This window comes from Paenibacillus sp. J31P316, from assembly GCF_056269105.1.
The window spans coordinates 173,015-230,391 of sequence record NZ_JBWDNI010000007.1 but is presented as its reverse complement, the minus strand read 5'-3'; the positions used below and the strand labels follow the sequence as shown (position 1 = coordinate 230,391).

The 57,377-nt window shown below is 55.7% G+C and carries 53 protein-coding genes (2 of these 53 running past the window's edge); 25 read left to right on the top strand and 28 right to left on the bottom strand.

Features of this window, described 5'->3' with window-relative positions; translation table 11 throughout:
- On the bottom strand, positions 1–180 hold the 5' portion of the coding sequence (motB, locus tag AC0YNU_RS21340; RefSeq protein WP_475760369.1) for a flagellar motor protein MotB. It extends 639 nt beyond the left edge of the window; the window shows 180 of its 819 coding nt (coding positions 1–180); it begins with the start codon at positions 178–180; the stop codon falls past the left edge of the window.
- Positions 164–964 carry a flagellar motor stator protein MotA gene (gene motA, locus AC0YNU_RS21335; protein ID WP_475760367.1) on the bottom strand — a complete coding sequence of 267 codons (801 nt, stop codon included), beginning with the start codon at positions 962–964 and terminating at the stop codon, positions 164–166. Before motA ends, motB begins: the two co-directional genes overlap by 17 nt.
- A gap of 230 nt (positions 965–1,194) precedes the next feature.
- On the opposite strand from motA, the gene AC0YNU_RS21330 reads away from it, so the two are divergent.
- From AC0YNU_RS21330 to AC0YNU_RS21320, 3 genes are all read left to right on the top strand, one after another.
- The gene (locus tag AC0YNU_RS21330; protein WP_475760365.1) at positions 1,195–1,515 is read left to right on the top strand and encodes a hypothetical protein; all 321 of its coding nucleotides are present in this window, start codon (positions 1,195–1,197) and stop codon (positions 1,513–1,515) included.
- A gap of 17 nt (positions 1,516–1,532) precedes the next feature.
- Positions 1,533–1,847 carry a 4a-hydroxytetrahydrobiopterin dehydratase gene (locus AC0YNU_RS21325; protein WP_475760363.1) on the top strand — a complete coding sequence of 105 codons (315 nt, stop codon included), beginning with the start codon at positions 1,533–1,535 and terminating at the stop codon, positions 1,845–1,847.
- 128 nt (positions 1,848–1,975) lie between these two features.
- Positions 1,976–3,199 (top strand): EAL domain-containing protein, encoded by a 1,224-nt coding sequence (locus AC0YNU_RS21320; RefSeq protein WP_475760361.1) that lies wholly within the window; start codon positions 1,976–1,978, stop codon positions 3,197–3,199.
- 485 nt (positions 3,200–3,684) lie between these two features.
- On the opposite strand, the gene AC0YNU_RS21315 is transcribed toward AC0YNU_RS21320, so the two are convergent.
- Positions 3,685–4,194, bottom strand: a complete 510-nt coding sequence (locus tag AC0YNU_RS21315; protein ID WP_475760359.1) for a GNAT family N-acetyltransferase — start codon at positions 4,192–4,194, stop codon at positions 3,685–3,687.
- Between the two features lie 191 nt (positions 4,195–4,385).
- Here AC0YNU_RS21315 and AC0YNU_RS21310 point away from each other — a divergent pair, with 191 nt between their 5' ends.
- Positions 4,386–5,648, top strand: coding sequence for an MFS transporter (locus AC0YNU_RS21310; RefSeq protein ID WP_475760357.1), 1,263 nt, complete (start codon positions 4,386–4,388; stop codon positions 5,646–5,648).
- 165 nt (positions 5,649–5,813) lie between these two features.
- Here the strand turns inward: AC0YNU_RS21310 and AC0YNU_RS21305 are convergent, their stop codons facing one another.
- On the bottom strand, positions 5,814–6,677 hold the full coding sequence (locus tag AC0YNU_RS21305) for a hypothetical protein (RefSeq protein WP_475760355.1): 864 nt from the start codon (positions 6,675–6,677) through the stop codon (positions 5,814–5,816).
- Positions 6,678–6,859: 182 nt separating this feature from the next.
- Between AC0YNU_RS21305 and AC0YNU_RS21300 the strand changes: the two genes are divergently transcribed.
- The 3 genes from AC0YNU_RS21300 (at position 6,860) to AC0YNU_RS21290 (ending at position 9,422) form a co-directional block, all read left to right on the top strand.
- The gene (locus AC0YNU_RS21300; protein ID WP_475760353.1) at positions 6,860–7,714 is read left to right on the top strand and encodes a sulfurtransferase; all 855 of its coding nucleotides are present in this window, start codon (positions 6,860–6,862) and stop codon (positions 7,712–7,714) included.
- A gap of 393 nt (positions 7,715–8,107) precedes the next feature.
- Entirely contained in the window at positions 8,108–8,920 is an 813-nt protein-coding gene (speD, locus tag AC0YNU_RS21295; RefSeq protein ID WP_475760351.1) for an adenosylmethionine decarboxylase, read from the top strand.
- Between the two features lie 208 nt (positions 8,921–9,128).
- Entirely contained in the window at positions 9,129–9,422 is a 294-nt protein-coding gene (locus AC0YNU_RS21290; RefSeq protein ID WP_475760349.1) for a hypothetical protein, read from the top strand.
- A 159-nt stretch (positions 9,423–9,581) separates the two neighbouring features.
- Here the strand turns inward: AC0YNU_RS21290 and AC0YNU_RS21285 are convergent, their stop codons facing one another.
- A complete protein-coding gene (locus AC0YNU_RS21285) occupies positions 9,582–10,118 on the bottom strand; it encodes a hypothetical protein (protein ID WP_475760348.1) in 537 nt (178 codons plus the stop codon).
- Positions 10,119–10,386: 268 nt separating this feature from the next.
- On the opposite strand from AC0YNU_RS21285, the gene AC0YNU_RS21280 reads away from it, so the two are divergent.
- Positions 10,387–11,871, top strand: coding sequence for a DHA2 family efflux MFS transporter permease subunit (locus AC0YNU_RS21280; RefSeq protein ID WP_475760346.1), 1,485 nt, complete (start codon positions 10,387–10,389; stop codon positions 11,869–11,871).
- Positions 11,872–11,938: 67 nt separating this feature from the next.
- Here the strand turns inward: AC0YNU_RS21280 and AC0YNU_RS21275 are convergent, their stop codons facing one another.
- From AC0YNU_RS21275 to AC0YNU_RS21265, 3 genes are all read right to left on the bottom strand, one after another.
- Positions 11,939–12,631, bottom strand: coding sequence for a Dph6-related ATP pyrophosphatase (locus tag AC0YNU_RS21275; RefSeq protein WP_475760343.1), 693 nt, complete (start codon positions 12,629–12,631; stop codon positions 11,939–11,941).
- A 61-nt stretch (positions 12,632–12,692) separates the two neighbouring features.
- On the bottom strand, positions 12,693–14,492 hold the full coding sequence (locus tag AC0YNU_RS21270; protein ID WP_475760341.1) for an ATP-binding protein: 1,800 nt from the start codon (positions 14,490–14,492) through the stop codon (positions 12,693–12,695).
- Positions 14,493–14,681: 189 nt separating this feature from the next.
- A complete protein-coding gene (locus tag AC0YNU_RS21265; RefSeq protein WP_475760338.1) occupies positions 14,682–15,674 on the bottom strand; it encodes an ABC transporter substrate-binding protein in 993 nt (330 codons plus the stop codon).
- Positions 15,675–15,971: 297 nt separating this feature from the next.
- Here AC0YNU_RS21265 and AC0YNU_RS21260 point away from each other — a divergent pair, with 297 nt between their 5' ends.
- Entirely contained in the window at positions 15,972–18,035 is a 2,064-nt protein-coding gene (locus tag AC0YNU_RS21260; protein WP_475760336.1) for a CotH kinase family protein, read from the top strand.
- Between the two features lie 120 nt (positions 18,036–18,155).
- Here the strand turns inward: AC0YNU_RS21260 and AC0YNU_RS21255 are convergent, their stop codons facing one another.
- Positions 18,156–18,815, bottom strand: a complete 660-nt coding sequence (locus tag AC0YNU_RS21255; RefSeq protein WP_475760335.1) for a hypothetical protein — start codon at positions 18,813–18,815, stop codon at positions 18,156–18,158.
- A 281-nt stretch (positions 18,816–19,096) separates the two neighbouring features.
- Between AC0YNU_RS21255 and AC0YNU_RS21250 the strand changes: the two genes are divergently transcribed.
- Complete coding sequence (locus AC0YNU_RS21250) at positions 19,097–20,008, top strand: SDR family oxidoreductase (RefSeq protein ID WP_475760333.1); 912 nt, start codon at positions 19,097–19,099, stop codon at positions 20,006–20,008.
- Positions 20,009–20,169: 161 nt separating this feature from the next.
- Here the strand turns inward: AC0YNU_RS21250 and tynA are convergent, their stop codons facing one another.
- Positions 20,170–22,467: a primary-amine oxidase gene (gene tynA / locus AC0YNU_RS21245; RefSeq protein WP_475760331.1), complete on the bottom strand. Its 2,298-nt coding sequence runs from the start codon at positions 22,465–22,467 to the stop codon at positions 20,170–20,172.
- A gap of 204 nt (positions 22,468–22,671) precedes the next feature.
- Here tynA and AC0YNU_RS21240 point away from each other — a divergent pair, with 204 nt between their 5' ends.
- From AC0YNU_RS21240 to AC0YNU_RS21225, 4 genes are all read left to right on the top strand, one after another.
- On the top strand, positions 22,672–23,472 hold the full coding sequence (locus tag AC0YNU_RS21240) for a helix-turn-helix domain-containing protein (protein WP_475760329.1): 801 nt from the start codon (positions 22,672–22,674) through the stop codon (positions 23,470–23,472).
- A 256-nt stretch (positions 23,473–23,728) separates the two neighbouring features.
- Positions 23,729–24,754, top strand: coding sequence for an ABC transporter substrate-binding protein (locus AC0YNU_RS21235; protein WP_475760327.1), 1,026 nt, complete (start codon positions 23,729–23,731; stop codon positions 24,752–24,754).
- Positions 24,747–26,366 (top strand): AraC family transcriptional regulator, encoded by a 1,620-nt coding sequence (locus AC0YNU_RS21230; RefSeq protein ID WP_475760325.1) that lies wholly within the window; start codon positions 24,747–24,749, stop codon positions 26,364–26,366. Before AC0YNU_RS21235 ends, AC0YNU_RS21230 begins: the two co-directional genes overlap by 8 nt.
- 165 nt (positions 26,367–26,531) lie before the next feature.
- Positions 26,532–27,161, top strand: coding sequence for a prolyl hydroxylase family protein (locus tag AC0YNU_RS21225; RefSeq protein WP_475760324.1), 630 nt, complete (start codon positions 26,532–26,534; stop codon positions 27,159–27,161).
- Positions 27,162–27,237: 76 nt separating this feature from the next.
- Here the strand turns inward: AC0YNU_RS21225 and AC0YNU_RS21220 are convergent, their stop codons facing one another.
- From AC0YNU_RS21220 to AC0YNU_RS21210, 3 genes are all read right to left on the bottom strand, one after another.
- Positions 27,238–27,672, bottom strand: coding sequence for a flavodoxin domain-containing protein (locus tag AC0YNU_RS21220; RefSeq protein ID WP_475760322.1), 435 nt, complete (start codon positions 27,670–27,672; stop codon positions 27,238–27,240).
- Positions 27,673–27,719: 47 nt separating this feature from the next.
- Positions 27,720–28,151 carry a MarR family winged helix-turn-helix transcriptional regulator gene (locus tag AC0YNU_RS21215; RefSeq protein WP_475760420.1) on the bottom strand — a complete coding sequence of 144 codons (432 nt, stop codon included), beginning with the start codon at positions 28,149–28,151 and terminating at the stop codon, positions 27,720–27,722.
- A 315-nt stretch (positions 28,152–28,466) separates the two neighbouring features.
- Positions 28,467–29,054 carry an Hcp family type VI secretion system effector gene (locus AC0YNU_RS21210; protein WP_475760320.1) on the bottom strand — a complete coding sequence of 196 codons (588 nt, stop codon included), beginning with the start codon at positions 29,052–29,054 and terminating at the stop codon, positions 28,467–28,469.
- Between the two features lie 308 nt (positions 29,055–29,362).
- On the opposite strand from AC0YNU_RS21210, the gene AC0YNU_RS21205 reads away from it, so the two are divergent.
- The 3 genes from AC0YNU_RS21205 to AC0YNU_RS21195 all read left to right on the top strand — a co-directional run bounded on the left by AC0YNU_RS21205 (position 29,363) and on the right by AC0YNU_RS21195 (position 32,914).
- Positions 29,363–30,451 carry an ABC transporter substrate-binding protein gene (locus AC0YNU_RS21205; protein ID WP_475760318.1) on the top strand — a complete coding sequence of 363 codons (1,089 nt, stop codon included), beginning with the start codon at positions 29,363–29,365 and terminating at the stop codon, positions 30,449–30,451.
- A gap of 360 nt (positions 30,452–30,811) precedes the next feature.
- On the top strand, positions 30,812–31,930 hold the full coding sequence (locus AC0YNU_RS21200; RefSeq protein WP_475760316.1) for a GNAT family N-acetyltransferase: 1,119 nt from the start codon (positions 30,812–30,814) through the stop codon (positions 31,928–31,930).
- 21 nt (positions 31,931–31,951) lie between these two features.
- Positions 31,952–32,914 (top strand): DUF4838 domain-containing protein, encoded by a 963-nt coding sequence (locus tag AC0YNU_RS21195; protein ID WP_475760314.1) that lies wholly within the window; start codon positions 31,952–31,954, stop codon positions 32,912–32,914.
- 158 nt (positions 32,915–33,072) lie between these two features.
- Here the strand turns inward: AC0YNU_RS21195 and AC0YNU_RS21190 are convergent, their stop codons facing one another.
- On the bottom strand, positions 33,073–34,215 hold the full coding sequence (locus tag AC0YNU_RS21190; RefSeq protein ID WP_475760312.1) for a DUF418 domain-containing protein: 1,143 nt from the start codon (positions 34,213–34,215) through the stop codon (positions 33,073–33,075).
- A gap of 262 nt (positions 34,216–34,477) precedes the next feature.
- On the opposite strand from AC0YNU_RS21190, the gene AC0YNU_RS21185 reads away from it, so the two are divergent.
- Positions 34,478–36,232 carry a methyl-accepting chemotaxis protein gene (locus tag AC0YNU_RS21185; RefSeq protein ID WP_475760310.1) on the top strand — a complete coding sequence of 585 codons (1,755 nt, stop codon included), beginning with the start codon at positions 34,478–34,480 and terminating at the stop codon, positions 36,230–36,232.
- A gap of 146 nt (positions 36,233–36,378) precedes the next feature.
- Here AC0YNU_RS21185 and AC0YNU_RS21180 read toward each other — a convergent pair whose 3' ends face one another.
- Together AC0YNU_RS21180 and AC0YNU_RS21175 are read right to left on the bottom strand one after the other, a co-directional pair.
- On the bottom strand, positions 36,379–37,047 hold the full coding sequence (locus tag AC0YNU_RS21180) for a response regulator (RefSeq protein ID WP_475760308.1): 669 nt from the start codon (positions 37,045–37,047) through the stop codon (positions 36,379–36,381).
- Complete coding sequence (locus AC0YNU_RS21175; protein ID WP_475760306.1) at positions 37,034–38,230, bottom strand: sensor histidine kinase; 1,197 nt, start codon at positions 38,228–38,230, stop codon at positions 37,034–37,036. The genes AC0YNU_RS21180 and AC0YNU_RS21175 overlap by 14 nt, the downstream gene beginning before the upstream one ends.
- A 237-nt stretch (positions 38,231–38,467) precedes the next feature.
- Here AC0YNU_RS21175 and AC0YNU_RS21170 point away from each other — a divergent pair, with 237 nt between their 5' ends.
- Positions 38,468–38,974 carry a CcdC protein domain-containing protein gene (locus tag AC0YNU_RS21170; RefSeq protein WP_475760303.1) on the top strand — a complete coding sequence of 169 codons (507 nt, stop codon included), beginning with the start codon at positions 38,468–38,470 and terminating at the stop codon, positions 38,972–38,974.
- Between the two features lie 157 nt (positions 38,975–39,131).
- On the opposite strand, the gene AC0YNU_RS21165 is transcribed toward AC0YNU_RS21170, so the two are convergent.
- The 6 genes from AC0YNU_RS21165 to AC0YNU_RS21140 all read right to left on the bottom strand — a co-directional run bounded on the left by AC0YNU_RS21165 (position 39,132) and on the right by AC0YNU_RS21140 (position 46,003).
- Entirely contained in the window at positions 39,132–40,106 is a 975-nt protein-coding gene (locus AC0YNU_RS21165) for an ABC transporter ATP-binding protein (protein WP_475760301.1), read from the bottom strand.
- Entirely contained in the window at positions 40,099–41,082 is a 984-nt protein-coding gene (locus AC0YNU_RS21160; protein ID WP_475760300.1) for an ABC transporter ATP-binding protein, read from the bottom strand. The genes AC0YNU_RS21165 and AC0YNU_RS21160 overlap by 8 nt, the downstream gene beginning before the upstream one ends.
- Before the next feature lie 12 nt (positions 41,083–41,094).
- Complete coding sequence (opp4C, locus tag AC0YNU_RS21155; protein WP_475760298.1) at positions 41,095–42,024, bottom strand: oligopeptide ABC transporter permease; 930 nt, start codon at positions 42,022–42,024, stop codon at positions 41,095–41,097.
- 13 nt (positions 42,025–42,037) lie between these two features.
- The gene (locus tag AC0YNU_RS21150) at positions 42,038–42,991 is read right to left on the bottom strand and encodes an ABC transporter permease (protein ID WP_475760296.1); all 954 of its coding nucleotides are present in this window, start codon (positions 42,989–42,991) and stop codon (positions 42,038–42,040) included.
- A 69-nt stretch (positions 42,992–43,060) separates the two neighbouring features.
- The gene (locus tag AC0YNU_RS21145; RefSeq protein ID WP_475760294.1) at positions 43,061–44,833 is read right to left on the bottom strand and encodes an ABC transporter substrate-binding protein; all 1,773 of its coding nucleotides are present in this window, start codon (positions 44,831–44,833) and stop codon (positions 43,061–43,063) included.
- A 258-nt stretch (positions 44,834–45,091) separates the two neighbouring features.
- On the bottom strand, positions 45,092–46,003 hold the full coding sequence (locus AC0YNU_RS21140) for a helix-turn-helix domain-containing protein (protein WP_475760292.1): 912 nt from the start codon (positions 46,001–46,003) through the stop codon (positions 45,092–45,094).
- Between the two features lie 255 nt (positions 46,004–46,258).
- On the opposite strand from AC0YNU_RS21140, the gene AC0YNU_RS21135 reads away from it, so the two are divergent.
- Complete coding sequence (locus AC0YNU_RS21135) at positions 46,259–47,815, top strand: ABC-F family ATP-binding cassette domain-containing protein (RefSeq protein WP_475760290.1); 1,557 nt, start codon at positions 46,259–46,261, stop codon at positions 47,813–47,815.
- A 146-nt stretch (positions 47,816–47,961) separates the two neighbouring features.
- Here the strand turns inward: AC0YNU_RS21135 and AC0YNU_RS21130 are convergent, their stop codons facing one another.
- Positions 47,962–49,332 carry an FAD-binding oxidoreductase gene (locus AC0YNU_RS21130; protein ID WP_475760288.1) on the bottom strand — a complete coding sequence of 457 codons (1,371 nt, stop codon included), beginning with the start codon at positions 49,330–49,332 and terminating at the stop codon, positions 47,962–47,964.
- Positions 49,333–49,582: 250 nt separating this feature from the next.
- Between AC0YNU_RS21130 and AC0YNU_RS21125 the strand changes: the two genes are divergently transcribed.
- Positions 49,583–50,179 carry a TetR/AcrR family transcriptional regulator gene (locus tag AC0YNU_RS21125; protein WP_475760286.1) on the top strand — a complete coding sequence of 199 codons (597 nt, stop codon included), beginning with the start codon at positions 49,583–49,585 and terminating at the stop codon, positions 50,177–50,179.
- Positions 50,160–50,396, top strand: a complete 237-nt coding sequence (locus AC0YNU_RS21120) for a hypothetical protein (RefSeq protein WP_475760284.1) — start codon at positions 50,160–50,162, stop codon at positions 50,394–50,396. Before AC0YNU_RS21125 ends, AC0YNU_RS21120 begins: the two co-directional genes overlap by 20 nt.
- Positions 50,397–50,523: 127 nt before the next feature.
- Here the strand turns inward: AC0YNU_RS21120 and AC0YNU_RS21115 are convergent, their stop codons facing one another.
- On the bottom strand, positions 50,524–51,228 hold the full coding sequence (locus AC0YNU_RS21115; RefSeq protein WP_475760282.1) for a TetR/AcrR family transcriptional regulator C-terminal domain-containing protein: 705 nt from the start codon (positions 51,226–51,228) through the stop codon (positions 50,524–50,526).
- A gap of 112 nt (positions 51,229–51,340) precedes the next feature.
- Between AC0YNU_RS21115 and AC0YNU_RS21110 the strand changes: the two genes are divergently transcribed.
- Entirely contained in the window at positions 51,341–51,712 is a 372-nt protein-coding gene (locus tag AC0YNU_RS21110; protein WP_475760279.1) for a VOC family protein, read from the top strand.
- Positions 51,713–51,758: 46 nt separating this feature from the next.
- Here the strand turns inward: AC0YNU_RS21110 and AC0YNU_RS21105 are convergent, their stop codons facing one another.
- The 3 genes from AC0YNU_RS21105 to AC0YNU_RS21095 all read right to left on the bottom strand — a co-directional run bounded on the left by AC0YNU_RS21105 (position 51,759) and on the right by AC0YNU_RS21095 (position 53,103).
- Positions 51,759–52,199, bottom strand: coding sequence for a cupin domain-containing protein (locus tag AC0YNU_RS21105; protein WP_475760277.1), 441 nt, complete (start codon positions 52,197–52,199; stop codon positions 51,759–51,761).
- A 147-nt stretch (positions 52,200–52,346) separates the two neighbouring features.
- The gene (locus AC0YNU_RS21100) at positions 52,347–52,790 is read right to left on the bottom strand and encodes an SRPBCC family protein (protein ID WP_475760276.1); all 444 of its coding nucleotides are present in this window, start codon (positions 52,788–52,790) and stop codon (positions 52,347–52,349) included.
- Entirely contained in the window at positions 52,783–53,103 is a 321-nt protein-coding gene (locus AC0YNU_RS21095) for an ArsR/SmtB family transcription factor (RefSeq protein WP_475760274.1), read from the bottom strand. The genes AC0YNU_RS21100 and AC0YNU_RS21095 overlap by 8 nt, the downstream gene beginning before the upstream one ends.
- A gap of 229 nt (positions 53,104–53,332) precedes the next feature.
- Between AC0YNU_RS21095 and AC0YNU_RS21090 the strand changes: the two genes are divergently transcribed.
- The gene (locus tag AC0YNU_RS21090) at positions 53,333–54,340 is read left to right on the top strand and encodes an ABC transporter substrate-binding protein (protein WP_475760272.1); all 1,008 of its coding nucleotides are present in this window, start codon (positions 53,333–53,335) and stop codon (positions 54,338–54,340) included.
- A gap of 202 nt (positions 54,341–54,542) precedes the next feature.
- A complete protein-coding gene (locus tag AC0YNU_RS21085; RefSeq protein ID WP_475760270.1) occupies positions 54,543–56,159 on the top strand; it encodes a helix-turn-helix domain-containing protein in 1,617 nt (538 codons plus the stop codon).
- Positions 56,160–56,186: 27 nt separating this feature from the next.
- On the opposite strand, the gene AC0YNU_RS21080 is transcribed toward AC0YNU_RS21085, so the two are convergent.
- On the bottom strand, positions 56,187–57,377 hold the 3' portion of the coding sequence (locus tag AC0YNU_RS21080; RefSeq protein ID WP_475760268.1) for an ABC transporter ATP-binding protein. 525 nt of this gene lie beyond the right edge of the window; only the last 1,191 of its 1,716 coding nucleotides appear in the window; the start codon falls outside the window, past its right edge — the gene reads right to left on this strand; it ends in the stop codon at positions 56,187–56,189.

The window sequence follows — 57,377 nt, the reverse complement described above, 5'->3', positions numbered from 1 at the left end:
GCTGTTGAAGGCAAGGTTGAACGCCTTGCTCATGTCCTGGAACTTCTTCGAATCGGTGGAGCTCATGGCGTACAACACGATAAACAAGGCAAGCAGCAGCGTCAGAAGATCGGCATACGGAATCAGCCAGGTTTCGTCGGCATGCTCCTCGTGCTCTTCTTTCCTATGCCTTTTGCTCAATGGCTTCCGCTCCCTTCTGACTCATCGCATAACGTTCGGTCGGCGTTAAGAAGACGGAGAGCTTCTGGTTGATCGCGATCGTGGAGACGCCGGATTGAATGGACAGCAGGCCTTCGACCATCATCAGGCGAAGCTCGACTTCATTCTTCGACAGGCGCTTCAGCTTATTGGAAATCGGGTGCCACAATACGTATCCGGTGAATATACCTAGGAGTGTAGCGACGAATGCCGCGGCGATGGCGTGCGCGAGCTTGCCCATGTCGCTCATGTCGGCAAGCGCCGCGATCAGGCCGATAACGGCCCCGAGTACCCCGAGCGTCGGCGCGTACATGCCGGCTTGCGAGAAGATCAGCGCGCCCGCGCGGTGGCGTTCTTCCGTCGCCGCGATATCTTCGAGCAGCACGTCGCGAACGAGATCCTGATCGTTGCCGTCGATGATCATCCGCATGCCGTTACGCAGGAACGGATCTTCGATCTCGTCGACCTTCGATTCCAGCGCGAGCAGTCCTTCGCGGCGCGTAATCGTCGCCCACTCCATGAATAGCGCGATGACTTGCTCGCGCGGGAGCAATTTTTGCACGACGAAAATCATTTTGATGAGTTTCGGGAATTTTTTGAGCTCTTTCAACGGGAAACCGATGAATAACGAGGCAGCGGTTCCGACGATAATGATGGTAAAAGCTGCCGGGTTGAGCAAGTTCTCGATCGGCGCTCCCTTGAGGGTCATACCGAGCAGGACGGCAACGAGTCCGAGAACAATACCGATAATTGTAGATTTTTCCATGACGCACCTCGTTCGTATAATGATAAAGACTATTGATGAACCGGCAGTCGCCGTTCAAGCCCGAGAACCGTAATCGAATGCGCGTCATTTCGGCTTACGACACAAAACGCAACGATTCGACTGTCTATCTTCTTATTTATTATCGTCAAATGCGGCGCGTAGATTAGAGCAAAATGGATGTTTTAGGAGTTTTCGCCCCAATTCGTGTAGAATAGGGAGCAGAGGCTTACATGAAAACCGGAAAGGAAGGCATGGCAATGGGCGTAAAGCATGCGAGAGAATACGAGGATATCCTGGTGGAGTTGAAAGACGCCATGTTCGACATCGGAGATGGCTATCTATTCTTCGAAATGGATACGACGGAATGGGATGAGCTGGAGCGCGGGCAGCAGCTGGAACTGATGGAGGCTTTGGCGGACGATGTGTTCTATGCGCTCGGGGAGGACCCGGTCCTGCATGTCGGCAAAGGCGTAGTGACCTATCGGCCGAAGCATCATATTATCGAAGTGTCCGTGGACGAGAAGGAGAGCCGCATCATCCGTTTAATCTGAGGCAGGAAGGTGATGGGATGGGTAAACTGGAGAAGATGACGGCGGAGGCGGCCGATGCTGCCGTGGCGTCATTGGAAGGCTGGGCGCGCGAGGATGACAAATGGATCGTGGGCAGCTACAGGTTTGTCACCTTTCCTGCCGCAATCGCCTTCGTAGGACAAATTGCCGAAATCGCGGAAGAGCTGAACCATCATCCGTTCATCGGCATCGATTACAAGAAAGTGACGCTGCGGCTCACGACTTGGCATTCGGGAGGCTTGACGGAGCTGGATATCCAGTCTGCCGAGCGATATAACGAAGTTTATAGGGCGTCGATTGCCGGGAACCGGTAATCGGCGTTTTTTTGCGCGCGTAAGTTGGCGGAAACATGGACTTTACAAGGGTCCGGCACTATTTTACAATAGGAGAAATCAGCTTATGTGAGAAAATATGACATCATTCGACGCAAGGAGACACGGCGATGAGGGAAACAAACGACATTCGGGCGAGCTTGGCGGGCGAACTCGTCCCGTATTATCAGCCGATCCTTGCGCTGGATACGCGAAGAATCATGGGTTACGAGGCGCTTGGCCGCATCCGCAGCGAAGAAGGCGTGCGCAGCGTCGGGCCGTTCTTCGCGAACAAGAGGGTGCCGATGGAGGAACAGATTCGCGTCGACCGGCAGCTGCGGGAAATGGCGTTCGCGAAGTTCGCCGAGACCGGTCCGGATGAAGGCAAGCTGTTCATTAACCTGAAGCCGTCGTGGATCTTCCAAACCTATGCGATGACAGGCGAGCTTCCTACGCTTCGCCTGCTTGATAAATATTCGATTGACCCGCGCCGGGTCGTGATCGAAATCACGGAGGAGTCGTTCCTGGAACCGATGGAGCAGCTGCGATCGGTGGTCGACCTCTACCGGAACGAGGGCTGCCTGGTTGCGATCGACGATGTGGGCAGCGGCTTCAGCAATATGGATCGAATCGCCCAAATTCAGCCTCAGATTCTCAAAATCGACATTCATATGCTGAAGCGGAGCGAAAGTCACAGCGGCTATTACGGCGTGCTTCGCTCCTTCTCGATGCTGGCGGATCAGATCGGCGCTTCGCTGCTCGTCGAAGGCGTCGAGACGGACCAGGATTTGCAGCGGGCGATCGAGATCGGCGCCCGGTTCGTGCAGGGCTATCTCTTCGCGCCGGCGGAGGCGGAATTCCGGCCGGCGGCGAGCTTCGCGGCGTTGGTCGAGGAGGGCTTGGATCGACGCCGAGCGTGCATGCTGCAGCGCGAGCGTCATTGGAGCAGCGAGGCGGACAAGCTGCGGCAAGCGGTGGACGCGGCATGGGCGGATGCGCGCGAGGGTGGCAACGGCAACGAGGACGAGTTCATCGCGCGGCTGCTTCCGGGCTTGGCGGAATCGTCCTGCATCCGGGTTTATGTATGCCGCGGCGACGGCATTCAGATCAGCTCCAACTATCGGCGCGATAACGGGAGCGAGTGGCTTCGGCAGCCGGAGTACAAAGGCTTGAACTGGAGCTGGCGGCCGTATTTTATTCCGATCGCCGTCGAGCTCGTCGAACGTCCGCGCGCGATGGTGTCGCAAGCCTACACGGACCTGGATTCGTTCGATCGGATCCGCACGATTTCGGTGCCGGTGGGGGAGAGCGAGATTTTGTTCCTGGATGTGGCTGATGTGGATGGCGAGCGGTAGCGTGATGAGAGGTGCGTGCTGCGGATAGCGGTTAGCAGTAGGCAGGTAATCGTGCCAGCGGAGAGAGCGGCTGCGGGGCGAGTGTATGCTTCTGCGGGGTGCGCTAGAAGCAGCGTCGACTGGTTAGGCTTTACGAAGCGACCTTTGTTTTAGGCCGATAGAATCGGATTCGCTTATAAGGAAATCGCGTTCCGCGTATCTGCAAGACGGGTGACACCGCTGAAGCCGCCGTAACTGCTGCCGAAACGTCGAGATTTGTGAAAATCCTCGAGCTATACAGTAACCGTGAAACTGCTAAACTTTTTTGAAACCCATGAACCTCGAGTCCCCGGCCCAGAAGCTTCGAAACCCCGAGAATCGAAAACACGAACTCAATCCCCTGATTTTTTCCCAAGCCATTCTCCAATAGCGGAATCCTCCAGCTAAGCTGTTCAAACACAATCGGCTCTGTTATTTCAATGCCGCGGTTCAGGCCAAAGCCGCCGCTACAGGGCTTCCTCCGGCAAATAGCACATGCAATAGACGTCTACCAATCCGGTATGCGTTTGTTTGGCGTACGTATCGGTAATGACAAACCCTGCCCGCTGGTAGGTGAGGATGGCTCGGTTATTCCAGGTGTGCACTTCCAAATCGATCTCATCGTCCGGGGCTCGTCGCAGCGCCTCCGCCACAATCGTTTGAACGAAGGAGAGGCCATGGCCATGATTGCATAAATCGGGGCGCAGGCCTAATCCGAGACGCGTCAGCCCGAGCAGCGGGAAAAACTGCGCGAAGCCGATGAAATCGCCGTCCGCGTCCAAGACGGCGGCATATTGGCGAATACGGATGTCGGGATCGCCGAATTCCATGCCGAGCTCCAGCATGACCTGCCACGTCGTCCAGTTGTAGAAGTCGAAGGGCGGTTCGTACCGCCAGGAGGATAGCTGCTCGGCATAGGTCTCCGACAGCGGAATGACGTTGTAGCGCTGAAGCTCAGCGCGGGGGGAATTGGACATGTTCGCGTTCTCCTCGGTGGTTGACTATCGCTTCATTCGACAGGCGGGGCGCGTTCCGAATGGCTCTCGAACACATTGTCGGCGAAATGGCGTCAATTATCAAGCGCCTGCTTGTTAGTATCGGCAAGAGAGCGGTTCAAAAAACGGAGCAGCAGTGCTATAATGGGGCGGCTGAAAGGGTGGATGTTCGCGTGCGTAAATTAATTATACTGGGGTGTCTCTCGTATCTGGTCATCGGCTTGGGCCATGTCGCGGTAGGGGCCGTGATGGAACAGCTGGTGCTGCACTATACCATCGATTACGAGACGGGCGGCCAGCTGATCATGAATCAGTTTCTCGGCTTCTTGGCGGGGGTGCTGCTAGCGCCGACGCTAATCCGGAGTCTGGGACGACGCGGTTCAGTCATGCTGGCATTCGTCGGTTTTGCCATTGCGGAAGCGGGATATGCGTTCGAGCCCGGTTGGACCGTGATGCTGGTGCTTGCCTTGTTCGCGGGCTTCGGTTTCGGTCTCGGCGAGACATGCATCGGAGCGCTCATTATTGAAACGCTGGGTGCGCGCAAAGCCTCGGCAATGTCGCTGCTGGAAGTGTTCTTCGGCGTCGGGGCGCTTGCGCTGCCCGCGGCTGCGGCGTGGCTGATCGTGCAGGGGTATTGGCTATGGACATTCGCTTCGGTAGGCGTGCTTGCTGCCGTTATGCTGCTGCTGTGGCTGTTCCTCCCGCTGGGCGAAGCGGAGGCGTTCATGGGCAAAACGATCGAGCAGGGTGGATCGTCCGAGGCTGGAGCGGCTGCGGAAACAAAGGATGGTTCGAGAGTGGTGGACGGCAAGCCAGCTGCGAGCCATTCGAAAGCTTGGTATTCCCGCGGGGATCTGCTGCTTCTGGTGCTTGGCGCACTCTTCTTCGCTGTTTATGTCGGGCTGGAAATGAGCTTCGCCAATTATTTGCCGGCCATCATGGGTCGAAAATCGGGTCTGAGCGAGTCCAGCGCGACGATCAGCCTCAGCATCTTCTGGGCCGCGATGTCCTTCGGTCGGCTGTTCGTGGGACGGATTACGGGCCGGGTTGGGTATCGCAACTTCCTCCTCGCCTGCTGCGCGGGCACGACGATTGGTTTTGGGGCCTTGATGCTGCTGGATCAAGCAGCCGTGGCAACGGGACTGATCGTGGTGACGGGCCTCGCGATGGCGGGCATCTTCGCGATGGGTCTCGTCTATCTTAACGAAGCATTCCCGGATAAAATCGACCGGACCACGAGCATACTCATCGCCTGCGGCGGACTTGGAGGCGCTTTTCTGCCGAAGCTGACGGGATGGCTGCTCGATTCCTTCGACGTCGATCATGCGATGGGGCAGTTCGTCGGCTGTGCGGCCGTGCTTCTGCTGCTCATGCTGTTTATTGTCAGGGAGCATGACAGGCTGAGACGGAGAAAGCGGGCGCTGGTCAACGTCTGAGTACATGCGTGAGAGAGTGAAGGGCGCAGAGTACGATGGCAGGCCGAGGCTAGGGAGGTAACGTGCAGCGGGTTAAGGTAGGGATAAACGGTAATGAAAAGATGCCCGCCGAGAGCGGGCATCTTGATCGTTATGGGGATCCACGCCATAGCGTGCGTTGACGGTTTAGTAACGGTCCATGATTAGTTGCGTTTTCAGCGAATCCTGCGCCAGGAACCAGCCTTTGCTTTGCAGGAAGGTGATCAGCTGGTCATGCTTGGTGGAAGCCGTCGCGGAGCTGGTTGTTTTGAACGACGCTTCGACGATGTATTCAGTGCCTGTGCCTGCGGCATTCTTGATCGGCCATACTTCGATGTACAGCTGCAAGCCGCTCCACGTGCCGACGGAACGTTTGGCCAGGACGGGACCGAAATACCGGGAGCTCGACAGCTTGCTCGTGCCCCAGCCGCTGGATACCCAGTCGTTGAATTTATCCGGTGCGTTATTGATCATCAGGCTTCGGGCGTCGGCAATCGATGGGAGATCCATGCCGCTGTAGCCGGATTTACTGCCGCTCTTCGTACGGGTGATGCTGAGCGTTTGCTTCTGGTAGCCCCACTCGACCTGCGCTTCATAGTTGGAGTCGCCGGAGTTGAAGCCTTCGTTGTTCGCTTGCGTCAGTGCGGCCGCGATGTTGCCGTTCGTGATTGCATAACGCTTCTTGTAGCTGAGCTCGAAATCGGATTCTCCTTCAGTCTTACGGATGCGCGGGCTCCAGCCGTTATTGTAGATGTCCTTGGCGCTCGTATCCAGGAACGCGACGTTCATCTTCGTCACCGTCGTCGGCATGGAGAAGGCGCTCAGGACAGTGCTGGTCAGTTTGAAATCGGAACCCAGCACGGCGCTTGGATTCATGAGCAGCTTCACCTCATAGTCGGGCACCATATTGCTTGCCGCATGCGCAGGCGTAGGCGCGACTCCGGCTTCCGTGACGAGCGCGGCACCGAGCGTTACGATAATAGCGGCTGTTCCTAACAAACGTTTGAACATGAATTCATCTCCTTCGAACGATTAGTGGACAGCTTAGGTCCGCAACTGATCGTAGTCGAGGAGTGTTCGCGCATGATTAGAGATAGTTACAGAATTTGTAAAGCGAGCTGCGGCAAGGCGCCGCGCCGCGGAATGAGGTATAATTCAGGTAAAGTCAAGATATTGAAAGGCGGATGAATGCTGTGAATTCAATCGTATCGTTAAAATGGCTGCTGGCCCGTTTGTATGAATCCGACATCGTAATTGTCGACTGCCGCTTCCAGCTCGGCAAACCGGAGTCCGGCCGCGAGGCTTACGAGGCTTCCCATATTCCAGGCGCGGTATACCTCGACCTGGAGAAGGACTTGTCCGCGCCGATCGAGGAGCATGGCGGACGCCATCCGCTGCCGGACATCGCGCAGCTGACGGGCACGCTGAGCCGCGTCGGCATCAGCAACGAGACGCGCGTCGTCGCGTACGACGACCAAGGCGGGGCGATGGCTTCGCGTCTGTGGTGGCTGCTCAAGTATCTTGGCCATGAAGAAGTCTACGTGTTGGACGAGGGCTTCACGGCCTGGCAGCAGGCAAGCTTCCCGGTGAACGCCGATCAGAAGGTGCTTATTCCGGCTAAGTTCCTCGCCACGGTGCAGCACAACATGCTCGTAGAGATGGATGAAGTGCGCGAGAATATCGGGAAGGATCGCGTGACGCTGATCGATTCCCGCGACGGCGCGCGTTATCGCGGCGAAGTCGAGCCGTTGGATAAGGCAGCCGGTCATATTCCGGGTGCCATTAACCGCCTCTGGTCCGAAGGCCGCGGCGAAGACGGCAAGTGGAAGAACGCGGACGAACAGGCTGCGCGGTTCGAAGGGCTGGACAAGGATCGCGAGACGATCGTGTATTGCGGATCCGGCGTGACGGCTACGCCGAACGTGCGGGCGCTGCAGGAAGCGGGATTTACGAATGTGCGGTTGTATGCAGGGAGTTGGAGCGACTGGATTTCATACTCTGACAACGCGATAGCCGTTGGCGCTGAAGATGCACCGAAGGGCAACTAACAGACGTAAGTGGAAAGTACAGAGCATGGCGTAACCACCCCGTCGCTCTGTATTTTTTTATGCGTCGAAGTCAACGCGGAATCAACAAGCGGCTCCTGAAGGTATTTCAGGCTAGGTAAAGTTTATAGCAAGTTGAAGGACAAACTTTAAGAATGAATGAGATAAAGCAGCCGATGGCCGGATACCAGTTTGTACGTTATAACTTGTGCAAAGTCATTCGATGAAAGTTAACCCCAACACTCGTCTCACCGCTATTAACGGGAATTCCGCCATTGTCGGAGGCGCATTGCGTCACAATACGAATAGTAGTCTGCCAATTAGGTTAAGGATAATGAGAATGTCTGTTGAAGGCCGCACAATCAGAGGCGATGACAACGGTGAGGAGGAGTTTGCTTGAAATTAACGTCGGAACAGCGAATCACGCTGCATGGGTTCAACAATTTGACCAAGTCGCTCAGCTTTAACATGTACGACATCTGCTTTACGAAGACGAAGGAAGAACGCGAGGCTTATATTGCGTACATTGACCAGCAATACAGCGCGGAACGTTTAACGACGATTCTGAAGAACGTGGCCGACATTATCGGCGCTCATGTCCTGAACATCGCCAAGCAGGATTATGAGCCGCAAGGCGCGAGCGTGACGATGCTGGTGTCGGAGGGACCGATCGAGCAGGAGCCGAACGAGTCGTTCGAGGAGTCGCCAGGGCCGCTTCCGAATGCGGTCGTGATGCATCTGAACACGAGCCATATTACGGTACATACCTACCCGGAATATCATCCGGACGAAGGCATCAGTACGTTCCGTGCCGACATTGACGTCTCCACTTGCGGGGAGATATCGCCGCTTAAAGCGTTGAATTACCTGATCCACTCCTTCGAAACGGATATCATGACGATGGATTACCGGGTGCGGGGGTTTACGCGCGACATCAACGGGCATAAGTTGTTTATCGACCATGAGATCAGCTCGATTCAGAATTATATTCCGGCCGAGGTCAGGGATTTATACCAGATGATCGACGTTAACGTGTATCAGGAGAATATTTTTCATACGAAGTGCAAGCTTCGCGAGTTCGACCTGAACAACTACTTATTCGGGTACACCAAAGAAACGTTGAGCATGGAAGAGCAATCGGAAATCGAGAAGAGCATCAAATGGGAGATGGACGAAATCTTTTACGGAAAGAATATGGTGTTCAACTAATCGTTCAAACATCGCTGCGGCGCACGGGCTGCTTGGCGATGTTTTTTTTATCGTCCGAATCCAATATGGAGCGACTGCAAGTCGCCGCCAATGCGCGATGAGGTAAACCTGCTTCACCATAGTAAAGGAATAATCCGGCGTTCCGATCATACAATGGGGATGGAAACACTAGCTTTCATCCTAAGGAAACCGTCTGGAGGTGATAGACATGCCGAAAGTGGTGGATATTAACTTGGATGCCGGGGAAATGGTGCTGACGCTCGAAAAAGAAAGTACTCCGAGGACGATAGCGTACAGCAGGCTCGATCGTATGGTGAAGGAGCAGGCTACCGTAAGGAAGCTGCTTTGGACCGTCCAGGTGAAAAGGATCGAAATGCACGTCAAGGGAATGGATGATCCGATCGTCGTCGCAAGCAACAACGTCGGAGACTACGAGAACGTCGAGAATCGCTTGATGAAAGTCGCGGAGGAGTACGGTATTTCGATTGAGGAGCAGCAGTAGTTCGCAAGGGCAGCTGGAGCGACCGGATATCGTTTAGCTAGAAATGCGTCACGACGGGGGAAGTAGGCGCCTCTATGCGGTGCCGGATAAGGCTTTTGGGGGCAGCAACAGGCTGGGCGCAAGCGACCTGTTGCTGCCCTCTTTGTGTTTGGAACGGGCTTACGTTTTCGGTTTGCGCGGCCAGAACGTATAACTGAAGCTGATGATAAAATCGATGACGAGGACCAATGACCATAGGCGGATGACCTGAGAAAGGCTAGCTGTACGGGCTCCGTCGCCGATCCACAAAATAATGGCGAATAGCAAGGAGCAGCCGATGAACCAGGCAAGAAGATGGAGGAGCCACGCCTCCCGCTCATTGCGGGCATGTTCGGTTCCGACTTTGATTTTCTTGGCTGGAGGGGGACCGCCTGCAAAACGATGCGCGAAACGTATATCCGCCCAACGGATCATTCGGCTGCCGAACGCAATCGACACGCCGACATAGATGGCAGACAAGCCGTGGACGAAGCCGGCTTCGCCACCCCTATGCAGGTCGATGACGGTTGCCGCAAGCAAAACGAGATCCACCGCCGGCGTACAGGCAAGAAGAACCATCCCCAACTTTTGGCGCCGAAGCGGATAACGGCATAGTAATCCGGCAAGCACGAACACCCAAAACGCGACTTCGCAGCCAATGATCAGAGCGAATAACATAGCTGTGCAGAGCTCCTTTGAAGTGCAGTTGTTTGAATACGATTATAACATCTATCCACGATTTTCCTGCACGCTAAAATTGCTAGCATTGCCTGGCAGTCTCAAGGCTTCTGCGATGCTTTTTACTGCTTGGCATGCCGGTTTGCCGTTCGGGGGAGCGAATCCTTAACAAAAATAAAAGCCGCCGAACCCCCTTTAGGCGATTGCAATTCCCCCATAATCATAGTACCGTTTATTGGTAAAAGATTACACGAAATGAGGGGAAAACTTGTCTAACCATACGAATGCAGCTGTTGCTGCGGAGGAAGCGCCGTTCTCGATGAAAGCGATCATGGGACCGCTGATGGCGATCGTCGTCGGTATGATCATGGTCATACTCGATAGCACGGTCATGAACATTGCTTTGCCGACGTTGATGGATGATTTCGGAGCGTCCGTCAATACGATGCAATGGTCGATTACGGCGTATACGCTGGCGCTTTCCGCGGTCATCCCGTTGGCAGGCTGGCTGACCGATCGATTCGGCGCCAAGCAAATTTTTCTGATTACGATCTTCTTGTTCGCGGCAGGCTCGCTGCTTTGTTCTTTTGCGGCGACGCCCGAACAGCTGATTATCTATCGCATCATTCAGGGAGTCGGCGGAGGCATGGTGCAGCCGATCGGGATGGCGATTATCTTCAAGCTCGCTCCGCCTAACAAGCAAGGCGCGGTCATGGGCATGCTCGGCATACCGATGATGCTCGGCCCCGCGCTCGGACCGGTATTGGGCGGTTATTTGCTCGAATACGCGACTTGGCACTGGATCTTCCTTATCAATCTGCCGATCGGCATTATCGCGATTCTGGTCGGTCTCAAGTACTTGCCGAGAGTGGAACGCAAAACCGTACCGCAGCTCGATATGTGGGGCATGCTTCTCGCGCCGATCGCATTCGCGACGTTATCCTACGCGGTTAGCGAAGGCGGCAAGGACTGGGGTTCCACGAAAACGCTCGTCAGCCTTATCGTGGGCGTCGTCGCATTGCTGCTATTCATCATCGTCGAGTTTCGCCATAAACAGCCGTTACTGGAGCTTCGCGTGTTCAAGTCCTCGGACTTCACGATCGGCATCGTCACGTCCTGGTTGATGTTCATGGCCTTGTTCGGTTCCTTCTTGTTCGTGCCGATGTACATGCAGCAGGTGTTCCATTACGCGCCGCTCAAAACCGGATTCATGATCCTGCCGCAAGTCGCGATGACGGGTCTGTTCATGCCGATCGGCGGCAAGCTGTTCGATAAATTCGGCGCGCGCGCCGTTTGCGTGGTCGGCATTGCCTTCGTAACCGCGGGCATGTTCTATATGTCGCAAATTCAAGCGGATTCGGGAGCGGGCTATGTAATCATCGCGACGATGATCATGGGCGTCGGCATGGGGCTGTCCATGATGCCGGTGAACACGCATATCTTGAAAGCCGCGCCGGCCAGACTCGTAGGCCGGGTAACGCCGCTTACGTCGGCTGCCCAGCAAGTCGTGGTCTCGTTCGCCGTTGCGGGATTGGCCAGTTACCTGAGCACGCGGATAGCGGATCACATGGCCGCGAGCAAGGGCGATGAGGCTGCCTCGCTCGTCTCTTCTTTCGGAGATACGTTCTTCATCGCCGGCTGCATCGGCGCGGCCGGTGCCTTGCTGGCTCTGCTGCTCCGGAAGCCGAAAGTCTCCGAAGACGACGCAGCTTCAGCGGATCAGGTTAGTGCTCCGATGATGATGGGGCATTAAGAATCATGGCATGAAAAGAGGCTGCGCGGTCCCAAGGACCATGCAGCCTCTTTTTGGTTATTGTCGCTTACGTGCCCAGAAGCTCCAAAGGCAAAAAGGCATATTCGCCGTTCCTGACAATGCCGGCTTTGCGAACAGGAATAGGGTGCTTGAAAACAGGACCGTCGATGACGGTGGTGTGGAACTCGCCGCCTTCGCCGCACGGGTCGATACCGCGAGCTTGCAGTTCCTTGACGTAGTCGTGCGTCAGCGTTCTTCCCAGATCCTCTTCCCGCATCCCCAGCGACAAATTCACGGTGACCAGCATCGAGATAAACCCGAGATCGATAAATTCCGTGACAGCTTCGAGATGATCCATTTCCCACAGGGGCATGCCAAGCTTTAGGCCGGCATTTTGGGTCACCTTGTCATGCCAGCAGCCCACGACGGGCATATCCAAGTCTCCTGTGACTAACGTTTCTGCGCCTTCACGCTTCGCCTGTTCTAACAGGATCATGAATTTGTTTTCATAGTCGTCCCAGCTTGCGGCTTCCGTATACACGGGCAAGCCGATCGACTCGGCCTGGGCGCGGATCAGCTCCGGAGGCATTCCGTGGGATCTGGAACGTTTCCCTTCTTCCTCCATCATGACGACGAGTCCGATCGCTTCACCGACCTGCATTGATTTATAGAGGGCTAGAACGCTATCTTTGCCCCCGCTAAAAGACGCGATGAATTTACGCCCGCGAGCGCCGGTTTTCCAGCTTGGCGTTTCTTTCATTCCGATTGTCCTCCTTTGTTCTGCTCTGTGCATTGTACCATGTCCCCTTGGACAGCGAACACTAGACAACAGCCTCGGCAGTAACAGGCAAGATCGATCGATTACTCGAAACTACAGCGAGCGGAAGCAAAATCGCAAACGTCGTTCCGGCACCCGGAATGCTGTTGATCTCCATCGTCCCGTTATGCGACGTAATGATTTTGTTGCTGATCATTAACCCGAGCCCCGTTCCCTTCTCCTTCGTCGTGAAGAACGGCTGGCCGATGTGCTTGAGCGTTTCCGGCGGAATGCCGCAGCCGTTGTCGATGACGGACGTGACGACCCTGTTCCCGAGGCGTTCCGCTTTGATCTTCACTTCGCCGCCTTGGGCAGCTTCGATGGCATTCTTCATAATATTGATAAACACTTGTTTGATCTGATTGGCGTCGCATAGGATGGGATAATCGAGTTCGGTTCGTTCGAAATAAATGCGCACGTTATGCAGGATGGCTTGCGATTCGATCAGCGAAATCACATGCTCCAGCAGTTCGACTAAATTGCGCAGCTTGAATTGGGCGTTCTGCGGCTTGGCTAGCATGAGCAGCTCGCTGATGATGAGCTCCATCCGGTTGATTTCGGAAATCATGATCGGGAGGTAGTCGGCCTTCTGAAGGCCGCCCTGCATCAACTGCACGAAGCCCTTGACCGACGTGAGCGGGTTGCGAATCTCGTGGGCGATGCCCGCTGCGAGTTGTCCGGCCAGCGACAGCTTCTCGGACTCCCGCAACATCGATTCATTCTTCTTCCGTTCGGAGATATCGGTGAAATTAATGACGGCACCGACTACTTGTTCGTCCGTGAACATCGGCGAGACGTGGTATTCGATGGGGAACGGTCGGCCGTGCTTATGGAAAATCGTTTCTTCCGCGAACTTGTCCCTGCCCGTCTCATAAACGGATTGAAACAGGCACGTATCGTCGCTCGAATTCGTACGCCGAAACGTATGCGACAGCGGACTGCCGACAACATCCTCGAGGCTGAACCCGGTTATTTTCTCCGCTGCCGAATTCCAGAACAAGACGTTCATCTGATCGTCCAGCCTGACAATCCCTTCGGCCACCGAATTCAGGGTGTGCGAATACATGAGATTCAGCTGTCGCAGCCGTTCCTCGCTTTGTTTCAACCGGTTGTCGATGAGCATGATGACGATCGAGTAGACGAAAATGATCGCAGCGACGAAGATGACCGTCAACGCCAGGATCAAATTGTTATCATGCACGGCCGTATCGGCTGCGCTATGCATATGCTCCATCTGAACGACGGGCATGTTGCCATAATGAATGAAGCTGATCGCCGCGGATACGAGCAGCGCGCTGACCATCGACGTCCGTACGCACGCCTTTGAAATGCGGTCCGGATGAAAGGCGAAGATGAACGCGGGAATTAGCGGCAAAATCGACACGACGGCAAGGAGCGGGTTGAAGTGCATCTCGGCCGACGTCTTCATCGCAAGCAAACCGACATAGTGCATCGCACATACGCCGATTGTCTGAACGACGCCGGCCGCATACCGCAATTTCTTGTACGGACCCGATAAAGCATACGAAAATAACGCCAAGGCTACGTAGGACATCACGACGATAATGCCCATCGATAGAAACACCGTGCTGAAGTGGTACATGACCCTTACAGGAAACGCATGGGCCAGCATCGCGACGAAGTGCATGGACCAAATGCCGATTCCGAATACGAATGCCGCGCTGATCAGCCAAAATCGCCTTGTATAGCCGCCCGCGAATAGGCGCACAAAGAGATTCAATCCAATAAATGCCGAACAGAAAATGAGCAGAAATGCGGTGACCGCCAACCAGGAATGTGCCATACGTAACCAAATCGCCCCTAACATCCAAAAAAGCTCTACCATTAACTTCGGATGCATGAAAAAAATTATGTATATTTTTATGAAACACTTGTACTTAAGGAGCGGGATGTCAGAAAAAGAAAATGAGAAAAGGCCGGATCTGCCGCCATTACGGCGGTCAGTCCGGCCTCTTTATTATCCGCGGAGCGATTAGCGTCCCATCACCTTGACGATCTCATCCAACAGTCGATCCAGCGTGATCGGATCGTCGAAGTTGTACTTGCTGTCCAGCCAGTAGACGTGATTGGCTTTAACGGCAGGGTTGGATTTCCACAGGTTGCTATCCGTCAGCGTGGTCTGCCTTGCGGTCGTCTCGCCGCTGCTGTCGCCCAAAGCGAAGATCAGCGATCCCATATAATCGGGCAGAACTTCGTCCGACACGTCAACGAACCGTTCGTCCTTATCGATCAGCTTCTGCAAGCCGTCCGACGGTTTGATGCCGAGCTCGCCGAGCAGCGTCCGGTTGAAGCCTTTATTGCCCATAATGTACATGTCGGCACCGAGCAGCAGCAGCGTAACCGCCGTCTCGTCGCCCTTCAAATTCAGCTTGGCTTTGGTTGCTTCGGCCTTCGCATGATAATCGTCGAACCATTTCTTGGCCTCATCGGTACGCCCTAACAGCTCGGCGATCTTAGTGACGCGTTCTTCCGTAGGGAAGGTGCCGTCCAGGCCAACGACGATCGTCGGCGCGATTTTGCTCAGCTGCTCGATGCCAGCTTCGTCCCAATCGTCGAACAGGATCAGGTCCGGCTTCAAAGCAAGGATCTTCTCGGCCGCGAATGGATAACCAACGTCCTCGATGCCTTCGATGAGATCCGGATAGGCGATCTGTTTGCCGATGACGCTTAGCGTAGCGCCGATCGGCTTGATGCCGATCGCCAGCAGGTCGCCGGGATTGCTACCGACATAGACGATCTTTTGCGGATCGTTAGGCACTTCGACTTGTCGGCCTTTGTAGTCCGTATAGGCGTGGGTGGAGCCGGATGTCTGGTTGGCCTCCGGCTCGTTAGCCGAAGCTGCGGTTTCGTTGTCCGCGGCCGGCGCGGCATTCGTGGAGGCGGCGGGCGAATTTTCTTTGCCGCATGCCGATGCAAGCAGGGTTAGCAGTACAAGTGCAAGCACGAGCGGGATGGATCTTTTCATTAGGGTGCTCCTGTTCTATCTCGTTATTAATAATGATAATCATTATCAATTAATGATTATAGAGGAGCTTCCATGATTCGGCAAGTACGAATTTATGCAGTCGTGCATTGCTGCCTACTCCGTCAGATAGGCCGAATGATTTAACTTGCCCATCCCTTTAAGATTCATTAAAGGTTTGACCCCTAAGATAGAGGCACAGAGGCATTACCTTTGTGCTGGCAATCCAAACGTCGGGTCGATGACTGCAGAGCTATTGCTGCCGTAACCCTAAAACAAGAACGGAAGGTGAAGAGAATCGTGACGATCAAACAAGCTGCAAAAATAGGCCTATTGGCTTTCGTGATCGTATCCATGCTGAGCGGTTGTACGATGTTGAATTCAGGCAAAACAGAAGCTGCGTCGCTTGGCTACGTGAATCAGATGGACAAAACGAAAATCATGTCGTTTCAAATCAAAGCGGACGAAACCAAGTGGCAGGCCATGCTGGACAATGCGGCGGCCGAAGAATATATTCCGGCGGACATTACGATCAACGGCACGACGATCAAGAACGTCGGCATTCGCCCGAAGGGCAATTCCAGCCTTTCTTCGATCGTGCGGGACGATACGACGGACCGTTACAGCTTCAAGATTAAATTCGACGAGTACGTGGAAGGTCAAACCTGGCTGGGCCTGGACAAAATCGTGCTGAACAACAATTTCTCCGACGCGACAAGCCTAAAGGAGTACTTATCGTATGACATCATGTCCACGGTTGGCGTGAAGGCACCGCTGTTTGCTTTCGCGGATATCTCGCTGAACGGCAAGACATGGGGCCTCTACCTGGCCGTCGAGGATATCGACAGCAGTTATCTTGAACGTGCTTATAACGATGAGGGCGAGCTGTATAAGCCGGAGGCTGATAAAGGTGCAGGCGGCATGGGCGGTGGAGGGCAGATGCCCGGCGGCGCCAATGGCGGGCAGGGCTTTGCGCCTCCCGAGGAGAATGACGGGGATTCCGGCAAATCCGCTTCGACGGCTGCAGCCGCGCCGGACTCGAATACGAAGACCGATTCAACGAAGAATCCGACTGATGCGGCGAAGAACTCTGCGGATTTGACGAAGAATTCGACAGATGCGACGAAGAACTCTGCGGATTTGACGAAGAATTCGACAGATGCGACGAAGAACTCTGCGGATTTGACGAAGAATTCGACAGATGCGACGAAGAGTCCGACGGATGCATCGAAGAGCTCTGCAGATTCGACGAAGAACTCTGCAGATTCGACGAAGAATCCGGCGCAAGGGATGCCGAACCGACAGAACGGCGGCGGGATGCAAGGAATGGCGAATAACGGCGTCTCCCTGCAGTATACCGACGATCAGATCAGCAGTTATTCCGCCATCTTCGACAATGCGCAGACGAAAACGGACGACGCCGACCAGCAGCGCGTCATTGAAGCGTTGAAGAACCTCGGCGAGGGCAAGGAGCTTGAAAAATACGTGGACGTCGACGCCGTGCTGAAATATTTCGCCGCGCACACGGTGGTCGTCAATCTCGACAGCTATGTATCGAATATGGGACATAACTATTATCTGTACGAGCACGACGGGCAAATCAGTATCCTGCCATGGGATTACAATCTTGCGTTCGGCGGCTTCCAGTCGGGCAGCGCGTCGGATGTCGTGAACTTCCCGATCGACACCCCGGTGTCGGGCGTGAGCCTGGAAGATCGTCCGCTGCTTGGCAAGCTGCTCGAGGTGCCGGCGTACATGGAGACGTATCACAAGTATTTGCAGCAGATTCTCGACGATTACTTCAACAAAGGTAAATTCGATCAGACGGTCGACAAGCTGAGCGCGCTGATTTCCGATTATGTGAAGAACGACCCTACGGCCTTCTACGACTTCGAGAAGTTTCAAGCGGGAGTCGCGGAGCTGAAGAAACTGGGCGACCTTCGCGCGGAGAGCATTCAAGGCCAGCTTGACGGCACGATACCCTCGACGACGGAGGGACAGAAAGAGGATTCCAGCGCGATTATCGACGCCTCGTCTATAAACCTGCAAACGCTCGGGGCTCAAGGTGGCGGAGGCGACCGCGGCGGCATGGGAGGCGCAGGCGGACAGGGCGGTCCAGGCGGATTTTCCGGGATGAACGGGCTTGATCGCGATGTCATGCAGCAAGCGATGCAGGTTCTGCAAGACGCCGGCGGCAAGTTAACGGACGAAGCAAAAACGAAGCTCGTTGCGCTAGGCTTAACCGAAGAACAAATCGCGATGTTATCGCAGATGGGCAATCGGCGTCCGAACGGTGCGAACGGTGCGAACGGTGCGGACAATGCGAACGGTGCGAGCGCGGGTAGTCCGAACGAAGCGAAGTAAAGGTAAAGGATGTAGCGAAGAGTACCTTGCTCATGCGGCGAGGTACTCTTCGTGTTCTTGCTCATTGGGCGAAGCGACTGCCGGGGTAACCGCCGCTCCCCTAAATGCCCGGCCTTTCGATCAAAAACCGCACTGAATGATGCACACCGTCTGCGCGGTCAAGCAGATCGGAGCGCACAAGGCCGCGAAGATACCGCAGGCGGCCCGGCAGCGGTTACCGATATCAACGCATCGCGCTCTGCAGGCGGGATCGGGAGCGGCGGCCCCGACTCTGCGCGTACGCGGAACCAGCTTCTCGATCTCGCGCGCAAGCTTCGCGAACAATCGCGCGAGGGCAAGCTCGAGCGAACGGTCGATGCTGATCTTCAACGTCGTGCCGTCTTGGAAACGGACTTTCTTCGGATCCGAGCATTTGCACTTTTTGCAGCCGCAGCCGCCACCGCCGAATTTGAGCGGAACGATGGCTTTCTTATTGATGAACCCTCTAACGGAGAGCTTGCCGTTCTTGTCGCGGAGAATGAGGTTGGCGCTGGAGATGCCTTTGATTGCATCGCCGAAGGAGGCCGTGAGCCTGCTGCTCGTGCTGGTCAGCGATTGTATCTTGAACGTTGCTACGTTGCGTGCGTTCTGCGTGATGTTCAGGAAGATGTCCGAGACGCCGCGGCTCTGATTGGTGACCACATCGACGTTTGCGCTCAGAATGCCTTCTTGCTTGGATCGGATGCTTGCCGTTGCGAAAAGGCTGGTCGTTCCGTTCACTGTGCGTAACAGTCCGGGCACAGCTACCACTCCCTCTATTCGAATAGTGTGTGATCACCCCCAACATATTCGGAACCGATAGGCTTGGAGTGGGTGAATAACCACCGGCCTCCGGCAAACGTAACGGAATGCGGAAAATAGGCTTTCGGCAGGCATGTGATATCGCGAATGCATTCGCAATCGCGTCAAGATCGATCGTCATGCCGCCGCCCCCTGTCATCCCCGCGTTTTTGCCCCATTACATCAAAATGGCCCGTATAATAGAGGAATCGAATAAGCGCTGAAAGGGGAAGTAATCGATCATGAAACGATTAGAGGGCAAAGTAGCTTTGGTAGCGGGGGCGACTCGCGGCGCCGGTCGAGGAATCGCGATCGAGCTGGGGGCGGCAGGAGCCACCGTGTACGTAACCGGACGCACGACAAGAACGCAGCGCTCCGAGTACAATCGTCCGGAAACGATCGAAGAGACCGCCGAGCTTGTTACCCGCGCGGGGGGCAGAGGGATAGCGGTCGCAGTGGATCATCTCGAACGCGAGCAGGTTCAAGCGTTGGTTGCGCGCATCGAGCGCGAGCAGGGGCGGCTGGACGTGCTGGTCAACGATATTTGGGGCGCGGAGCATCTGATCGAGTGGAACGTGCCGATTTGGGAGCATTCATTAGAGGGCGGGCTTCGCATGCTTCGGCTTGCGGTCGACACGCATCTCATTACGAGCCATTACGCGCTGCCTCTGCTGATCCGAAGCGGGAGCGGGCTCGTCGTGGAGATGACGGACGGCACGGCGTCGTACAACAATCAGAACTACCGGCTGTCGACGTTCTACGATTTGGCCAAAATGTCGGTCATCCGCATGGCCCAATCGCTGGCGCGCGAGCTTCGGCCGCACGGGTGCACGGCGGTTGCGGTTACGCCGGGCTGGATGCGTTCCGAGATTATGCTCGAGCACTTCGGCGTTCGGGAAGACAACTGGCGCGATGCGCTCGGGAAGGAACCGCACTTCGTCATCTCGGAATCGCCGCGGTTCGTAGGCCGCGCCGTCGCCGCACTGGCGGGCGACCCGGAGCTTGCGCGCTGGAACGGCGAATCCGTATCGAGCGGCCAGCTTGCGCAAGTCTATGGGTTTCGGGATTTGGACGGCTCGCAGCCGGATGCCTGGCGCTATATCGTGGAAGTGCAGGAAGCCGGTAAACCGGCGAATGCGGATGGGTACCGGTAGGCAGCATAAGCATAAGCAAACAAGCGGCAAGCACGAAGAAGAACAAAATGCACAAAAAAGCACGAAGAAGCCGTCCCTTATTCATCCACGGATGAATGAAGGAACGGCTTTTGCTGTTCTGCCGTGTCGCCGGGCAGCCCGAGCCGACAGTGAAGCTCTTCTTACTTCGTGCCGTTCAAGCCGAGCGTCGGCGTATGGTCGAAGAAATTCCACGGCTTCAGCATCGCGTAGACCCACTCCGTCGGCATGATCGGCCATTCTTCGGCGCGCGCGATATGCGTCGTGCCCGTCGTGAGCCAGACCACGTCGTCGGTATTGACGATGGACTCGTCGTCCGAGATGAATTGGCCGAGCCCCGTGTCTTTGTCGGCGCGGTTCGGGTACTTGCCTTCCGGGTAGCGTTCGTCCGGATCGTATTTGGTCACCCAAATCTGCTTGTCCATGAAGTTCACGCGGTTAAACAACCATTCGTCGTCGCTGAACTGCGCGCCCTTGGCGATCGGATGCGTGCCGCCGGCGTACGGGATGAGCTGGTACGACACCGGGTTGCCGACTTTGTTTTCCTTGTTCGTGTTCGTGATGAGGCGGACGGTGGACGGATCGAATTTCTGCGCAGCTTCCGACTCCGTCGAGACGATCCGCTGTTCGGTCTGCATCGTGCTCTCGCGGGGTCCGCCTTCGGTGTTGTCGGCGATGACCGGATTGACCTCCATCAACGAGTTCTGCTCGCCATCCACGTCCATGTCCAGCCGGAAGTTGTAGATATGCTGGTGCGTCGTGCCGACGATGTTATTGTCGAGCAGCGTGCCGTACTTCGTGTCTTCGGCGGCCGTGTCGTCGTGCATCGTCTCGGAGACAACCCCTTTGACCGCCTCGATGCCCGTGGCGCCCGCGTTGATGCCGATCGTCCCGTTCTCCGCGAACACCCAGTCGAAAATGTAATCGTAGTTGCCGACCGTGCTGATCCAGCGTACGACCAGCTCTCGCCGTTCCGCGCTGACGTTGTCCTGCCCCATCTCCTGATGCTTGTACTCCGGACCCGCATAACGTTCGAAAATCGACATCGCGTTCGGAATCGTCATCGGTTTGCCGGTATAGTCGGCGATCGTGGCGTCCAGCAGCACGGCGTTATCCGGGACGTCCTTGCCTCGCTGCAGCGTCGAAGTCAGCGTTCCCATGCCGTACTCCCCGGAATCCAGGTACGCTTTGAAATACCAGCCTACATCCGGATCGCCATAAGGCACGATCATGCCGCCGAGCGAGCCCTCGTACATGATTTTTCGTTTCTTGCCCGCGTCATCGTAGGTCACGGTCGAGAGAATCGGGCCTACCCGCGAATCGAGACGCAGATGGAAATCCCAGTTCTTCCAATGAATCGTGTTGCCCGTGATCGTGTAGTTCTTGCCGTCCGGCTCGCTGATTTCCAGCGGCTTGGATGCTTCCGAGGCCTTCTGGTCGCTACCATCGTACGGCTTCGGCTGCATCGGAACCGGAATCACGCCGGCATCCTCGAGCTTGATGACCTTCTTCTGCTCCAAATCCACGACCGCGACCAGATCCTCGATCGGATGCGCCCAATAGTTGCCGTCGCCCGTGTTCAAATACGCCACGACCTTCAGCAGCCGCTTATCCTGCTGGAGCTCGTCCTTCCCGCCGAAGTAGCCGACGGTGAGCGGCGTGGAGACGACTTGCTTCACGTCCTTAATGCCCCGTTTCAGCAGGGCGGCGGCATATTCCGGACTGGCCTCGATGGCGGCTTGCACCGTCGCGAAGTCGTCGAGCAGAATCATCCCGTGCGCGCCTTCGATCTCCTTGAATGTCAGCACCTTCTTCGTTACGAGATCGACCGTGCCTTCCATGACCGTCTTCCCGTCCAGGATGACGAACGCGGAGGTACGGTCTGCCGTTACCGGCGTCCCCGTCAGGTCGAAGCTCCATACTTGTTCCTTCGGCGGCGCCTTCAACGTGATCTCGGTAAACCGGTAGCTCTCTTTGTAATTGCCGGACGCCTTCAGAATCGTAACCGTGTCCTCGATTTCCTTGGCCGTGAGCGGATTGAGCGGATTCGGCGTCGTCTCGACTCGAAACGTCTGATCGAGGCCGGATTGGAACACCTCGTTCACAAAATGATGCGACACGTACGCCAGGTTCCCTTTCAGCACGACCGGTCCTTCCATCTCCAGCCGCTGCCCGTTCACGAGCGCGATGTTGGAGTTCGGCTTAATCCGCACCGTCGTGCTGTTCTTCGTCAGCGTGATCGTACCCGCGAAACCATCCCATTTCACCGTCGCGCCGAATTCCGCCATCAGCGGACGAAGCGGCACGAATTCTTCCGCGCCTCCGTGCGCCTCGGCGATCGGCGCTTTCAGCGGCCCAAGCGTTGTTCCGCCCAGCGCCACTGCCATCGCTGTGCCCAAAATGACCGATTTCTTCGCAAACTTGCTTGTCCCATTTCGCATCCGTTCCAGCCTCCCAGGTCCATTCTGTTCTTGATGTAAATTTATCTGACATGTTGACGTGGGTATTGTAAAAAACGGAACTAATTAAATCTTCTGCGTCATGTTACATTACATAGAGTGGTTGACGATTTCGGAAAATCTCTGGTATGGTTATACAAAATTCAACCCTGCGGGGGGAAAACAATGCGTCCGGCCGGGAATCCCATGGCAATGCAAAGCGGCATTCAATACGGTCTTCAATGGCAAACGACCGGTTACAGAGAGCGAATGATCCTATATGCGGGACAGCCCGCAATCTATTATCAGCTTGTTACGCATGCGGCGGATCATCCCATCAACGTCGTGCCGGATGGCTGCGTCGACCTGCTGTTCTGCTGCGATGCGAGCCATCCTTCCGCCCAAGTCTGCGGAAGCGTGCTGGACGGGACGGGAATCCGCCTGATGCCGGGCACTTTGTATTTCGGCGTACGGCTGTCCTACAAGCAGAGCTTGCTGCTGCCCGGCTTGTCGCTGAAAGAGATCATCAACGTGCAGGCGCCGATCGAAGATGCACTCGCCCCGTATGCGTTCCTGTGCGAGAAGTTGGCGGCCTGCGCCAGCTTCGCGCAGCGGATGGCCTGCTTCGAGCAGCATGGCCTGCCGCTGCTGACCGGGGCGCCAATGCGGGCCGACAGCCTGCTCGATTATTGCCTGACAGCGATCCACCGGACGAACGGCGCCGTTACGGTCCGCCATTTGGCCGCGGATACGGGCTACTCGGAGCGGTATTTGCGGGTCAAATTCGAGCAAGAGGTCGGCATATCGCCCAAGCTGTACAACCGGATCGTCCGGTTTCAAGGGGCGCTCGGCGACATCGTGCGGGGAGGAAGACCGCTCTCAGACGTTGCCATGGAGCGAGGGTACTTCGACCAGGCGCATTTGACGAAGGAATTCAAGCAGTTCAGCCAACTGACGCCTGTGCAGATTCGCAAATTATCGCATAAAGGACCGGAACCCCTGCAATGACGGGCGGCCCGGTCCTTTGTTTTGCCCTTCAGGGATGTAGAGGGGTTAGAGGCATATAACACGGATTAACTCGGATTAATTCGTCTGCGATGACCAGCTCTCCGGCAAGAAGCCTCCACAAGCATCAGAATTACAGCGAAAATGCGGTCATTCCTAAAAAGTGAGCACGATTCGATATTTCTTTTTTCATGCATCGCCTCTATACTTGTAAAAGATAATGATAATCAATATCAATAACGTTGGGGGTTATAGAAACATGCAAGCCATAAAACGTTTTTCCGCATTCGCACTGCTCGTATCGCTCGTCCTGTTCGTTGCCGCCTGCGGCAATTCGTCCAATGACGCGAATAACGCGGCTTCGACTCCGGCAGCATCCAATTCCTCGGATACGGCTTCGACTAACGCAGGCGATGACGCCGCGAATAGCAATGCCGCCAACGCCAATGCCGTGCCAGCCGAGGAAGCGTCCCGCACGCTGACTGACGCCATGGGCCATGAAGTGACGGTCCCGACGCACCCGCAGCGAATCATCGCTCCTTTCTTGGAAGACCCGCTGACCGCGCTTAACCTGAAGCCGGTGGCGCAATGGGGCGCGGCGGGCGTTCCTCAGCATTATCTGCAGGACAAGCTGAAGGACGTGCCCGTGCTCGCCATGGAGGGCGGATTGAAGCCGGAAGAGGCGTTGTCCTACAAGCCTGATCTTATCATCTTCCTCGCACCTGGTTACTTGGGCAACAGCAGCTACGAGCAATTCGCCAAAATCGCTCCGACGTTCGTGCTTTCCAACGACGAAGCCGACTGGCGCGGCAACTTGGAGAAGCTGGGCGCCTTGCTGAACGAAGACGATGCCGCGAAGCAAGCGCTGGCCGACTACGATCAGAAGCTGGCGGATGCGAAAACGACGCTCGGCACCCTGCCTTCCGAGAAGACGGCGGTCGTCCTGCAAGCGGCGGAGGAGAAGGGCTTCATGCTCTTCGGCCCGAATTTCTACGGCGGGGCTACGATCTACGGCGCGCTCGGCTTCAAGCAGCCGGCCGTGCTGAAGGGCGAATACGAGCAATATTCCATTGAAGCGCTCGCAGATCTGAAGGATGTCGACTATATCTTCGTCATCTCCGGCGAGGGGCGCGGCAAGCCGCCTGTCAATAACCCGTTGTGGAAGAATCTGGCGGCCGTGAAAGCCGGACACGTGTTCGAAGCGGACTCGGGCCATTGGTTCAATGCGAATCCGATCGCCAACGATCTCATCATCGCGGATGTTCTGAAGGACGTCCATGAGTAAGGAGCGCTTCCTCGACCCGCAGCCCAAGGCTGTGGGTCTTCTCCGTTACGGGTTGTTGAATGCACGGGTTCTCCGCATCGAGGAGCAGAAGGGGCTGACCGAACGGAATTTCATGGAACCGAGCCGCTTCCATTGGCTAGTTCTGTCCGCCTCCCACGGGGGAAACCTCGTCGTGGACGGTCGCCTGCTCCCCCTTCGTCCGGGGACGCTGCTCGTCTGCGCCCCCGGCCAGTTGATCGAGCTGACGAACTTCGCCGGTCTTTCGTTCGAATTGCTGCTGCTGGAATTCGAAGTCTACGAGTCGCCGCCAGGCCCTATACCCGTCACGTTCCCTTTCATCGGCGAGACGACGGTCCCTTCCGCGGCTGCGGTCGCCCATCTGTTCGATACGATTCGTTCCAATTGGAACAAGGAGAGCATCGCATCCCGGCTCCGCTGCGAAGCCGGCTTGCTGGAGCTGCTCAGCCTCGTGGTCGGCTATCAGGAGCAGCAGACGGCTTTCGCGCTGGAGAGCGCCCGATTGGAATTGGCTCGTCGTTACAAGGAAGAGATCACGATTGATTCGCTCGCGAGCATCGCCGGATTAAGCCGGTACCACTTTATGCGGTTGTTCAAGGATCGTTACGGCAAAGGCGTGTCCGAATACAGGACCGAGCTTCGGCTGACGGAAGCCAAGCGGCTCATGGAGGGCGAGAAGCCGGCTCCGATCGGCAGTATCGTCTATGAGGTCGGCTTCAAGAACGAAGCTTATTTCAGCACGCTGTTCAAGAAACAGACGGGCATCGCGCCCGCCGTCTACCAGCGCAACCAGAAACGCAAGGTCGCCGCGTACAGCTGGGTGAATTTCGGGCAGCTGCTGGCGCTGCAGACGATTCCTTTCGCCGCTCCGATGGATCATTATTGGACGGACGAGTACCGCAACAGGTACAAATACGAGGTCAAAGTGCCGCTTAGCCACAGCTACGACTACAACTACGAGACGCTGCTGGAAGCTCGCCCGGACTATATTGTCGGGATCGAGAACTTGATTCCTCCCGAGGAGAGAGAACGGCTGGAGAGCGTCGCGCCTTGCTTGTTCCTGGGCGAAGACGACGATTGGCGCCGCCACCTGACGCTCGTCGCGGAGCTGCTCGGTGAACCCGCGGAAGCGGCCAAATGGCTGGCGCGCTATGACCGCAAAGCAACCGCGACCAGGGAATCGATATTGCCGCGCATCGGACAAGATGCCGTGCTCGTGCTGCTCGTCAGCCGAGACCAGCTCTCCTGCTGGGGCCGTCAAGCCGGAACGGTGCTCTACGATGATCTGGCAATCGCAGCGCCGAAGGGCATCTCCGCGGTCGAGTGGAAAGAAACCGTCCAGCCGCTTGAGCTTGCCGCGCTCGGCGCGGATCGCATTGTGCTGCACGTCGACGAGAACGAGGCTTCGCAGGCCAGATGGCGGCGGCTCTCCCAGTCGGAAGCGTGGCTTAGCCTGCCTGCCGTCCGCGAGGGCAAAATCCATCTGACAGCCGGCTATTCCTTCTTCGAAGCGCCTTGGAACGATTACGCCGCCTTCCAGCATGACCGATTCCTAAGCGAGGTTCCGCGCTTATTTGCCTCGCTGCATGATTGAGCAAGGCGCGATTCCATGTGTTCCCTCAAGCGAAGCGGAAATCGTCGATAGGCAAGAAAAACAACCTCTTGGAAGGGTTTTCGAAAAATTCAGAGAACTTCTTTAACGACCGGACATAATCTTCATTCAAGCGGTTTCCCGTATTCAAGAGTGGAGGAAGAGAAGATGGCCGTTAGAGAGCAGTCGATCCTGAATGCGGTTGGAAACAAAATCAAGACAACGGATAAAGAGATTCATATTGTCGGCAAAATCAATGAACCGCTGATCTTGATCTTGGAAAACGTACTGAGCCATGCGGAATGCGATGCGCTCATTGCATTGGCCCAAAGCAGATTGCAGCGGGCTAAGATCGGCAAGGCTCACCTGGAAAGCGACATTCGGACAAGCAGCAGCATGTTCTTCGAGGAGAGCGAGAACGAGTCGATTCTTAGGGTCGAGACAAGAGTGTCCGAACTGATGAACATACCGGTCTCGCATGCCGAACCGCTGCAAATTTTACATTATAAGCCCGGCGAGCAGTATCGGCCCCATTACGATTACTTCACGTCCGATCATGTGGCGAACAACCGCATCAGTACCTTGGTGATGTATCTCAATGACGTGGAAGAAGGCGGCGAGACGTATTTTCCTTCGCTTCATTTTGCGGTAACCCCGAAGAAGGGCAGCGCCGTCTACTTCGAATACTTCTATAACGATCACGATCTCAACGAACGGACGCTGCATGCGGGCAATCCCGTCTCGGTCGGGGAGAAATGGGTAGCGACCCAGTGGATGAGAAGACAAAGTCATCGTTAAGGGCTTCTCGGATCGCGGAACGCAGCGAGATGGACGCACGGCCCTGCCAATCTCCCAACCGCTTCGAAATAACCGTTTATCCCGTGAATTTTTCAGAGAAAGCTTTAATGCGATCCACGAAAATCCCCCTCAGCTGATCGGTGCCTTCCTTGGGCGCAGCATATGCTTTATAGCCGCCGAACGATGCAATGCATACGGCGGCTTCTTTGAGGTCGGCGGGAATATTCCGCTCGATGATTTCTTCGGTTTCCTTGGGCTTCTCGTTGCAAATGAAGTAGCCCATTTTCTTGCTTCGCAATGCGTCATGATTTTTTTTGATGAAGTCGCGAATCGGCTTGTATATTTTCCCGTCCCGGACGCCCGCGCCAAGAATGATCTGATCGAAATCCTCGATCGAAGGCTTCTCCGCTTGAATATCGCAAACCGTACAATTCGCAATCTCCTCGGCTAACACTTGTATGCACTGCGTCGTTGCGCCTGTTTTGGTCGCGTAGATAACCAGTACCGCCATTGGACTCATTCCTTTTCGTTATCATTTCGTATGCTCGGTCCGCACCATCATTTCGTATGGCGTGCATGGGCGTTGAGCTGTTGAATTTGCTCTTCCAGCACGCTGCCTGCCTTGGATAGAAACTGCGTAATGAGCGCAAGCTCTTCATCGGAGTAAGCGGAGGCCAGTTCGACCATCGCCGCGTGAAGCTGGAGGTACGTACGGCTGACTTCTTCTTTATGCTCGTAGAGGGGAACGATGATCACTTTGCGGCGGTCATGGGGATCAGGCTGCCTGCGCACGAAACCGCTCTTCTCGAGCCGGTCGATCAGGGAGGTAACGCTGCCGGTCGTGAGTCCGGTCAGCTTCGACAGCTCGCCGGCGGTCACGGGACCCTTCTCATGCAGAATGTCGATGGATAGAAAGTCGTTATTATATAACCCCAAGGCAGCGGCTACGCTTTGCTGGTAGAGTACCGTTCGCGTTCCCAGTCCGCGCATGCCCTTCGTCAGGTTTTCTTGTTGCTCCGTGGGTTGATCCGGTCGATTCGTTGCCAAATGCTTGTCCTCCTAGTGCTGAAATATATCTTGATAGTCAAGATGCTTTATTATCAAGATACTTGAGTGCGGGTAGGATGTCAATTCGATCACATTGGATAAAGACGCTGCTAATTCTATGGCCGGGTCTGTTTGCAGACCCTTAAGCTACTAAGAAATACGAATAAACCGGGCAGCGCGCCATCTTGGCGCTCCGCCCGGTTCAATGTGTTGCGAATAGATGGTTATTTGCTAATCAGCGATACGGCGCTGCGGGGATTATGGAAGAAGCGGCGTTGTGGTCGTTGCTTTGGCGGCATCCCATGCCGACCTAGCTACCGGATTCAGGGAGCCGTCCGGTTTCTGCGAAGCATAGCCGAACGAGATGATGCCGTACTCCAGGGAGATGGATTCGACCGTGTCATTGAACGAATACGACGTGATAAAGACATTGTTCAGGGCAATCGTCAGAAACTTGACCGGCGTAGGGCCCGGCTTGACGAAAACAAGCGTTGCGCTCTTGATTGATTTGCCTTGCATCGCGTTGAGGAAGATCGGCGCGGAGGCGGCGTCGTACAGCTTCGTGAAGGAGAGGCTGGAGAGATCGGGCTTGCCTACGGCCATGCCTGTAGTAGATGCTGCCCGCGAGACGGAAGCTTCCAAGCCGAATTCGACGTCGGATACCGGGATCCATTGCTCGAAACCTTTCACGGTGGATTCGCCCGGAATCGAGTCGAGCTTCAGGTAGACTTGGAGATTGGACGGCGCATCAATCGGCGCGGCAGATGAGCGTCCGAGCGAAACGGTAGCGAACAGGACGATGATGGCGAGCAGGATGACGAGCGATTTTTTAGCCGGGCTGGTCAATGAAAGTGAAATGGGAATCCCTCCGATATGAGTATGATCTTCTCCTATTTATTCGGCTGAGAAAGGAATGAGAACCTAGCAGCCAAACAATACGAATTGTATCATAATAATCAGAATTTTAGATACGAAATGTATTTAGAAGTTGGAAAAAATTTTTCGTAGAACGATACATGCGACTGCATCAGCCCTGTGTGCGTTAGCCCGTCGGTGTCTTAAGAGGCCAAAAATAGACGTGACATCCTATCTGAGAATTGTTATCATTCAAATGATAATATTTCTCATTTTCAGAATAGGGGGCATTATTCGACATGTCAGCGGTTCTTCGTAAGTTTACGAGTACGCTTATGATTGTCTTAAGTGTGGCGGTCGTGCTTAGCGCGTGCGGCAACAATGGCAGCAACAGCAGCAACGGCATTAGCGACGCCAAAAACAGCAACGGCACGAAAAGCGGCAATAGCAATAATACTACAAGCAACGGTGGCACCAGCGGTAACAGCAACAGTAGCAGCACCAACGAGGGCAAGGCCGGGGATGCGGCCACCCGCATCGTGAAGACGGCCAAAGGCGATATTGAGATTCCGGCCGATCCGCAGCGTATCGTCTCGGGTTATTACCACGGCACGTTGATTGCGCTCGGGCTGCAGCCGATCGGCGGAAGCAAGGAATGGTGGATGGGCAGTCCGTTCTTGAAGGAACAAGAAGCCAAGATGGAAGATATCGGCTCGCCGGCCTCCGCGGAGAAGATTCTCTCGATGAAGCCCGACGTGATCTTCTTGAACGATACGCTTGCCGACGAATACGACAGTTTTGCCAAGATCGCGCCGACCGTGTTCATCAAATACGATTCGATCAAGAACATTCGCGACGAAGTGAAGCAATTCGGCGACCTATTGGGCCGGGAGAAGGAAGCGGCCGATTGGCTCGCGCAATACGAGAGCAAGGCGAAGACGGCGCAGGAGAAGCTGAAGGATGCGTTCAAGCCGGGCGAGACGACGGCGGCGCTGCTCGAGATCGGCGGCAATACGCTCGCGGTCATGGGAGACAACTACGGCCGCGGAGGGGAAGTCATCTACAACGCGTTTAAGTTTAAAGCGCCGGATTGGATCCAGAAGAACGTCATCGATAACGGGGCGCAATACGTCGAGATTTCGCCCGAGAAGATGCCGGAGATCGCGAACGCGGATTATATCTTCCTCGCGACGTACACACCGGAGACCTCGGAGGAGCAAGTGAAGGCGATCACGGAGAGCAAAATTTGGCAGAACCTGCCGGCCGTGAAGAACGGCAACGTCATCATGCTCGATTATAAGACCTACTTCTACTTCGATCCGGTGTCCATCCTCGGTCAGATCGACACGCTGGCGCAGACGCTGGTCGATCTTAAGGCTGGGAAGTAGCATTGCCGGCGCGAGCCGAAAGTGGGAAATAGGTAATGACGTCATGCGAAGAACCCTGGATGCCGCTTTCGATAATCGGCGTCCGGTTTTTTTTTAGTTAATCCGATGGGGCATGCAGTTGTGCGGAAAATGAGCAAGAGTTGCACCCAGTGCACCATAAGGCTGCCAAACCGCGAGGTTCGGAGCAGTAGGTGCACGGAGTGCGCCACAAGCTGCCAACGCACAAAATTTCGTCCGCGGAACGCCAACTTCCTGTAGTTCTGCCCGTTTTCGAGGTTCGCTTTTCTTGTATAATGGAAGTGGTTTCATCATTGCGATCTACATCACTGTCCCCAAAATCATACAAAGGGAGCTAATATCGTGCTGGAATACAGGAAGGCAAGACCGGATGAGCGTGAGGCCTATATCGATTTAGCCAATTACGCATTTAAGATCGACTTCGAATCCATCATTCCCAAGGTGTACGGCAAGGGCATCGAATCTTCGGATATCCATATGGTCGCGGCGGACGAGCAGGGCCGACTTCGCGCGCTGGTAGCCGTGTACCCGGAGCCGATGAACGTCGGCGGCTTCCCGCTGCGCGCCGGTTACTTGGGAATTGTGTCGGTGCATCCAAGGGCGCGCGGAGAAGGGCATATGAAGGTGCTGATGAACAAGTGGCTTGAGGAAGCGCCTCAGTCGTACGACATGCTCGTATTAAACGGGCAGCGTCAGCGGTACGAATATTTCGATTTCACCTTTGGAGGGGTGAAGATCAAGTATTCGATTGGACAAGTCAACGTTAGACATGCGCTGGGCAACGCAGACGCGCAAGGACTATCCATCCGGCCTTTGTTCGATATCGAAGGCGCGGCGGCTTTCGCGCACAAGCTGAACGATGCCCGGCCCGCGTACGTTCAACGAGACCTCCAGCAGATGCCGCTCATCTTAATCGGTCTTGAGCAGCAGGCTCTCGGCGTGTTGGAGGGAGACCGGCTGATCGGTTACGTCGTCGTCAGCAAAACAGGCAAAGAAATAACCGAGCTCGCCATGGAGAATACGGACGATATTCCGCGGGCGATCAAGGCGTATCTGGCACACTCCGGCACGGATTGGATATCGGTTCTCGCGCCGGAGTATGAGACGGAGCTGAATGCGAGCCTGAGTCGTTTCGCGGAAAATTACGCGATCGAGACATCCGACATGTTCCATATCATAGATTTTGCCCGCGTGATGGAAGCTTATTTGACGCTGAAGCACCGGACGATCGGACTTGCGGCAGGCGAATTCTCCGCCGTGCTGGACGGCCAGCCCGTTACCGCCCGCGTGGACGAGAACGGCGTTACCGTCGAACGGTCGGCTAAACCGGGCGCCCCGGAGCTTAACAAGAAGCAGGCCCAGACGCTTCTGCTTACGCCGCATGGCCGGTTTATGGAGACTCCGGTGCCGGCCGGATGGTTTCCGCTTCCGATCTTCTGGTATACGGCGGATAAGTTTTGACATCAAGAGGAGAGCTGCCCTTTGGAAGATAAACGCGGCATACTCATACTACCCGAGGAGACGGGGCCCTATTGGGCAAGTCTGATCGCGCGTTCGGGCCTTAACCTGGTGGGGATTCATCCGGGCTGGGGCGCTGGCGCGCTGGAGGAGCTCGAGAAAATGCTGGATTTCGTGAAGACGCCGGGCTTCGAACGGTTCGCGGAACGGATGAAGGAGCTGAACGTGGAACTCGAGTTCGAAGCGCATGCCATGTCGTGGCTCGTTCCGAGGGCCCTCTTCTCGGAGCATCCCGACTGGTTCCGGATGGACGAGACGGGGAGCAGGAATTCGGACTTTAACTTGTGCGCGTCCAACGCGGAGGCCCTTCGTTATTTGGAGACACGGTCGGAAGAATTGGCTCGTGCGCTGCCTTCGCCGACGGGGCGGTACTATTATTGGATCGACGACGTGACTGACAGTGCATGCCACTGCGGGGGCTGCCTGTCTCTGTCCGCTTCGGATCAGGCAATGATGTTCTACAACCATATCCTGCGGGGAATTCGGCGATTCGACTCGAAGGCGGAGCACTGCTACTTGGCTTACCAAGACACGATTCAAGCACCGGGCAACGTGCGGCCCGACGCGGGTATTTTCCTGGAGTACGCCCCGATCTACCGCGATTCGTCCCGGCCGATCAACGATCCGGACTGCCCCGAGAACTTTCGAGAGCTCGAGCATCTGCCTGGTTTGCTGCAGCTGTTCGGACAGGAAGGTGCTCAAATTCTGGAATACTGGATGGACAATTCCCGGTATCTACACTGGCTCAAGCCGCTTGAGCCGCTGCCTTTCGACGAAGAAGTCATTCGTCGGGACGCGGCGTATTATCGGAGCCTCGGGTTCAACCGGCAGACCAGCTTCGGCGTCTGGTTGGGAGAGGACTATGCAGAGGCTTTTGGAGAGCCGCCGATCGCCGTTTATGCCAGCGCGATTGGAACACGGAAGTAGCCTGCCTGACCATGATATCGGCGTGAAGAATGAAGCATTTTCATTGAAGTGAACAGCATGGTGAGCAGGGAGAAGCGGAAAGGAGGCGAAAGCCTCCTTTTTTGCCTTGTTGTTGTTTTGCCGTTTTTGTTGGCTAAAGCTGTGATGCACGTATGCATTTAATTTTTGAGCACGAGCCTCCTGAGCAATGCTTCGAGTGGTCCCATCCGATCCTTCTTCTCCAGCCATGCAGCCAGGAAAAGGGACAGACTCCAGACGCCGATGGCAATCCCGGCGGCTGTACCGTTGCTCACCCTTCCTCCTAAGTCCAAGGCAACCGGAGATAAAAGGAGAACAAGCATCGCTTCGTTCCATGCGAAGAAGGTCAGGGAACGCTTCCCAAGCGCCATTAGTGCACGGGAAAGCGCGCCGGTCCCTTTTATTTTGGAGCCGATGATGCCAAAGAGAGCCGCATAGGCTAACCCGCCGGCGAATCCGGTAAAGACGTGGACGCCGTACAGGACGCCGGCCGTAAAGAAGCCGGGCTGCCACGGGCGATCTATGAAAGTCACAGGCAGCGCGCCCATCAAAGAAACGGTTAGTCCCAGCAGTACGAGGATGGAGAGTGTCCTCATCCGCTTCGCTGGATCCGTCAATAGTTGGTGTCTAGCCATCCACATGCCGAGAATGACGGGTGGAAGAATCGGAAACAGGATGTGGATGAGCAAGGGAATCGAAGGGAATGCGAGTAGCCTCTCCAAGGTTATATGGAGGTAGGTGTCCGTGGCGGCATACTCCGGCTCAAACCCATAATCTCCGGCATCTTGAACGAGAAACCCCCATAAGAGCGGAAGAATAACGGCGTAGCATAGCGTAAGAATCATAAAGACCCGAATCAGCGTTCCGTTCCCGCGCGTTAGCAGCCAAGAGGCGAGCAGACCGGCTAACCCGTAGGCCATCAGAATATCCTGACCTCCAATAACGACGGCCAGCACGAACCCGAATAGGAGCAAATACCAGCATCGGCGACGAACCGTCCTCGAGGCTTCATGGATGCCTATCCCTTGCAAGGTCCGTCTATCGAAGGTTAGGACTAGCCCATAACCGAATAGAACGGCAAACAACGCTCTGGCCCGGGCATCGACGAAGAGCATTCCCATGAAATTTACAAACCGGTCGAAAAAGCCGGTGCTCTCGACATGTTGAAGAATGCCTGGTTCAGCGTTATACAAGTAGAGCGGTGCATGGGCCAGCGCAATGAGCAGAAGCATGGCACCTCTGGCTAAATCGAGTGATACGGCACGTTTGGTTGGCAACGACATTCGGATCTGCTCCTTTGATGAGGAAGAAACCTGCGACTCGAATATATCTACGTTAAAGCAACCGGGAGGTTACATGCCGAAGCTGGAGCGAGCGACGTTGTTTTATTATGAGGGACCGGTGAGCCAATCACCGCTGCCTGGTATTTTCGTTGCATATATTTCCATGTCATGAGCAGGAATAATCGGGCCGACCGGCGAATTCTATAGTTGTCGTATTAAAAGGAAAAATAGGGAAATTTGTCGCAAAGGGAGTTTAGATTGCATGTTTAGACGTAAAGGCCGCCTCGTGTTCAAACTATCGATTATGATTCTGACGATCCTCCTTGTTCTATCTTCAATCTTGATTTACCTGCAGGTTCGCAACACCAAGAAAGCAAGCGAAGAAGCGATCGGCAGCTTCAGCATGCACGTCGCGGAGGCTTATGCGGGACAATTCGACGTCAAATCCTATGAAGCCTTCCTCGCCGACGCGAAAGACAACGATCTCTACTGGAAGCTTCGCGATGAATTGAATGCGTACCGACTGGAGATCGGTGCCTTGTACGTATATACGGTCAAAATCGACGATAAAGGACAGCCTATCCTTCTTATTGACGGACAGCCGAAGGAAGCCGATGATGCGTCGCCGATCGGCGAAGTCACGGATATGCCGAAGGAAGCGATCGCATCGGTATTGAAGGGACAGACCGCCAAGTCCAACATCATACACAACCCGGAGTACGGGACGTATCTCTCTTCTTTTGCGCCGCTGCGTAATTCGGCCGGAACGATTATCGGCGCGATCGGAATCGACACGGACGTATCGGTATCGCAAACGATCTATCGCGAAGTGATGGATTCAAGTACGCCTATATTCATCTTGATGGGGATCCTGACACTCCTTGTGTTCGTGCTCATGGCGCTGTTCCTGTCTCGCGCTTTGCGGCCGCTCGGAACGATCGTCAAAGGCGCGGAGGCCATTGCAAGGGGCGACCTCGCGGAGGCCAAATACCAGCTTGCCGCCAAACGCATCAGCTCGAACGACGAGATCGGACAAGCGTATGCAGCTATGCTGCAGATGATCGAGCGGCTGGGCGTCACGCTCGGGGACGTGGTTCGCGATGTGAAGATGACCACGCAAGAGCTCGTGCATACGACCGATCAGTTCAGCTCGGAGGCTGCCCGGATGTTGACCTTGAACGTGCAGCTCGAGCAATCGATCACGCATTTGGCCGACAGCGCGCAGCAGCAGCGTTCAGGGGCGGCGGACAGCGCGGAATCGATGGAGGAGATCACGCTGGCCATTCAACGAACCTCGGAGGCTTCGACCAGCGTATCGATCGCTTCCATGGAAGCGCTCGAAACCGCGGAGCAGGGAAGAAATTCGATTCACTGGCTGAAAGGCCAAGTCACCTCGATCTCCGATGTCGCCGAGCAGACGACGAATTCCGTGCAGGTACTGAATGCCTACATGCAAGAGATCGAGCCGGTGCTTCAATCGATTACGAGCATCGCCGACCAGACCAAGCTCCTCGCCCTTAATGCTTCCATCGAGGCGGCGAGAGCGGGCGAGCATGGATCGGGCTTTGCCATCGTGGCCAGCGAAGTTCGCAAGCTTGCAGAGGCTTCATCCGTGTCCGTGGCGCAGATCACCTCGCTCCTTCTGCAAATTCAACAGGAGTCCGCGCTGATCGGCGAGCGGATGTCGGAGGAATCCAAGGAAATGTTCAGGGGCAAAGAGCTCTCCGGACAAGTCGAATCGTTATTTAACGACACGGTGGACCGTTTTGTATTCGTCAACAGCCATATCCAGGAGATCTCCGCGGCTGCGGAGGAGGTTACGGCCAGCTCCGAAGAGGTAAGCGCATCGGTGGAGCAAATCTCTCAGATCTCGTCGGTGACCGCGGAGAGCACGGTATTCATTCAGCAGATGTCCACGAATCAGTTGGAAGCGGCGAAACGGATTGCCGATACGACGGAGCTGCTTAAGAAGCGGATCTCCGTTCTGGAAGCAGCGGTAGAAAAGTTCAACTTGTAAGTTTAGCGTATAGAGAAGAGCCGGGCGGGAAGCATAGCCGCGGCTCTTTTTTTGTTGAAGTTAATTGTTGAAGTTAATTGTGCATGCTTATTAATAATGACCCCTGATTGGAGCAAACGCTAGCGGTTGCGAGGCTGCATCCTGTCTTACTTGACCATTCCCTTCCGCAGCGCCGTCACGACAACCTCGGTCCGGTCGCCGCAGCCGAATTTCTGCAAAATGCGATGGACATGGGACTTGACGGTTCCCTCGCTGATGAACAGCTTCTGCGCGATGCGGTCGTTGCGGAGGCCGTATGCCATCTCCTGCAAAATCTCCTGTTCGCGCTCCGTCAGCGGCTCGAGCAGCGGAGCGTCCGCGCCTGCATCAGGGATGAGATAGGCGGACGAGACGACGCGGGAAAGCGCGTTCGCAGCCAGATCCGTCCGGTACACGGCTTCGCCCCGATAGGCGGAACGAATGGCGTCCAGCATATCCTCCACGTCCGCGTCCTTCAACAAATAGCCGACGGCGCCCGAACGGATGACCTCGTAAATATAGTCGGGATCGTTGAACGTGGTCAGCATGACGATTTTGACGCGGGGCAGCTGCTTCAAGATCGCTTTGGAGGCTTCGATGCCCGTCATGCCGGGCATCTGGATGTCCATCAGTATAATATCGGGCTGCAGGGCGGTTGCCTGAGCGACGGCTTCTTTGCCGTCCGCCGCTTCGCCGACGACTACCATGTCGCTCTGCAGGCCGATGACGTAGCTGAAGCCTTGCCGGATCATTTTCTGATCGTCCGCAAGCAGCACGTTAATTTTATCGTCGATCATTCGCCTCTCCCTCTCCCTTTGCAGTCTCCGCGTCAGCCGTTCCCGCCGGCAGCTCCGCCGTAATCCGGAACCCCTGCGGTTCCGCAGTCCCGAATGTCAGCCGCCCGCCGGCCTCTTCGATTCTCGACCGCATCATTCTCAGACCGAAACCCTCTTGAACGGGTTCGCTTGCCGTCGCGATGCCGTTATCCAGGATCCGCAGAACAATGCGGCTGTCTTCCCTGGAAATTCGCACGTCGACGTAGTCGGCCCCGGAATGGCGAACCATATTCGTAATGGCTTCCTGCATCACGCCGAAGAGTAGTCTGACGTCCGCCGCATCGATCTCTTCCTCCTGCAGCTCGGTTCGCAATTCGTACCGGATGGAAGACGTCGCCTCCATTCTGGCGAGCAGTGCCTTCAGCGGCGCCAAGCCGGACACCGACCGATCGTCGGCCAACGAATGAACGGAAGCTCTGATATCCTGCAGCCCTTGGCGGGCAACCTCCAGCATGCCGGGCAGCGTCTGCTCTGCCTGAACGGGATCCTTGACGATCATGTAGCGCAGCGCCTGCAGCTGCACGATAAGCGAGGTCAGGCTGTGCCCGACCGAATCGTGGATGTCGCGCGCGATTCGCGTGCGTTCGTCCAGCACCGCATTGCGCATCGAAGCGACGGATGCCTCTTGAAGATGCGCGTAGGCAACCTGCAGCTCGGCCAAATGGCGCGTATTCTCTTCGTATATGCTGTCGCGCTGACGCCTGCTGCGGACGTTTAAGTAGAAGAAAGTCGCAATGAAGGCGAAGGTCAGGAAGCTGAACAGGCTTACGTTGCCGAAGGCCATGTACAGCCCCGTGATGAGAATCAGAGCAGCAAGAAGCGGGACGCGCTTCGGCCCCATGGTTATTCGGACGACCGTCGTCATGACCGTGATCGCGAGAAAATAAATCAGTGCGGTTTCGCCGAACCAAATCATGCCCGCCGCGGTTTCCAAAGCAACCAGCGCCACGAACGCGATGGCGTTTCTGTTGGTCTGCCAGAAGTCCCGCAGCAGGAACCTGCTGACAAACGTCGCCCATATGAGGACGTTCAGCGCGATTTTCACGGGAGATCCCTCGAAGAAATCAGCCGCGTGCAAAAGAATGGCTGCGGATGCCGCCGCGGCCGTCGTGCGAATGAAGAAACGCCGGTCGTTCAAGTTCATGTGTTCGTTCCGCCTCCGTTGTCCTGCGCCTCTGCAGCATGGCTCCGACTCGATCCTATTGGTTATTGTAGCCAAGCGAAGCGCCGGAACGCAATCCGGTTGAGGCGCGGACCGATCATCTCTATCTGCGGATATAAGGCGGGCGCAATAAGGTTATATCCAGCGGCGGTCGAGCGGATCTGCCTTCGCGGGATATGATTGTACCTGTTGAACGACACATATGGGGAGGCAATATAAATGCAGAAGATCATTATTCTAGTCATTGCTTGTTTGGTGGGGTATCGGGTCATTCGGCGGGTGCGCAGCAATTTCTCGTGGAGCCAGCTTCGAACGCGAAGCTTAACCTTGCGGATCGGGTTGTTCTCGGCGATCGGCATCTTGTTCATGACGCAGAGCGGATTCAGCGCGATCAGCGTTGTTTCGGATGTATTGGGGATTCTTGTCGGAGCGGCGCTGGGCCTCGTCGGTGCCGCGCTGACAGCCTTCGAACGCCGCGGCACAGGGCTGTATTTCAAGACGAACGCGTGGATCGGCAGCATCGTGACGGCCTTGTTCGTCGGGCGCTTGGCATACAGGGTGTATGAAATGGCCCCGATGTCCCATGAAGGCGGCTGGAGCTATTCCTTCAACGCGGGAACCAGCGAATGGGCGTCCGGATTCCTGCTTATTATGTTCGCTTATTACGTCGTGTATTACACGCTGCTCCTGAAGCAAGGGAAGCAGGCTGCGGTGCGATTGAACTAATGGTCAATGCATCGGCCGCGGCGTGAGAAGCTGCCCTTCAGGGGCGGAGTCGCGCCTGCAGCAGCCGGAAGTAAACAATAAAAAGACCGTAAGAGCCGCTTTACAGCGGTCGTTACGGTCTTTTGGCATGAGTTCAGCGTTGCTTGGCCGCGCTCCCTTATACGAGATGGCAAGCGACGTTATGATCGCTGCCGACGTTCCGGAACTGCGGCACTTCCTCCCGGCAGCGCGCAACGGCGAACGGGCATCGCGTATGAAACTTGCAGCCGGACGGCGGATCGGCGGGGTTCGGCAGTTCCCCGCTCAGCACGATCCGCTCGCGCTTCAGCTTCGGAATCGGAATCGGCACGGCCGACAGCAGCGCCTTCGTGTACGGATGAAGCGGATTGCGGAACAGCTCGTCGCGCGATGCCGTCTCCATCATCGAGCCGAGATACATGACGCCGATATGCGAGCATAGATGCTCGACGACGCTGAGGTCGTGGGAGATGAACAAATACGTCAATCCCTGCGTGTCCTGCATCTTGCGGAACAAATTGATGATCTGCGCTTGAATCGATACGTCCAGCGCGGAGACCGGCTCGTCGGCGATAATCAGATCGGGATTCAGGACGAGCGCCCGGGCGATGCCGACGCGCTGCCGCTGGCCGCCGGAGAACTCGTGCGGGAAACGGTCGATATGGTACGACGACAGCCCGCAGGCGGCAAGGACCTCCATGACCCGATCGCGGATCTCTGCCCGCGGCACGAGGCCATGGTCGAGCAGCGCTTCGCCGATCGCGTCGCCGATGCGCACGCGGGGATTCAGCGAGCTGTACGGATCCTGGAAGATCAGCTGCATTTTCGGACGCAGCCGGCGCAGCTCTTCGGGCGGCAGACCGTAGAGATCGACGCCTTTGAATTTCACTTCGCCGTCCGTCTTGTCCGTCAGCCGCAGAATCGTGCGACCCACCGTGCTCTTGCCGCTGCCCGATTCCCCGACCAGGCCGAAGGTCTCGCCCTGTTTAATGGAGAAGCTGATATCGTCGACGGCCTTCACGCTGCCGACCGTGCGGCTGAGCAGGCCGGATTTGATCGGAAAATACTTCTTGAGCCCGTTCACCTCGAGCAGCGGCTGCCGTTGCTCAGACATGCGCGATCGCCTCCTCGTATAGCCAGCAGGCAACCTTCTGTTGATTGCCGGTTTCCTTCAATGCGGGCTCCGTTGTCCTGCAGACGTCCATGCAATGGGCGCACCGGTCGTGAAAGTAGCAGGAGGGCACGAGCTCCAGCGGGTTCGGAACCTGTCCCGGAATGGAATACAGCTCGTCCTGGCGCTGATTGATAATCGGCTTGGATTTCAGCAAGCCCTGCGTATACGGATGCTGCGGATTCTCGAACAAAGCGACGACTTCGCCTTCCTCGACCACCTTGCCCGCATACATGACCACCACGTAATCCGCCATCTCCGCCACGACGCCGAGGTCATGCGTGATGAGCAGGATCGACATGCCCGATTCTTCCTTGAAGCGGCGCAGCATATCGAGAATCTGCGCTTGGATCGTCACGTCGAGCGCGGTCGTCGGCTCATCGGCAATCAGCAGCTTCGGGTCGCAGGAGATCGCGATGGCGATCATGATGCGCTGCAGCATGCCGCCGCTGAGCTCATGCGGATACGAATCCGCGATCTGCTCCGCGCGGGAGATGCCTACTTCGCCGATCAGCTCGATCGCTCGTTTCCGCGCCGCTTTCTTGCTCATTTTCCGATGCTCCATGAGCGGCTCCATCAGCTGCTCGCCGATCCGCAGCACGGGATTGAGCGAAGTCATCGGCTCCTGGAAGATCATCGCGATTTCATTGCCCCGAATGGTGCGAAGCTCGTTGCGGCTAAGCTTCAGCAAGTCCTCGCCGCGGAAGCCTATGCTCCCCTTGACGACCTGCCCCGCAGGCGCTTCGATCAGTCCCATGACCGACATCGCCGTGATGCTCTTCCCGCTGCCGGACTCGCCGACGATGCAGACGATCTCGCCTTGGCGGACCTGCAAACTCACGTCGTCGACGGCGCGAACGATGCCGTCTTCCGTCTTGAAATGCGTGCTTAAATGCTCTATGTCAAGTACGTTATCCATGTTCACGTACACCTACCTTTTCTGCTTGGGATCCAAGACATCCCGCAGACCGTCCCCGAAGATATTAATGGCGATGACGGTCGCGAAGATCGAGAAGCCGGGCGGAATCCATAGCCACGGATGGTCTTGGAAATCGATCATGTTGTTGGCCGCGTCGATCATATTGCCCCACGTCGGCGTCGGCGCCATCACGCCAAGTCCGAAATAGCTCAAGACGGACTCGTACAGAATGGCTCCGCCGATGTTTAGCGTGGCAATGACGATGAGCAGCGGCACTAAATTCGGCAGCAAATGATTGAACAGCTTTCGGCGGTCGCGAAGACCGAGAACGACGGTCGCTTGCATATACTCGCGTTCCCGCAGGCTGAGCATCTGGCCCCGGACCATCCGGGCAAGCCCCGGCCATCCGACGATGCTGAGCATCAGCATGACGATGTACATGCGGTACTCCGTCGGCACCTTCCACTCCGACAGGAGCGCGCCAAGGATAAACAGAAGCGGGAGGCTCGGAATGGTCAGCAGCAGATCGGCCAGACGCATGATGATTTGGTCGACGATGCCCCGATAATAACCGGCGATAACGCCGAGCAGGGAACCGACGAAGACCGACAGCACCATGGAAGCCAGCCCGACGGTCAAGGAGATTCTCCCCGCTTGCAGCACGCGGGTCAGCACGTCGCGTCCGAGCGCGTCAGTGCCCAGCCAGTGCTTCAGGCTGGGCGCCTTGTTCATGAAGGCCATATTGATCTTGTTGTCCGTATACGGCGAGAACAGCGGGCCGATGAAGCACGCCGCGAACATGAACGCCACGACGACGAAGCCGAACACGGCGAGTTTATTCTTGAGCAGCCGCCTCAGGGATTGTTTCCACAGCGACGTATAGACTGGTTTAGGTTTAGGGGACGACAATACCGCCGTCCCCTCTCCGTGAATCGTTGACATCCGAAAGGACCTCCTACAGCCGAACCCGCGGGTCGGCGACATGGTACAAAATGTCCGAGACCAGCGTGCCGATGACGGTCAGAATCGCGATAAACAGGGTGAATCCCATGAGCAGCGGATAATCCCGCAGGCTGAAGGATTGCATATAGAGCTGACCGATGCCCGGCCAGTTGAAAATTTTCTCGATAATGAGCGAGCCGCCGAACAGGGCGGGAAGCTCGAAGCCGACCAACGTGATGGCCGGCAGCAGGGCGTTGCGCAGCGCATGCGTGAACAATACTTTGCGTTCCTTCAACCCCTTGGCGCGGGCCGTGCGAATATAATCCTGCTTGATGACGTCGATCATGTTGCTTCGGAAGTAGCGGGTCAGAGAGCCGACCCCGAGCAAGGTCATGACCATCACGGGAAGGATCATATGGTGAATGACTTCCTTGACGTAAGCCATTCCCGTCGAATTGCTTCCCGTCGTCAGCATGCCGCCCGGAGGGAGCCACTTCCAATCGACGGCCAGCATCTTGATCAGGAAGAGGCCGATGAAGAACGACGGGATCGACATCGCCGCGAAGAGCGCCACCATGACGATCGTATCGAACCACGAGTACTGCTTGTACGCAGCGACGACGCCGACGACGACGGCAATCAGCCACGTCAAGAACGTGGATACGACCGCGAGCAGGAATGAATTCCAGACGTACTGGTTAAACAAAGTGAGTACGGGCTTCTGCTGCGACAGCGAATAGCCGAAGTCGCCGTGGAAGGCGTTCTTCATCCAGATCGCGTACCGTTCGATCACGGGTTTGTTCAACCCGTAGATCTCCCGAAGCTCCGCTTTGCGTTCCGGCGTCAGCTTGATATTGCCCGTGATGAAGTCGCCCGGCGTCAGTGCATACAGGCAGAAGATCAAGAAGGAAGCCGCGAATAAAATGACGATCATATACAGGATCCGCTTCGTAATGTACGTGCTCATAATCGACTCCTTAACCTGCGATTCCCCGCCCGGAGATCGGACAGGGAATCGCGTTTGTTTGGTTCGTTATTATTGGCTCAGCGTCCAGCTCGGCAGACTTGGGGCAAGGCCGTTGAACGGGCTGACGCTTAGATTTTGAATCCGACCGTTGTAGGCGTACACGCTTTTCTTATAACTCGTGAAGATGACCGGCAGCTCGTCGTTCAGCAGCTTGTAAATATCTTTGTACACGGCTTTGCGCTCGTCGATATTCGACGTTGCCAAGCCTTTGTCGTACAACGCTTTGAACGCCGGATTGTCGTAGCCTGGAATTTCGCCATCGACGAATTGGAGCAGGCCGTCCGACGGATCGGTCAGAAGCGACGTGGAGAAGGAAGCCATATCGTAATCGCCGCCTTCGACCTTGGAGACGAGCGCATTGAAATCCGCGAATACTTCAGGCTCGAATTTGATGCCCAAAGCTTCGTAATCTTCTTTGGCCACGGCGATGAAGATATCGGTTTCCGGCTTCTTGGAGCCCAGGAAGTGAACCGTCAGCTTCTTGCCGTCCTTCTCGCGAATGCCGTCCGCGCCCACTTTCCAGCCGGCTTGGTCTAATAGTTCTTTTGCTTTCTCCGCATCATACTTGTACGGGTTGATGCCGTCCTCCGTATACGACCACGAGATCGGCGAAGAAGGAATGTTCGCGACTTGGCCCGCGCCCTGCGCCGCGTCCACGTAGATGCTCTGACGGTCCAAGCCGTACGTCAGCGCTTGGCGGACCAGCTTGTCCTGCAAGGCCGGATGCTTCAGGTTCAATTGAAGATAGCCGTACGTGCTCGGCGTGTAAGGAAGGATATTAACGAAGCCGAGCGCTTTGAGCTTATCGACGTTTTCCTTCGTGGCCGTGAACGACGCATAGTCGACCTCGCCCGTCTCCAGGTATTGCCACGTATCGCCTTGGGCCGTTTTATAAATAAAATGCTCCGTTTTAGGTTTGCCGTCATAGTAATTCTCGTTCGCGACCATGCGGACTTCCTGACCCGGAATGAATTTCTCCAGCTTGTACGGGCCGGTGCCGAGCGGGCTTCCGCTTAGCTTCTTCATGTAATCCAATTGTCCTTGCTTGTAGTCCTTACCGTAATACGCCTTGGAAAGCACGTCCGATCCGAGCAGCGTAAGCGCGCTGGCATTCGGCTTCTCGAGCGTGACGGAAACCGTCTGCGGATCGATCACCTTGATGCCCGAGACGCTGGTCGCCGTGCCCGCTTTATAGGCATCGCCGCCTTTGACGTTCAGCGTGTTCACCAGGGAGTCGCCGTCATACGACTTGTCGTACAGGATCGTCCACGTGAAGGCAACGTCGTCGGCCGTAAGCGGCGTGCCGTCGCTGAATTTCAAATCCTTGCGCAGGTGATACGTATACGTCAAGTTGTCCGCGGACACGTCCCATTTCTCGGCCAAGCCCGGAATCGGAAGACCTTTGTCGTCGACCTTCACGAGCGGCGTGTAGAGGAGGGACGACACGTTGCCGTCGTAACCGCTTTGTTGGAAATACGGCGTGAACGCGCCGCTCGGATCGGTCAAGCCGACGATGATCGTGTCCGTGCGCTTCTGCGCGATGTCCGGCAGCTTGGACATGTCCGACGCGGTGACGAGTCCGGCAGCACCGGCTGCGGGATCTGCCGCAGCGCCGTCGTTGCCCGCTGCATTATTGGCCGAATTGTTCGCCGCGGGCTGGCCCGCGTTCGCCGAGTTCCCGGCGCCGGCATTCGCATTGTCGTTCGTATTGTTGCCGCAAGCGGATAATAGCAATGCGCTCGCAAGTAAGGCTGTCGATAAGGTCACGATTCTTTTCTTCATGATACCCTCCTAATATAGGCTGCAAGCAGCCGTCTGTTTAATCCCGATAGATTTACTTTGTATTTGTCCTTATTATAGGTACGAAATGTGGTTCTGTAAATAGAGAACCAATAAATAATTCTTTGTATAAAGAATATTATAGAAGTTCAGCGTATTCAATGTCTTTTCGGATTCTTTTTTGCAACGAAAAAACCGCCCACGCATCGTCATTTCACGATGCGTAAGCGGCCGATTTCAGCGATGCGTCAGGTGCGATCCCTACACGCCTTGCTCGATATAATCCATGATCTTGCTGTGTACCTGCTCCAAAGCGCTGGTCCGAACGCTGTAAGTGGTCAGCGTCTCGCCTTCGAAATGCGCCGTCAGCATGCCGGCATTGCGAAGCTTGGAGATGTGATCGTGCGTGATTCCCTTGGATAACTCCAAATGGCGCACGATTTCGATGAACGAGCGCGGTCCCTTGTTCAGGTAGCGCAGGATTTTCAGGCGGCTCTTCTCCGAGACGCTCCGGATCATGCGGTACTCGTGCGGCGTCAGGAAATCTTCATCGCCCACGTACACTCTGGCGGCATAATGGCAGATCGTGACCTTGCCGAAGTGGCTGATCACGTTGACCGGCTGAAAATGGTATTGCGGCATGAGGACCACTCGCTCCAGCCCGTCCATCGGCGCGAAGAACAGCCCGTTCGTCGTCTCGTCCACGAACGCGATCGGATCCGCCGACGGAAGCCTCTGCTTCCGGTAAAGCGCTTCCTCGCCGAGCTTTTCGAGAATCAACGGATCGACATGCCGGAAATATTGCTCGTTCCACTGCTCGAACAGGCTGACGGTATGATTGCGAAATTCCCCCATCTGGTTCGGGAACTGGTTCCCGTACGGCGACATTAATTCGTAAAGCTCCCCCGCCGTCATCCCGTTCAGCCAATCCACGAATTCGCCGACGCCTTCTCCGGGACACAGATGCACGAGCAGATACGTCAGCTTCCAGTCGCCGTCGATCTGAACGCGATCGAGCAGCTCCGCTAATTGGGGCGTGATCCGTTGACGGACTTCTTTCGCCCAGGAGGGGGATAAATCAAGCTTTTTATGTGATTTACGGCATACATAGGCATGCAAGCTGCCCATGATTTCGAATAATGGTTTGAATCTGACGTCCAAGCTGTACTCCATGACCGCACGCCCCTCTCTGCCTAGTATTATAGCAACTAGTCTTCGCTGCGCAACACTTTGAATTTTCGCCGCCCGCTCACGTGCCGGCCGCAAACCGGCGATTGTTCGATTAAGTCGGGTACCGTACGGCTACCGGCGGGAAATTGTTCTAACGGGCGATACCCATGGATGGCATGCTTTTGTGGTACAATGATTCGGGTAATCGAGAGAGTTGCAGGGTTTGACTAGGTACTTCATGAATGGAGATAAATCATAATGAGTTTGTTGACGGTTGAGCAATTATCGCATACGTTCGGCGACCGGGTACTGTTTCGGAACGTGTCCTTCCGTTTGCTGGAGGGAGAGCGCGTCGGTCTGGTCGGCGCGAACGGCACCGGGAAATCTACGCTGATGAACATTTTGACCGGCAAGCTGTTGAAGGATGAAGGCAAGGTGGAATGGACGCCTCGCGTACGTTACGGTTATTTGGACCAGCACACCAAGCTCGAAGCGGGCAAAACCATCCGGGACGTCTTGAAGGATGCGTTTCTGCCGCTCCTGGTCCTGGAAGAGGAGCTTAACGAGATCGCTACGCAAATGGGCGATGCCGATCCGGATACGCTGGAGCAGCTGCTGGAGCGCATGGGCGAGATTCAAGAGGAGCTTGAAATCGGCGATTTCTATCTGATCGACGTGAAGGTCGACGAAATGGCCAATGGCCTGGGCCTCAATGCCATCGGGCTGGACCGCGAAGTCACGGCGCTTAGCGGCGGACAGCGGACGAAGGTGCTGCTTGCCAAGCTGCTGCTGGAGAAGCCCGGCGTCTTGCTGCTCGATGAGCCCACGAACTATTTGGACGAAGAGCACATAAACTGGCTGACGAATTATTTGCGCAATTATCCGCATGCGCTCATGCTCATTTCTCATGAAACGGGCTTTATGAATCAGGTTGTCGACGTGATCTATCATCTTGAATTCACGAAGATGACGCGGTATTCGGCCAATTACGAGAAGTTCCTCGAGATGTCCGAGCTGAACAAAGCGCAGCATATCGACGCCTACGAGAAGCAAAAGGACTACATTAAGAAGCAAGAGGAATTCATTAATAAAAATAAAGCGCGTGCTTCCACCTCCGGGCGCGCGAAGAGCCGCGAGAAACAGCTCGACCGGATCGACCGCATCGACAAGCCGGAGGAAGCGGCCAAGCCGACCTTTAATTTCAAGGAGTCCCGGTCCAGCGGCAAGCTCGTATTCGAGGCAGAAGGCATGGTCATCGGCTACAGCAAGCCGCTGCTGCCCAAGATGGACATGGTCATTGAGCGCGGCGACAAGATTGCCATCGTGGGCTGCAACGGCGTCGGCAAATCCACGCTCCTGAAATCGATTCTCGGCGTGATTCCTCCGCTGGAGGGCAAGCGATATACGGGCGATTATCTATCTCCCGCGTACTTCGAGCAGGAATCCAAAGCGCCGACGATGACGCCGCTGGAGGACGTATGGGATGAGTTCTCCTCCATGAACCAGCATGAGGTCCGGGCGGCGCTTGCCCGCTGCGGGCTGAAGAACGAGCATATTACGCGTCCTCTGAATCAGCTCAGCGGCGGCGAGCAGGCGAAGGTTCGCCTGTGCAAGCTGATGATGCGGGAGAGCAACTGGATTTTGTTCGATGAGCCGACCAACCATTTGGACATCGTCGCCAAAGCCGAATTGAAGCGCGCGCTGCAAGCCTACAAAGGCACGGTCGTGCTCGTCTCCCACGAGCCTGAGTTCTATGAGGATTGGGTTACGAAGACGTGGGATGTCGAAGCCTGGGCGATGCAGAGCCAGCGATAGTTGCAGAGCCATCGATAGGAAGGGATAGAGGCCCGTTGCCGGGCCGCCGCGCGCAATCGCGGTTCTTTCTCCCTGAAAAGTACTGGATAGCAAAGTAAAAAGCTCCTTCGTTGTCTGCATTTCTGCAGCGAAGGAGCTTTTTTGCATCATTTTTTCTTCTTCAGCCTGCACGCGCTGCAAGCCGGCTTAATGCTTTGCGGATTGTTGAACACGTTGCCCGGATCGTATTTCGCCTTTACCTTGCGCAACCGGGGATAGTTGGCTCCATAGTATACCGGCCCGGAATTCTTGATGCCTTGGTCCGGCACGTTAATATAGGACCCCACGATATAAGGCTGCAGCTTCTTGCGCAAATTCCGAGCGAGGGCAATATTTTTGGCGGCATCGCTTTTCTTCACCCAAGAGCTGTTCCACTCGACGTAATATTTCGCTTTGCGCCAGTAGAATGCCGTCGCTCTAGGAGCTACGCGGCTTACGGCGCCGCCCCAGTTGAGGAAGAAGAAGCCGGCGAATTCGCCCTCGACCTTCTCCAAGAATTGACGCATATACGCGATGGCTTTATCCGGGAACGGATGCCGGCCGAAGCCGCTGGAGAATTGATTGCTTTCCCTTTGCGTCAGGATCGGGTCCGGAGGCAGCAGGAAGTCCACGACCTTCGGGTAAGGCAATAAACGAATGATTTTGCTCGTCGGCGTTCCTACGCTGAGCATGGGTTGCAATAGGCGAAGCGCCTCCGTTTTCGATCCGAGGAAGAGCCCGTTCATGGTGACGTTGCCGCCTTTTTTCGGACCGATCGAGAATTCGCTGCCCAGCCTCGTATCCACGCCCGGCGCCCAGCGCTGCCAGGCTTTGAGCAATTCCGGGAACTGGGCCCATGGCCAGGTGATGCGATATACGGTCGCCTTCGCCGGAGCGGCGTGCACCTTGAATTTGTACTTCGTGTAGACGCCGAAATTGCCGCCGCCGCCGCCTTTGGTAGCCCACAGGAGATCGGCGTTGCGTTTCTTGCTCGCGCGAATGACTCTTCCCTTCGCGTCGACCATTTCGAGCGCAAGCAAATTGTCGCTTACGAGGCCGACCGTGCGCTGCAGCGGCCCGATTCCGCCGCCCTGCGTGATGCCGCCGATTCCTACGGTAGGGCTGTCGCCGAAAGGCGCGATAAAGCCTAGCGGCGCAAGGGTTTTAGCGATTCTTCCCACGGTGTTGCCGGATCCGACGATGGCCGTGCTTTTCTTTTTATTCAAGTTGATTTGCTTCATCTTGCTGACGTCGATGACAAGGCCGCCGTTGACCTGCGACAGATTGACTTCGAGCGAATGCCTGCCGCCTCTTGGCCGAATGGGGACGTTATTCGCGTTGGCCCATCGGATGGCATTGGCGACATCCTGCGTGCGCTTCGCGAACACGAACACTTTGGGGAATCTGTCGGTATGGGGATCCCAATTCTTGCGAGCGACCTCGTAGCCCGGATCTCCTCGGAAGATCACCAGACCGGTTAGCTGCGTTTTGGATTTCAATGCGCCCAACTCCTATGCGGATAATAAATGCGCTGTCATGAATTGCAGGAACCCTATATCGTATGAAGGACAGCGGTCTAGGGAGTGGGCAAATGCAGAATAGGATGGTCGTACGCGTATTTTAATGCGGGTGATGAGCCGTTTAGCTCGATCGTACGAAAAACAGTGTGCAATTTTAGCTCGATCGTACTAAAATAGTTATAGAGATAAAACAAGCGAACGATTGGAATGGACACAAAGGTGGAGAAGCATGAAAGAAACAAGAAACAACATCCTGCTTGCCTCGCAGGAGCTGCTGGCCAAGAACGGATACGCCGGCTGTTCGCTCGGGGCGGTCGCGGAGCTGCTGAACATCAGCAAAGGGGTGGTCACGTATCATTTCTCGCAAAAGGATCAGCTTATACATGAGCTTGTAGCGGCTTACTTTGGCGAGGCGGCGGAGTATATGGCGAAACATATGGTCATCGATAAAACAGCGCCCGAAGCGCTGGCGTCCTATATCGATGCCAATTTGCGTTACGCCGCCACTAATCGGGACCGGACGCTGGCGATCATGCACGTCATCGCTAACCATAGGAACAAGGACGGTACGCTGGCTTTTACCGATCAAGACAATCGGATCCATCAGCCGCTTATCGAGATTTTTCAGTATGGGCAATCGGAAGAACGAAGCTTCAGGTCATTTTCCCCCGAGCTGATGGCCATGCTCATTCGAAGCGCGATCGACCATTTAAGCGGCCGGATTGCCACGAACGGAATCGAGGATTTGGAAGGGGCCATACAAGAGACCGTTCGTACATTCATGCTCGCGACAAGGAGGGATGAACGTGAAGAAGATTCAAAATGACGGCTTGCAGGTCGTGGGTATCATCTTGAGCCTCATCGGGCTTGCAACCGTTGTGCAGCCGCTGATTAAGGCGATCTTCGGCAAGCCGATCGCGTACGAATTCCTTGGTTTGCTGCCGGATGGGTGGCCGTCCTTTGCGGCGTGGGCCGTCATTCTGGTGGTCGGGCTCGTGCTCGTCTCGATTACGAAGCCGCTGTCGAGCGGCAGTTCGGATTAAGCCATACGCTTATCCTCATCGCCGAAATGAAAAATGAACAAATAGCGGTGCGGGATCCGGTCCCGCACCGCTTTGTTGTCGAGACGTTGCCCGTCCGGCTCCGCTCGCCTTCCAATCCTCGCGAACGCTACAGCTTCACGGCAAGCCCGTCGAGCAAGACACCTAACCCGAAATCGAATTCTTGCTGCCAATCCGTGCTCGTCGTATAGGGGGCTAACCGGATCAGGTGAGGAAACCGCTCCTCCGGCAGGCCGCTGTAAATTTGTTCGTACGCCTGGCTCAATTGTTCGGAAGTAACGGCGCTGTCGCCGGCGAACGAGGCAAACCGTGCTTCCTCGGCCGCGAATCCAAGCACGTAGCTTTTCAGGATGGAGGCGATCCAAGGAATCTGCTTGTCCTCGAAGCCTGCTTCGGCGAGCATCCGATACAGCTGCTCGATCTGCATCAGGCGATTGTACCCTAATCCGATCGCGGCGTTAAACAGCTCCGCGGCATCGCGGTAGGAGCCGAGCGCGGTTCGAAATCGTTCCGCCCACTGCAGGAGCTGCCCTCTCCATGTCAGCGAAGGATCCGGCGATGCCATCTCGGAGCTGATTTTATCGGTAAGCAGCTGCAGAAGCTGCTCTTTTCCTTTGACGTGATAGTACAGGGAAGCGGTTTGAACGCCTAGGTCGTCGGCTACTTTCCGCATGCTTAATTCCTTCAGTCCGTGTTCGTTCAGCAGACGAATGGCCGATTGGATGATTCTCGCGCGGCTTAACGGCGTATGGAGCGCTTCGTTTTCTTCAAAACCGATGAGTTCCAGCGGCTGTCGGGTTCGTTTTCTAGCCATGGTAGACACCTCTCTCGGTTGACAGTATAACATGGTTAGATTAATCTAATGGTGTTAGAATTATTGTGGAAGGATGCTGTTTTTTTATTCTGCATAGAAGGGGAAATGTACTGTGAAGCTTAACCATCTGAATCTTTGCGTCGAACATCCGAACGAAGCACGGGATTTTTTTCGGGAGGTATTCGACTTCCAACTGATCGACCAGAAGGGCGACGCGATCGTCGTGATGAACGACGGCCATGGCTTCACGCTCGTATTGAGCAAGCTGGCCGCCGCCGGAGACGCAGGCGCTCCGTATCCGAAAGACTTTCATGTCGGCTTCTACCTGGATACGACCGGCGAGGTCGATCGGTTATGCGCGCGTCTCGAGGCAGCCGGGATTATAACCGCCGAGCAGCGACCTGCCACAATCCGGGGCGGCTACACGCTGTATTTCACGGCCCTCGGCGGCTTGTTGTTTGAAATCACTTGCTTTGCCCGTTAATTGCGATTGCGAACGGAGCGATGGCCGGACGTTTACCGGACGTTTCCTAGAGGACGCGAGGCTCCTGCCATTTCACGGGCTGCTCCAGAATGATCCCGTCTGTCTCCACCCATTGCGTAAGGCTGTTCGCTTTGGCTTGAATGACGATAAAATGCAGGTCCTCCGAGGCGGACGTATTCCGCAGCACGCGCACGCCTTCGGGAGCGATTCGAACGGAGGTGCCTTCGAACACGTCCAACTCGGTGCCGTCCACTTGCAATTTGCCTTGCCCTTGAAGGAAGACGTAGAGCTCCTCGTTCTCATCATGTTTGTGATAGAAGGGGATCTCCGCCCGCGGAGGAAGATTGTTGAGGGAAACTTCCATGCTGTTCAGCTTCAGGACGTCCTTCAGAAAGATTTTTCCTTTCAGCTTTCCTTCCGTAACGCGGCCGAAATCCGAAAATGCACCTGCGTGGTTAACCGTGTAATTCGTTTGCGTCGTCTCCAAATTTACGCACCTCGCCTCAAATGAATGGTATCGACAAGCAACGTGACAACGTTCGTTCCGAAAACAACGTGACAACGGTCGTTCCAAAAACAACGTGACAACGGTTCCTCCAAGAGCGTATCCGCTCAAGTCCCTATCGCGCCGAAATTAAAAGGCCGCCAACGTTTTGCCCGTCTCGAGCAGGCTCTTCAGATTGCTGAGGATGACAGGCCAGCCGTTATTGAAGCCCTCGATCTTGCCTTCGTCTTTGCGAATATCCTTCTCCAATAAATCCTCGTGCAGGAGCGTTAATTTGACCGTTCCGTTCAGCGGCGTTAATTCGTACGTCACCTTCGAGAAACGATCCCCCTCGGCATCTCTGACGCTCCAGCTGACGGAGAGCAACCGATACGGGTCGCTTGCCAGCACTTCGCCATAATGGTCTACCTTGTCTTTGATGGTTAGTTTGAAAGGAGAGCCAACCTGCCAATCCGATTCGATCTCGCGGCCGAAGAAGTATTGCCTGGTAAATTCACTGTTCGTTAAGGCTGCCCACAGCTTCTCGGGTGTCGTCGAGATGTACGTGGTGTAGACGAATGAAGCGTTACTCATGGCTGGAATCCTCCTCTAATGCTTGCTTTAAGGTTTGAAGCGCATCAATCCGGTGACGCTCGAACTTGCCGATCCAACGCTGATAAATCTCGCCGATAGGGACGGGGTTAAGGTAATGCAGCTTTTCTCGGCCCTGCCATACGACAGTGACAAGATTAGCTTCTTCCAAAATAACCAGGTGCTTCGTGACGGCTTGCCGGCTCATCGTCATGTGTTTGCAGAGCTCGCCCAAGGTTTGTCCATTATGGGCGAACAAGAGATCGAGCAATTCTCTGCGCGTTCCATCGGCAAGCGCTTTAAAAAGTTTGTCCATGCGCCTATTATATGCAACAATTTAGTTGCATGTCAAATGTTGTTAATGGCTGCGACTATGCCGCAGGCCCGTTTGCTATGCACGCGATGACATGCAAATGCAAGAACTTGGACAAAACCGAAAGCCCCCGTTGAATTTGTCCATTGAGTCCAGCGGGATAATCCATTACGATTACCTAAACTGATAATGATTATCATTATCTCTACTATTTTTCCGAAGGAGAACGAATATGCATCGGAGAACCAAATCAGTCGCGCTACTAGGCACGTTCGCATTAATGGGGGCATTATTGCTGGGCTGCGGCAGCAACGCTGCGAATGAAAGCAATACGAAAGCGAATTCGAATACGGCAAGTCCTGCCGCAGATACGATGGATACGCCTGCCGCCAACGAGGCAGCTGCAGCGACGCGCACCTTCACGGATTGGACTAAGCATGAGGTCGAAGTCCCGGTAACGCCGCAGCGCGTTATCTATCACGGCGAGACGACGGGCGATTTGCTTGCCCTCGGCGTGAAGCCGATCGGAATCATGACGGACGCGATCACGGGGACGGTATTGGAAGATCAACTCCCTGGCGTTGCGGACGTCGGTTTTCCGCTGAACGTGGAGAAAGCCTTGTCGCTGAAGCCGGATCTGATTATTTTCGCGAATGACGACGAAGGGCAATACGAGGCGATCGCTAAAGTCGCGCCTACCGTTACCTTCAACACGTTCAATAAGCTGGACGTCCGGATGCGCACCCTGGGCGATCTATTGAACAAGAAACAAGAGGCTGAGGATTGGCTAACTGCCCATGAGGCCAAAATGGCCGCCATGTGGTCGAATCTGCACGCAAACGGGATTAAAGAAGGCGAGACCGCAGCCGTATTCACCATGTATCCGGGAGGTCGGTTATTCATCATGGCAGGAGCGGGCCTTCCGCAATTCTTGTATGACGAAGGCGGATTCAAGCCGACCCCGATCATTCAAGACTTGATCGACAAGGAAACGGGCTTCTTGGAAATATCCGTCGAGGTGCTTCCGCAATACGCGGCAGATCGCATTTTCATCCTTAACCCCGTCGACCCGGCGGCGCAGGAGTCCACGAACGAGCTCACCGAAAGCGAAGTCTGGAAACATATCCCGGCCGTAGAGAGCGGTCGCGTCTACAATTTCGATATCTTGAAGGCGGGCAGCGATGCGACATCCCGGGAGTGGATGATCGGGGAGCTTCCCAAGGTGCTGTTGAAGAAGTAGAGAGCGATAATGGCGACGCGAACCGCTAACTCACAACCGTCAACCGACAACACGGAACCGCTAACGGACAATACGCGAACCGTAACCGATAACTTAGCAGGAAACCGAGAGAGGCTCTTCAACGCATGTTGAAAAGCTTCTTTCTTTTCTCTATAATGAGTTTAATTGATAATCATTCTCACTCATGAAAGGAGGCAGCAACATGTCTCCCTTGCCGATTTCCCGTTTACCGCTTCGCTCGCTGCTATTTCATTATGTCGACATCGCGTTGATCGGTCATGATCCCGGAGCGGTATTAGCCGAAGAAGTCACTTCGAGCTATATGCTGCTCGTATTCAAGAGCGGCAACGGAAAGGTCTATACGGAGGCGTTCAACGCTTGCTTCGCCCCCGACAGCTCTTTCTTGCTCGCTCCTTCGAGTACGTATCAATTCGAGAGCACGGACGACAGCAGGATCGAATATTACCGGATCTCCTTTCACATCTTCCATATGGAAAACGGCCAGGCGAAGCCATACGGAAAGCCGATCTTCCCGGACCGCCCGGAGCTTCGCATCTATCCGCAATCGCAGTGGAATGACCTGCTCAGCCAGCTGTATGTCGGCCATACCGACCAGGATGACATCGAGGCGCACCGTCAGCAGCTGCAGTTTCAGAAGGTCATTGCGTTTCTACTGGAGCATAATTTACACGTTGACCAGCTGCAGAGCGCTGCGCAGACGGTCGAGCAGACGATCCAATACATGCAGACGAATTTCCAGGATCCGATCACCGTCGTGCAGCTCGCGCGGATGGCCCGTGTTCCTTCCTGGCAGTATACGTCGATATTCAAGGAGCTGACGGGCAAGAAGCCGCTCGATTATCTGACGGAGCTGCGCATTAACCGCGCCAAAGAGTGGCTCGTCCACACGGAGAGCACCCTTCGGGAAATCGCCGAACGCGTCGGCTTCACGGACGAGTACTATTTCAGTCGGCGTTTCCGGCTCACGACGGGCTACTCCCCTCGGCAGTATGCCATATCTATGAGGCAGAACATTCTGGTGAAGGATTGGAACGGCCATGAGGTTCGAATTCCTTCGAACCCGAGCCGGGTGCTGTATTGCGGCGAAACGATCGGCGATATGAACATGCTGGGCATTCCGCTCATCGAGAACCATATCTTCTGCAAGGAAACGCCGCTCAGCCAGGAGCTGGCCTCCGAGCTGTCGCCGGACTTGATTATTTTCGACCATTCGGATGAAACGCTGTATGCCCAAATCTCGCAGATCGCTCCCACGCTCACCTATAATTCGCGCGGCTTGCTGGACGACAGGCTGCTCATGCTCGGAGAATGGTTCGGCAAAAAAAAAGAAGCCCAGCAATGGCTTCTTCGTCATAACAGGCACACCTCGCTGATGTGGCAGCAGCTCCGGACGATGATCGGCCCGGAGGAGACGGCTTCGGTGTTTGTTTTTCATCGCGGGAAACGCTTATTCGTGATGGGCAATATCGGCTTGTCCTCGATCCTATATCACCCCGATGGCTTCCGTCCTGCCGGCAAGGTGCATCAGATCATGAAATCAGGCAGACCCTACAAGGAAATTACGGCCAAAACCATTCATCAATACGCCGGCGACCGCGTGTTCATGATGCTGCCGGAAAGCCCCGAGTCCAAGGCGGCCATGGAGGAGCTGATGAGCGGCCCGCTCTGGCGCAATCTCCCTGCCGTGCAGAACGGCTTCAGCTATCTGCTCGACGAGCGCGACTGGAACCACGAGGATGCGGCGACGAGGGACAAACTGCTGTCGCTTCTCCCTCAGCTTCTTACTCTATCCTCGTAGCTCTATCCTCGCTGCCGCTGCCAGCCGCTACATGCTGAACTGGGCTTGATGCAACCGGCTGTATGCGCCGCGGGCAGCAAGCAGCTCTTCATGCTCGCCTTGCTCGGCAATGCCCTGATCCGCGACAACGATGATGCGGTCGGCATTCTTGATGGTCGCAAGCCTGTGGGCGATGACGAGCGTCGTCCGCCCGCGCGACAGCTCCGCGAGCGAGAGCTGAATCGCTGCTTCCGTCTCCGTATCCAGTGCGGAAGTGGCCTCGTCCAGAATCAGAATCGGCGGATTTTTCAGGAACATGCGGGCAATGGACAGCCGCTGCTTCTGACCGCCCGAGAGTTTGACGCCTCGCTCGCCGATCAACGTATTCAGCCCTTCCGGCTGGGAGCGTACCAGCTCCTCGAGCTGCGCCTGACGTGCCGCCTGCATGATTTCTTCGTCCGTTGCCCCAAGCTTGCCGTAGGCGATGTTCTCTCGGATGGATCCGTCGAACAAGAACACATCCTGTTGAACGATGCCGATGTTCGAGCGCAGCGACTCCAGCGTCATCTTGCGGATGTCAATGTTATCGATCTGAATGGAGCCTTCCTCGACGTCGTAGAAGCGCGGCAGCAGGCTGCACAGCGTCGTCTTGCCTGCGCCCGACGGGCCGACCAGCGCCACGGTTTCCCCGGCGCGAACGGTAAGGTCGAGACCTGCCAGCACCTTGTCTTTGTTCTCATAGCCGAAGGTCACCTTATGAAACCGAATATCGCCTTTCAAGTGGCGAACGACGGCAGCATCCGGCGCATCGGCGATGTCGGGCTCTGTCTCGAGCAGCTCCAGGTAACGCTTAAATCCTGCGATCCCTTTCGGGTAGGTTTCAATAACCGAGTTGATCTGCTCGATCGGGCTTAGAAATACGTTGGACAACATGACGAACGCAATGAATTCGCCATAGCTCATGCTGCCCTTGATGACGAACCACGTCCCGCATACGAGCACGAACAACGAAATCATGCGCATAAGGATATAGCTGATCGAGGAGTTCCAAGCCATGACGCGGTAAGCGATCAGCTTCGTCAAGCGAAAGCGGCCATTGTTCTCGGCGAAACGCGAAATTTCATGCTTCTCGTTGGCGAACGCTTGAACGACGCGAATGCCGCTGACGTTGTTCTCTACCCGTGCGTTATAGTCGGCAATATCGGAGAACATCCGATTGAACGCGGCCGACATTTTGCG

Excerpts from the sequence above, each read along its gene's own strand:
- AC0YNU_RS21330 (WP_475760365.1), top strand. The coding sequence starts at position 1,195 with ATGAAAACCGGAAAGGAAGGCATGGCAATGGGCGTAAAGCATGCGAGA.
- AC0YNU_RS21320 (WP_475760361.1), top strand. The coding sequence starts at position 1,976 with ATGAGGGAAACAAACGACATTCGGGCGAGCTTGGCGGGCGAACTCGTC.
- AC0YNU_RS21225 (WP_475760324.1), top strand. The coding sequence starts at position 26,532 with ATGGCCGTTAGAGAGCAGTCGATCCTGAATGCGGTTGGAAACAAAATC.
- AC0YNU_RS21270 (WP_475760341.1), bottom strand. The coding sequence starts at position 14,492 with ATGGCACATTCCTGGTTGGCGGTCACCGCATTTCTGCTCATTTTCTGT.
- AC0YNU_RS21175 (WP_475760306.1), bottom strand. The coding sequence starts at position 38,230 with ATGAACTTGAACGACCGGCGTTTCTTCATTCGCACGACGGCCGCGGCG.
- AC0YNU_RS21115 (WP_475760282.1), bottom strand. The coding sequence starts at position 51,228 with ATGGCTAGAAAACGAACCCGACAGCCGCTGGAACTCATCGGTTTTGAA.
- AC0YNU_RS21090 (WP_475760272.1), top strand. The coding sequence starts at position 53,333 with ATGCATCGGAGAACCAAATCAGTCGCGCTACTAGGCACGTTCGCATTA.
- tynA (WP_475760331.1), bottom strand. The coding sequence starts at position 22,467 with ATGCGAAATGGGACAAGCAAGTTTGCGAAGAAATCGGTCATTTTGGGC.
- AC0YNU_RS21220 (WP_475760322.1), bottom strand. The coding sequence starts at position 27,672 with ATGGCGGTACTGGTTATCTACGCGACCAAAACAGGCGCAACGACGCAG.
- AC0YNU_RS21265 (WP_475760338.1), bottom strand. The coding sequence starts at position 15,674 with ATGAAAAGATCCATCCCGCTCGTGCTTGCACTTGTACTGCTAACCCTG.
- AC0YNU_RS21085 (WP_475760270.1), top strand. The coding sequence starts at position 54,543 with ATGTCTCCCTTGCCGATTTCCCGTTTACCGCTTCGCTCGCTGCTATTT.
- AC0YNU_RS21285 (WP_475760348.1), bottom strand. The coding sequence starts at position 10,118 with ATGTTATTCGCTCTGATCATTGGCTGCGAAGTCGCGTTTTGGGTGTTC.
- AC0YNU_RS21290 (WP_475760349.1), top strand. The coding sequence starts at position 9,129 with ATGCCGAAAGTGGTGGATATTAACTTGGATGCCGGGGAAATGGTGCTG.
- AC0YNU_RS21215 (WP_475760420.1), bottom strand. The coding sequence starts at position 28,151 with ATGCGCGGACTGGGAACGCGAACGGTACTCTACCAGCAAAGCGTAGCC.
- AC0YNU_RS21315 (WP_475760359.1), bottom strand. The coding sequence starts at position 4,194 with ATGTCCAATTCCCCCCGCGCTGAGCTTCAGCGCTACAACGTCATTCCG.
- AC0YNU_RS21160 (WP_475760300.1), bottom strand. The coding sequence starts at position 41,082 with ATGGATAACGTACTTGACATAGAGCATTTAAGCACGCATTTCAAGACG.
- AC0YNU_RS21170 (WP_475760303.1), top strand. The coding sequence starts at position 38,468 with ATGCAGAAGATCATTATTCTAGTCATTGCTTGTTTGGTGGGGTATCGG.
- AC0YNU_RS21095 (WP_475760274.1), bottom strand. The coding sequence starts at position 53,103 with ATGGACAAACTTTTTAAAGCGCTTGCCGATGGAACGCGCAGAGAATTG.
- AC0YNU_RS21180 (WP_475760308.1), bottom strand. The coding sequence starts at position 37,047 with ATGATCGACGATAAAATTAACGTGCTGCTTGCGGACGATCAGAAAATG.
- AC0YNU_RS21250 (WP_475760333.1), top strand. The coding sequence starts at position 19,097 with ATGAAACGATTAGAGGGCAAAGTAGCTTTGGTAGCGGGGGCGACTCGC.
- AC0YNU_RS21190 (WP_475760312.1), bottom strand. The coding sequence starts at position 34,215 with ATGTCGTTGCCAACCAAACGTGCCGTATCACTCGATTTAGCCAGAGGT.
- AC0YNU_RS21185 (WP_475760310.1), top strand. The coding sequence starts at position 34,478 with ATGTTTAGACGTAAAGGCCGCCTCGTGTTCAAACTATCGATTATGATT.
- AC0YNU_RS21325 (WP_475760363.1), top strand. The coding sequence starts at position 1,533 with ATGGGTAAACTGGAGAAGATGACGGCGGAGGCGGCCGATGCTGCCGTG.
- AC0YNU_RS21205 (WP_475760318.1), top strand. The coding sequence starts at position 29,363 with ATGTCAGCGGTTCTTCGTAAGTTTACGAGTACGCTTATGATTGTCTTA.
- AC0YNU_RS21100 (WP_475760276.1), bottom strand. The coding sequence starts at position 52,790 with ATGAGTAACGCTTCATTCGTCTACACCACGTACATCTCGACGACACCC.
- AC0YNU_RS21165 (WP_475760301.1), bottom strand. The coding sequence starts at position 40,106 with ATGTCTGAGCAACGGCAGCCGCTGCTCGAGGTGAACGGGCTCAAGAAG.
- AC0YNU_RS21305 (WP_475760355.1), bottom strand. The coding sequence starts at position 6,677 with ATGTTCAAACGTTTGTTAGGAACAGCCGCTATTATCGTAACGCTCGGT.
- AC0YNU_RS21125 (WP_475760286.1), top strand. The coding sequence starts at position 49,583 with ATGAAAGAAACAAGAAACAACATCCTGCTTGCCTCGCAGGAGCTGCTG.
- AC0YNU_RS21140 (WP_475760292.1), bottom strand. The coding sequence starts at position 46,003 with ATGGAGTACAGCTTGGACGTCAGATTCAAACCATTATTCGAAATCATG.
- AC0YNU_RS21135 (WP_475760290.1), top strand. The coding sequence starts at position 46,259 with ATGAGTTTGTTGACGGTTGAGCAATTATCGCATACGTTCGGCGACCGG.
- AC0YNU_RS21235 (WP_475760327.1), top strand. The coding sequence starts at position 23,729 with ATGCAAGCCATAAAACGTTTTTCCGCATTCGCACTGCTCGTATCGCTC.
- opp4C (WP_475760298.1), bottom strand. The coding sequence starts at position 42,024 with ATGTCAACGATTCACGGAGAGGGGACGGCGGTATTGTCGTCCCCTAAA.
- AC0YNU_RS21275 (WP_475760343.1), bottom strand. The coding sequence starts at position 12,631 with ATGAAAGAAACGCCAAGCTGGAAAACCGGCGCTCGCGGGCGTAAATTC.
- AC0YNU_RS21145 (WP_475760294.1), bottom strand. The coding sequence starts at position 44,833 with ATGAAGAAAAGAATCGTGACCTTATCGACAGCCTTACTTGCGAGCGCA.
- AC0YNU_RS21150 (WP_475760296.1), bottom strand. The coding sequence starts at position 42,991 with ATGAGCACGTACATTACGAAGCGGATCCTGTATATGATCGTCATTTTA.
- AC0YNU_RS21230 (WP_475760325.1), top strand. The coding sequence starts at position 24,747 with ATGAGTAAGGAGCGCTTCCTCGACCCGCAGCCCAAGGCTGTGGGTCTT.
- motA (WP_475760367.1), bottom strand. The coding sequence starts at position 964 with ATGGAAAAATCTACAATTATCGGTATTGTTCTCGGACTCGTTGCCGTC.
- AC0YNU_RS21240 (WP_475760329.1), top strand. The coding sequence starts at position 22,672 with ATGGCAATGCAAAGCGGCATTCAATACGGTCTTCAATGGCAAACGACC.